Annotated in this window: 52 protein-coding genes (1 of these 52 cut by a window edge); 14 read left to right on the forward strand and 38 right to left on the reverse strand. The window is 72.3% G+C overall.

All coding sequences use genetic code 11. From position 1 onward, the window contains the following. Both ACFO0B_RS28205 and ACFO0B_RS28210 read left to right on the forward strand, forming a co-directional pair. Positions 1-170: the final stretch of a permease gene (locus tag ACFO0B_RS28205; RefSeq protein ID WP_378616141.1), read on the forward strand. It extends 403 nt beyond the left edge of the window; 170 of the gene's 573 nt are visible here — the last part of the coding sequence; its start codon lies beyond the left edge, outside the window; its stop codon occupies positions 168-170. Between the two features lie 204 nt (positions 171-374). Next, positions 375-800 (forward strand): MarR family winged helix-turn-helix transcriptional regulator, encoded by a 426-nt coding sequence (locus ACFO0B_RS28210; protein WP_378616270.1) that lies wholly within the window; start codon positions 375-377, stop codon positions 798-800. 1 nt (position 801) lies between these two features. Here ACFO0B_RS28210 and hisI read toward each other — a convergent pair whose 3' ends face one another. The 13 genes from hisI to ACFO0B_RS28275 all read right to left on the reverse strand — a co-directional run bounded on the left by hisI (position 802) and on the right by ACFO0B_RS28275 (position 14,099). Next, positions 802-1,146: a phosphoribosyl-AMP cyclohydrolase gene (gene hisI, locus ACFO0B_RS28215; RefSeq protein WP_378616143.1), complete on the reverse strand. Its 345-nt coding sequence runs from the start codon at positions 1,144-1,146 to the stop codon at positions 802-804. A gap of 257 nt (positions 1,147-1,403) precedes the next feature. Then, positions 1,404-2,177, reverse strand: coding sequence for an imidazole glycerol phosphate synthase subunit HisF (hisF, locus tag ACFO0B_RS28220; protein WP_378616145.1), 774 nt, complete (start codon positions 2,175-2,177; stop codon positions 1,404-1,406). A gap of 13 nt (positions 2,178-2,190) precedes the next feature. Next, entirely contained in the window at positions 2,191-3,018 is an 828-nt protein-coding gene (locus ACFO0B_RS28225; protein ID WP_378616147.1) for an inositol monophosphatase family protein, read from the reverse strand. A gap of 116 nt (positions 3,019-3,134) precedes the next feature. Next, complete coding sequence (gene priA / locus ACFO0B_RS28230) at positions 3,135-3,866, reverse strand: bifunctional 1-(5-phosphoribosyl)-5-((5-phosphoribosylamino)methylideneamino)imidazole-4-carboxamide isomerase/phosphoribosylanthranilate isomerase PriA (protein ID WP_357028172.1); 732 nt, start codon at positions 3,864-3,866, stop codon at positions 3,135-3,137. Between the two features lie 208 nt (positions 3,867-4,074). Beyond that, positions 4,075-4,299 (reverse strand): hypothetical protein, encoded by a 225-nt coding sequence (locus ACFO0B_RS28235; RefSeq protein WP_378616150.1) that lies wholly within the window; start codon positions 4,297-4,299, stop codon positions 4,075-4,077. Between the two features lie 50 nt (positions 4,300-4,349). Then, entirely contained in the window at positions 4,350-5,777 is a 1,428-nt protein-coding gene (locus ACFO0B_RS28240; RefSeq protein ID WP_378616152.1) for an AIPR family protein, read from the reverse strand. An 85-nt stretch (positions 5,778-5,862) separates the two neighbouring features. Further along, the gene (hisH, locus tag ACFO0B_RS28245) at positions 5,863-6,492 is read right to left on the reverse strand and encodes an imidazole glycerol phosphate synthase subunit HisH (protein WP_378616154.1); all 630 of its coding nucleotides are present in this window, start codon (positions 6,490-6,492) and stop codon (positions 5,863-5,865) included. After that, on the reverse strand, positions 6,489-7,103 hold the full coding sequence (gene hisB / locus ACFO0B_RS28250; protein WP_378616156.1) for an imidazoleglycerol-phosphate dehydratase HisB: 615 nt from the start codon (positions 7,101-7,103) through the stop codon (positions 6,489-6,491). Before hisB ends, hisH begins: the two co-directional genes overlap by 4 nt. 16 nt (positions 7,104-7,119) lie before the next feature. Next, positions 7,120-8,238 carry a histidinol-phosphate transaminase gene (locus tag ACFO0B_RS28255; protein WP_378616158.1) on the reverse strand — a complete coding sequence of 373 codons (1,119 nt, stop codon included), beginning with the start codon at positions 8,236-8,238 and terminating at the stop codon, positions 7,120-7,122. Beyond that, a complete protein-coding gene (hisD, locus tag ACFO0B_RS28260) occupies positions 8,235-9,572 on the reverse strand; it encodes a histidinol dehydrogenase (RefSeq protein WP_378616160.1) in 1,338 nt (445 codons plus the stop codon). Before hisD ends, ACFO0B_RS28255 begins: the two co-directional genes overlap by 4 nt. A gap of 142 nt (positions 9,573-9,714) precedes the next feature. Beyond that, positions 9,715-11,289 carry a serine/threonine-protein kinase gene (locus tag ACFO0B_RS28265; protein WP_378616162.1) on the reverse strand — a complete coding sequence of 525 codons (1,575 nt, stop codon included), beginning with the start codon at positions 11,287-11,289 and terminating at the stop codon, positions 9,715-9,717. Positions 11,290-11,456: 167 nt separating this feature from the next. Next, on the reverse strand, positions 11,457-13,208 hold the full coding sequence (locus tag ACFO0B_RS28270) for a penicillin-binding transpeptidase domain-containing protein (protein WP_378616164.1): 1,752 nt from the start codon (positions 13,206-13,208) through the stop codon (positions 11,457-11,459). 48 nt (positions 13,209-13,256) lie between these two features. After that, a complete protein-coding gene (locus tag ACFO0B_RS28275; RefSeq protein WP_378616166.1) occupies positions 13,257-14,099 on the reverse strand; it encodes an arylamine N-acetyltransferase family protein in 843 nt (280 codons plus the stop codon). A gap of 108 nt (positions 14,100-14,207) precedes the next feature. On the opposite strand from ACFO0B_RS28275, the gene ACFO0B_RS28280 reads away from it, so the two are divergent. Beyond that, a complete protein-coding gene (locus ACFO0B_RS28280) occupies positions 14,208-15,386 on the forward strand; it encodes a winged helix DNA-binding domain-containing protein (protein WP_378616168.1) in 1,179 nt (392 codons plus the stop codon). Here ACFO0B_RS28280 and nadC read toward each other — a convergent pair. From nadC to nadA, 3 genes are read right to left on the reverse strand one after another with little or no spacing between them, the layout of a single operon-like run. Next, the gene (gene nadC, locus ACFO0B_RS28285; RefSeq protein ID WP_378616170.1) at positions 15,383-16,243 is read right to left on the reverse strand and encodes a carboxylating nicotinate-nucleotide diphosphorylase; all 861 of its coding nucleotides are present in this window, start codon (positions 16,241-16,243) and stop codon (positions 15,383-15,385) included. The genes ACFO0B_RS28280 and nadC overlap by 4 nt on opposite strands. Positions 16,244-16,266: 23 nt before the next feature. Then, positions 16,267-18,003: an L-aspartate oxidase gene (locus ACFO0B_RS28290; protein WP_378616172.1), complete on the reverse strand. Its 1,737-nt coding sequence runs from the start codon at positions 18,001-18,003 to the stop codon at positions 16,267-16,269. After that, on the reverse strand, positions 18,000-19,019 hold the full coding sequence (gene nadA / locus ACFO0B_RS28295; protein WP_378616272.1) for a quinolinate synthase NadA: 1,020 nt from the start codon (positions 19,017-19,019) through the stop codon (positions 18,000-18,002). Before nadA ends, ACFO0B_RS28290 begins: the two co-directional genes overlap by 4 nt. An 82-nt stretch (positions 19,020-19,101) precedes the next feature. Between nadA and ACFO0B_RS28300 the strand changes: the two genes are divergently transcribed. Continuing rightward, entirely contained in the window at positions 19,102-19,797 is a 696-nt protein-coding gene (locus tag ACFO0B_RS28300) for an NUDIX hydrolase (RefSeq protein ID WP_378616174.1), read from the forward strand. Here ACFO0B_RS28300 and ACFO0B_RS28305 read toward each other — a convergent pair. The 4 genes from ACFO0B_RS28305 to bioB all read right to left on the reverse strand — a co-directional run bounded on the left by ACFO0B_RS28305 (position 19,781) and on the right by bioB (position 22,662). Further along, complete coding sequence (locus ACFO0B_RS28305; protein WP_378616176.1) at positions 19,781-20,518, reverse strand: 8-oxoguanine DNA glycosylase OGG fold protein; 738 nt, start codon at positions 20,516-20,518, stop codon at positions 19,781-19,783. The two genes, ACFO0B_RS28300 and ACFO0B_RS28305, sit on opposite strands and share 17 nt — an antisense overlap. A 214-nt stretch (positions 20,519-20,732) precedes the next feature. After that, a complete protein-coding gene (locus tag ACFO0B_RS28310) occupies positions 20,733-21,386 on the reverse strand; it encodes a DUF2567 domain-containing protein (RefSeq protein WP_378616178.1) in 654 nt (217 codons plus the stop codon). A gap of 11 nt (positions 21,387-21,397) precedes the next feature. Beyond that, complete coding sequence (bsaP, locus tag ACFO0B_RS28315) at positions 21,398-21,607, reverse strand: biotin synthase auxiliary protein BsaP (protein ID WP_378616180.1); 210 nt, start codon at positions 21,605-21,607, stop codon at positions 21,398-21,400. A gap of 41 nt (positions 21,608-21,648) precedes the next feature. Further along, positions 21,649-22,662 (reverse strand): biotin synthase BioB, encoded by a 1,014-nt coding sequence (gene bioB, locus ACFO0B_RS28320; protein ID WP_378616182.1) that lies wholly within the window; start codon positions 22,660-22,662, stop codon positions 21,649-21,651. A gap of 113 nt (positions 22,663-22,775) precedes the next feature. On the opposite strand from bioB, the gene ACFO0B_RS28325 reads away from it, so the two are divergent. After that, entirely contained in the window at positions 22,776-23,363 is a 588-nt protein-coding gene (locus ACFO0B_RS28325) for a TetR/AcrR family transcriptional regulator C-terminal domain-containing protein (RefSeq protein ID WP_378616184.1), read from the forward strand. Between the two features lie 409 nt (positions 23,364-23,772). On the opposite strand, the gene ACFO0B_RS28330 is transcribed toward ACFO0B_RS28325, so the two are convergent. The 5 genes from ACFO0B_RS28330 to ACFO0B_RS28350 are packed head-to-tail and all read right to left on the reverse strand — an operon-like array spanning position 23,773 to position 29,024. Continuing rightward, positions 23,773-25,002: an MFS transporter gene (locus ACFO0B_RS28330; protein ID WP_378616186.1), complete on the reverse strand. Its 1,230-nt coding sequence runs from the start codon at positions 25,000-25,002 to the stop codon at positions 23,773-23,775. Beyond that, a complete protein-coding gene (locus ACFO0B_RS28335) occupies positions 24,999-26,351 on the reverse strand; it encodes an LLM class flavin-dependent oxidoreductase (protein WP_378616188.1) in 1,353 nt (450 codons plus the stop codon). The genes ACFO0B_RS28330 and ACFO0B_RS28335 overlap by 4 nt, the downstream gene beginning before the upstream one ends. Beyond that, the gene (locus ACFO0B_RS28340; RefSeq protein WP_378616190.1) at positions 26,348-27,094 is read right to left on the reverse strand and encodes an ABC transporter ATP-binding protein; all 747 of its coding nucleotides are present in this window, start codon (positions 27,092-27,094) and stop codon (positions 26,348-26,350) included. The genes ACFO0B_RS28335 and ACFO0B_RS28340 overlap by 4 nt, the downstream gene beginning before the upstream one ends. Beyond that, positions 27,070-27,936: an ABC transporter permease gene (locus ACFO0B_RS28345; RefSeq protein WP_378616192.1), complete on the reverse strand. Its 867-nt coding sequence runs from the start codon at positions 27,934-27,936 to the stop codon at positions 27,070-27,072. Before ACFO0B_RS28345 ends, ACFO0B_RS28340 begins: the two co-directional genes overlap by 25 nt. Beyond that, positions 27,936-29,024, reverse strand: a complete 1,089-nt coding sequence (locus ACFO0B_RS28350) for an ABC transporter substrate-binding protein (protein ID WP_378616194.1) — start codon at positions 29,022-29,024, stop codon at positions 27,936-27,938. The genes ACFO0B_RS28345 and ACFO0B_RS28350 overlap by 1 nt, the downstream gene beginning before the upstream one ends. A 97-nt stretch (positions 29,025-29,121) precedes the next feature. Here ACFO0B_RS28350 and ACFO0B_RS28355 point away from each other — a divergent pair, with 97 nt between their 5' ends. Continuing rightward, complete coding sequence (locus ACFO0B_RS28355; RefSeq protein ID WP_378616196.1) at positions 29,122-29,586, forward strand: YfbM family protein; 465 nt, start codon at positions 29,122-29,124, stop codon at positions 29,584-29,586. Here the strand turns inward: ACFO0B_RS28355 and ACFO0B_RS28360 are convergent. Both ACFO0B_RS28360 and ACFO0B_RS28365 read right to left on the reverse strand, forming a co-directional pair. Beyond that, a complete protein-coding gene (locus ACFO0B_RS28360; protein WP_378616198.1) occupies positions 29,574-30,734 on the reverse strand; it encodes an alpha/beta fold hydrolase in 1,161 nt (386 codons plus the stop codon). The genes ACFO0B_RS28355 and ACFO0B_RS28360 overlap by 13 nt on opposite strands. 111 nt (positions 30,735-30,845) lie before the next feature. Beyond that, on the reverse strand, positions 30,846-31,325 hold the full coding sequence (locus ACFO0B_RS28365; RefSeq protein ID WP_378616200.1) for an SRPBCC family protein: 480 nt from the start codon (positions 31,323-31,325) through the stop codon (positions 30,846-30,848). Positions 31,326-31,379: 54 nt separating this feature from the next. On the opposite strand from ACFO0B_RS28365, the gene ACFO0B_RS28370 reads away from it, so the two are divergent. Next, positions 31,380-32,534 carry an acyl-CoA dehydrogenase family protein gene (locus ACFO0B_RS28370; RefSeq protein WP_378616202.1) on the forward strand — a complete coding sequence of 385 codons (1,155 nt, stop codon included), beginning with the start codon at positions 31,380-31,382 and terminating at the stop codon, positions 32,532-32,534. A gap of 39 nt (positions 32,535-32,573) precedes the next feature. Here ACFO0B_RS28370 and bioD read toward each other — a convergent pair whose 3' ends face one another. From bioD to ACFO0B_RS28385, 3 genes are all read right to left on the reverse strand, one after another. Beyond that, positions 32,574-33,218: a dethiobiotin synthase gene (gene bioD / locus ACFO0B_RS28375; protein ID WP_378616274.1), complete on the reverse strand. Its 645-nt coding sequence runs from the start codon at positions 33,216-33,218 to the stop codon at positions 32,574-32,576. A 218-nt stretch (positions 33,219-33,436) separates the two neighbouring features. After that, the gene (locus tag ACFO0B_RS28380) at positions 33,437-34,591 is read right to left on the reverse strand and encodes an 8-amino-7-oxononanoate synthase (RefSeq protein WP_378616204.1); all 1,155 of its coding nucleotides are present in this window, start codon (positions 34,589-34,591) and stop codon (positions 33,437-33,439) included. A 57-nt stretch (positions 34,592-34,648) separates the two neighbouring features. Further along, the gene (locus tag ACFO0B_RS28385; RefSeq protein ID WP_378616206.1) at positions 34,649-35,107 is read right to left on the reverse strand and encodes a MarR family winged helix-turn-helix transcriptional regulator; all 459 of its coding nucleotides are present in this window, start codon (positions 35,105-35,107) and stop codon (positions 34,649-34,651) included. A 72-nt stretch (positions 35,108-35,179) separates the two neighbouring features. On the opposite strand from ACFO0B_RS28385, the gene ACFO0B_RS28390 reads away from it, so the two are divergent. Beyond that, positions 35,180-35,554, forward strand: coding sequence for a cupin domain-containing protein (locus tag ACFO0B_RS28390; RefSeq protein WP_378616208.1), 375 nt, complete (start codon positions 35,180-35,182; stop codon positions 35,552-35,554). A gap of 19 nt (positions 35,555-35,573) precedes the next feature. Here the strand turns inward: ACFO0B_RS28390 and ACFO0B_RS28395 are convergent, their stop codons facing one another. Further along, the gene (locus tag ACFO0B_RS28395) at positions 35,574-36,845 is read right to left on the reverse strand and encodes an adenosylmethionine--8-amino-7-oxononanoate transaminase (RefSeq protein WP_378616210.1); all 1,272 of its coding nucleotides are present in this window, start codon (positions 36,843-36,845) and stop codon (positions 35,574-35,576) included. A gap of 97 nt (positions 36,846-36,942) precedes the next feature. On the opposite strand from ACFO0B_RS28395, the gene glgX reads away from it, so the two are divergent. Together glgX and treY are read left to right on the forward strand one after the other, a co-directional pair. After that, a complete protein-coding gene (gene glgX, locus ACFO0B_RS28400; RefSeq protein ID WP_378616212.1) occupies positions 36,943-39,093 on the forward strand; it encodes a glycogen debranching protein GlgX in 2,151 nt (716 codons plus the stop codon). Positions 39,094-39,106: 13 nt separating this feature from the next. After that, positions 39,107-41,527 carry a malto-oligosyltrehalose synthase gene (treY, locus tag ACFO0B_RS28405; RefSeq protein ID WP_378616214.1) on the forward strand — a complete coding sequence of 807 codons (2,421 nt, stop codon included), beginning with the start codon at positions 39,107-39,109 and terminating at the stop codon, positions 41,525-41,527. On the opposite strand, the gene ACFO0B_RS28410 is transcribed toward treY, so the two are convergent. Both ACFO0B_RS28410 and ACFO0B_RS28415 read right to left on the reverse strand, forming a co-directional pair. Beyond that, positions 41,513-41,923, reverse strand: coding sequence for a hypothetical protein (locus ACFO0B_RS28410; RefSeq protein ID WP_378616216.1), 411 nt, complete (start codon positions 41,921-41,923; stop codon positions 41,513-41,515). The two genes, treY and ACFO0B_RS28410, sit on opposite strands and share 15 nt — an antisense overlap. A gap of 29 nt (positions 41,924-41,952) precedes the next feature. Further along, positions 41,953-42,303, reverse strand: coding sequence for a nuclear transport factor 2 family protein (locus ACFO0B_RS28415; protein ID WP_378616218.1), 351 nt, complete (start codon positions 42,301-42,303; stop codon positions 41,953-41,955). A 94-nt stretch (positions 42,304-42,397) separates the two neighbouring features. Between ACFO0B_RS28415 and ACFO0B_RS28420 the strand changes: the two genes are divergently transcribed. Next, positions 42,398-45,058, forward strand: a complete 2,661-nt coding sequence (locus tag ACFO0B_RS28420; protein ID WP_378616220.1) for a helix-turn-helix transcriptional regulator — start codon at positions 42,398-42,400, stop codon at positions 45,056-45,058. Here ACFO0B_RS28420 and ACFO0B_RS28425 read toward each other — a convergent pair. Further along, a complete protein-coding gene (locus ACFO0B_RS28425; protein WP_378616221.1) occupies positions 45,038-45,262 on the reverse strand; it encodes a hypothetical protein in 225 nt (74 codons plus the stop codon). The two genes, ACFO0B_RS28420 and ACFO0B_RS28425, sit on opposite strands and share 21 nt — an antisense overlap. Before the next feature lie 98 nt (positions 45,263-45,360). Here ACFO0B_RS28425 and ACFO0B_RS28430 point away from each other — a divergent pair, with 98 nt between their 5' ends. After that, a complete protein-coding gene (locus ACFO0B_RS28430; protein WP_378616222.1) occupies positions 45,361-45,795 on the forward strand; it encodes a nitroreductase family deazaflavin-dependent oxidoreductase in 435 nt (144 codons plus the stop codon). Between the two features lie 62 nt (positions 45,796-45,857). Further along, positions 45,858-47,213 (forward strand): threonine ammonia-lyase IlvA, encoded by a 1,356-nt coding sequence (gene ilvA, locus ACFO0B_RS28435; protein WP_378616224.1) that lies wholly within the window; start codon positions 45,858-45,860, stop codon positions 47,211-47,213. 21 nt (positions 47,214-47,234) lie between these two features. Here ilvA and ACFO0B_RS28440 read toward each other — a convergent pair whose 3' ends face one another. From ACFO0B_RS28440 to ACFO0B_RS28450, 3 genes are all read right to left on the reverse strand, one after another. Next, positions 47,235-48,485, reverse strand: a complete 1,251-nt coding sequence (locus ACFO0B_RS28440) for a serine hydrolase domain-containing protein (protein ID WP_378616226.1) — start codon at positions 48,483-48,485, stop codon at positions 47,235-47,237. A gap of 56 nt (positions 48,486-48,541) precedes the next feature. Further along, entirely contained in the window at positions 48,542-50,278 is a 1,737-nt protein-coding gene (gene treZ, locus ACFO0B_RS28445) for a malto-oligosyltrehalose trehalohydrolase (RefSeq protein WP_378616228.1), read from the reverse strand. Positions 50,279-50,399: 121 nt separating this feature from the next. Next, positions 50,400-50,804, reverse strand: coding sequence for a hypothetical protein (locus ACFO0B_RS28450; protein WP_378616230.1), 405 nt, complete (start codon positions 50,802-50,804; stop codon positions 50,400-50,402). Positions 50,805-50,903: 99 nt separating this feature from the next. On the opposite strand from ACFO0B_RS28450, the gene ACFO0B_RS28455 reads away from it, so the two are divergent. After that, the gene (locus ACFO0B_RS28455) at positions 50,904-51,881 is read left to right on the forward strand and encodes a beta-mannosidase (protein ID WP_378616232.1); all 978 of its coding nucleotides are present in this window, start codon (positions 50,904-50,906) and stop codon (positions 51,879-51,881) included. A gap of 295 nt (positions 51,882-52,176) precedes the next feature. Here ACFO0B_RS28455 and ACFO0B_RS28460 read toward each other — a convergent pair. Beyond that, positions 52,177-52,746 (reverse strand): tetratricopeptide repeat protein (locus tag ACFO0B_RS28460; RefSeq protein WP_378616234.1); only part of this gene is annotated, 570 nt, incomplete at its 5' end.

Below are 52,746 nucleotides of genomic sequence, written 5' to 3' on the forward strand. Positions count from 1 at the left end.
ATGCCCCCGCCTTCCGCGGCGCCGCCCTGACCGGCGCGATCCTCGCCGCGGTGCTCTTCGCCGCCGTCGCGGCGCTGCTGGCCCGGCGCGGCATCCGCCGCCGCAGGGGCGCCGGCCGGGTGGTCGAACCGGCCGCCGGAAAGCCGGCGACCGATTCCGGCGGTTTGTGAGTGTTTTCACGGAACCGAGCATCTCCATGACGCTCGAGCATCACCGTGGCAAACTCGCTCACGCGAGTGACTGTGAATACACGTTGCAGTGAATTCCGCGCCGAATCAGCCCGGCTGAACCTTCGCCCCACGTCACTTGGCTCCGAAAGTAGGCAGACAGTGACGAAATGGCTCGACCCGGTCGAAGAGCGCGCCTGGCGCGCGATGGTCACCGTGACCACCCGGCTGCCCGGTGCGCTCGACACCAGGCTGCAGCGAGAATTCGGAATCACGCATTTCGAGTACTGGGTGCTGACCCTGCTCTCCGAGGAGGCCGGGCATCGTTTGCAGATGAGCGAGCTGGCGCACAAGGCAAATGCGTCGTTATCCCGGCTCTCGCACGTGATCTCGAAACTGGAGCGGCTCGGCTGGGTGCAGCGCTCCGCGACCTCGGGGAAGCGCGGCGTGCAGGCCGTCCTGACCGACACCGGGTATGTCAAGGTGGTCGAGGTGGCGCCGGGCTACCTGGAGGCGGTGCGCAGGCTGGTCTTCGACGCGCTGGATTCGGAGACCACCCGCGAGCTCGCCCGGGTGGTCGACACGCTCTCCCGGCACCTCACCGACGTCCTCGACCAGGAGAACCAGGACTGAGTCAGCCCTCGGCGAGCAGCCGGTCGCCGTCGAAGCAGGTGTGCGTGCCGGTGTGGCAGGCGGCGCCCTCCTGGTCGACCACGAGCAGCACGGTGTCGCCGTCGCAGTCCAGCCGCACCTCGTGCACGTACTGGGTGTGCCCCGAGGTCTCGCCCTTCACCCAGTACTGCTGCCGCGAGCGCGAGTAGTACGTGGCCCTGCGCGTCGCCAGGGTGCGGGCCAGTGCCTCGTCGTCCATCCAGGCGACCATGAGCACCGCCCCGGTGGCCTTCTCCTGGGCCACCGCGGACACCAGCCCCGCCTCGTTGCGCTTGAGGCGGGCGGCGATCGTCGGGTCCAGGCTCATGCTGTCTTTATACGGGACCGGCTCAGCTCGCCGAGCAGCCGCCAGGTGCGCAGCGGGTGCCTGCCGATGATCGGCACCACCGACGTGCCGGACACCTCGCGGCCGAGGATCCCGGCGATCGCGTCGTGGCTCGGGGTCCGGCCGAGCCAGCGCGAGGCGAGCCCGACGGGGGCGCTGCGATTCCGATACTCACATCACCCTGCGACGGCGTTCCGTCGCAGGGCGATTCCCCGGCTCCGGCAGGGGGTGATTCTTGTTCAGCGCACCACGATGTCCTGGTCCCGCAGCGAGTCCTTGACGTTCCCGATGGTCAGCTCGCCGAAGTGGAAGACGCTGGCCGCGAGCACCGCGTCCGCCCCGGCGTGCACCGCGGGGGCGAAGTGCTCGACCGCGCCCGCACCGCCACTGGCGATCACCGGCACCGCCACCGCGGCCCGCACCGCGCGGATCATCAGCAGGTCGAACCCGGCCTTGGTGCCGTCCGCGTCCATCGAGTTGAGCAGGATCTCGCCGACGCCGAGTTCGGCGCCGCGCTCGGCCCACTCGACCGCGTCGATCCCGGTGCCGCGCTTGCCGCCGTGCGTGGTGACCTCCCAGCCGGACGGGGTGCTCGGCTGCCCGTCGGGCACCGTGCGGGCATCGACCGAGAGCACGATGCACTGCGAGCCGAACCGCTCGGACATCTCGCGCAGCACCTCGGGGCGCGCGATGGCCGCGGTGTTCACCGAGACCTTGTCCGCGCCGGCGCGCAGCAGCCGGTCCACGTCGGCGACGGTGCGCACGCCGCCGCCGACGGTGAGCGGGATGAAGATCTGCTCGGCGGTCCTGGTGACCACGTCGATCATGGTGCCGCGGTCGCCGGTGGAGGCGGTGACGTCGAGGAAGGTGAGCTCGTCGGCGCCCTGCGCGTCGTAGGTCGCGGCGAGCGCGACCGGGTCGCCCGCGTCCCGCAGGTTCTGGAAGTTGACACCCTTGACCACCCGGCCCGCGTCCACGTCCAGGCACGGGATCACCCGCACGGCCAGCGTCATGTCGGCACCTTTCTCACGCGTCCTCGGCGACCGTGCAGATCATCGCGAGCAGCTCGGCGTGCACGCCGGGCGCGGCGGCGAGCACCGAGCCGGAGGTGATGGTCCACGGCTCGCCCGCGATATCGGTGACCACCCCGCCCGCGGCCCTGACCAGCGCGACACCGGCCGCGTTGTCCCACGGGTGGTGGCCGAAGACGATCGCGCCGCCGAGTACCCCGTGCGCGGTGAAGGCCAGGTCGATCCCGGTCGAGCCGTGCATCCGGACCCGGGAGGAGAGCCTGCTCAGCGGGCCGAGCAGGTCGAAGCGGAACTGCCCGGGGATGCGGCCGCGGGAATCCACGTTGAAGGCGCCGAAGCCGATCATGGATTCGCCGAGCGAGGCCCGCGCCAGCGGGGGCAGCGGCACGCCGTCCACCACCAGCGGGCCGCCGGCCGCCGCGGCATAGCGGCGGTTCAGCAGCGGCAGCCAGGTGAGGCCGAGCACCGGTTCGCCGTCCCGGACCAGGGCGAGCAGCATGCCGGAGAGCGGGTGCCCGGCGGAGTAGTTGAAGGTGCCGTCGATCGGGTCGAGCACCCAGGCGGCGCCGGAGCCGAGCTGCGGCCCGCCGTACTCCTCGCCGTGTACCTCGATGCCGGTGCGCTCGCGCAGCGCGGCGCTCACCGTGCGCTCGAGTTCCAGGTCGAGTTCGGTGGCGAAGTCGTTGCGGCCCTTGGTGACCGCGCTCGGCGCGCCGATTCCCTCGACGAACCGGGGCGCCACCTCGTCCAGGATGGCGGCGGCGGTGTCGAGCAGCGTGCCGAGATCGGCGTCGGCCACGGTGGCCTGGTCGCGCGGGCTCATCGCCGGGGGTCCGCACTCGCGCGCGGGGCTGCGAGTTCGCGCGGGTCAGCGAGGTGGCGCGGAGGGGCCGAGCGGAGTGCCCGGCGCGCCGCGGCCTTCGAGGTGGAGACCACTGCTCAGCGCACCGCCGCCAGCGCCTCGGGCAGCGTGAACCGGCCCGCGTACAGCGCCTTGCCGACGATCGCGCCCTCGACCCCGTCGCCGACCAGCTCGGCGATGGCGACCAGGTCGTCCAGGGTGGAGACGCCGCCGGAGGCGATCACCGGGGCGTCGGTCGCGCCGGCGACATCGCGGAGCAGGTCCAGGTTGGGGCCGGTCAGGGTGCCGTCCTTGGTGACATCGGTGACGACGTAGCGGGTGCAGCCGTCGCGCTCCAGCCGCTCCAGCACCTCCCACAGGTCGCCGCCGTCGCTCACCCAGCCGCGGCCGCGCAGCCGGTGCTCGCCGTCGACGATCCGCACGTCGAGCCCGACCGCGATCCGCTCCCCGTACTCGGCGATGGCCTTGGCGCACCACACCGGATCCTCCAGCGCGGCGGTGCCAAGGTTCACCCGCGCGCACCCGGTGGCGAGCGCCGCGCGCAGCGAATCGTCGTCCCTGATCCCGCCGGAGAGCTCCACCTTCACGTCCAGCTCACCGACCACTCCGGCCAGCAGCTCCCGATTCGACCCGCGCCCGAACGCGGCGTCCAGGTCGACCAGGTGCACCCACTCGGCCCCCGCCTCCTGCCACGCCAGCGCCGCCTCCCTCGGGGAGCCGTAGCTGGTTTCGCTACCGGCCTCTCCCTGTACGAGGCGCACGGCCTCACCATTGGCGACATCGACCGCGGGCAGTAGTACGAGACTCACTCGAGGCAGCTTAGTAGGCGCGCGCATCCCTCCCACTCCCGGCCTGGGGGTTTCGGTCTCACCGCCCGGCTGCGGATGCTTGCCCAGGATGGCATCCTAAGCCCGAGTTCCGCAGTCGGAACCTGCGCAGCGTCGCGCTGACGTCGGTGGTTCAACCCATAGATTTTCGACTACTCAAGGATTGTTACCTCTTCCGAGGTGTACGGCGTCACAGTAGCGCCTTCATAAACTGCTCGGTGAAATCCCGGTTGCGCCCCAGCTCACGATCTATTCCTCGATCTCCGGCGAGGGTTTGGATCACACCGGCCGCGTGGGTAATATATTCGAGGTACTTCTGGTCGTCCCACAGAATATCATTAAGATTTTTACAAGCCTTTTCTGCCTTCTTCTCCAGTGACTCGATTCTGTCGGGTTCAACCTTTCCGCTGACCATGGTCTGAATCCCCGTCAGTAGGTGATACCTAACCGGTTTCAATCCGCGATCTATCGTTCCACTGCGGAAGAAATGGTCCATTTTACAAAAGGCGTATGCTGCGCTGTAGTAATATGAAGGGTGATGCGAGTCCGCAAATACATCCGCACCGGCCCTCTACGGAGATCTCCGTAATATCGGGCAGCGGTATGCGGAATTCGGAGATATAGAGAAGAGAAAGACTGCATGAGGTTACGTAGTGTGATGACCCGCCACGTTCCCCTTACTTGAGCGCTTCCTGCCCACTGCTTCGAGCGGCGCTCGTAATAGATCCTGTGAGCATCATTTTCGCCATAAGAACTGAAGTATGCTTCGATCCTCTTCTGAACCTCTGCCAGCGCGAGCAGGTTCTCGGCCGTGACCTGACTCTGCTTATTAGTCGCCTTGGTAATGCTATTGGTGACGTCATCGTCTTCCGAGACAATTAGCCGGAACGGAACGTACACGCCTTCCAGTCTATCTCGGAATCTGTGCAGGATATGGCTAGTCTGGCAGCCGTTGACAATCTGGAAGTCTCGAAGCGTGAAGCGATTGCCTGTAACCTTGAGGTCGCCCGCTACGGTCGTGACTCCATTGTTCAATACACAGAAGTGACTCGCTTCGCCGGACAATAGCGTCCGCCCGATGTCCAAGTTCACATCATTGTCACCTTGAAAATCTCGAACATTATCGAAGAACAGGGCTTTCCGGATATCGCCATCTTCGTCAACAATCAGTTTGACGAACTCACTCGCCGAGAGAACTCCAATATAGGCCTCTCTAATGCCCGACATATCGGGGAGCGTAGTCTTCTGATCAAATTGGAAGGTTACTTCTGTCGCACTATCGATCGAACGCCAACTATCTTGTATCTGTTTAGCGCCCCAAACATGGAAATCAGCTCTTGAGATAAGGTTTGTCGATTCCAGGCGCTCTTGAGTATCTTTAATCTTTCTTTGAAACGCGATTTGCTCTTTCCACGCACCTGTGGTCACATAGAAAAGTTTGCACACTGGATTCGACCGGAATCTGGGTGAATGATCGAAGAGGACTTGCAACATACGATGAGCCTCTGCCAGCCCCGGATGAGGAGGCTCATCGTCACATAGCAGAGCTACAGCCGTATCTGCGAAGACACTAAGATCGCCTAGATTAAAACCGCCGGTGCGTTTCGCTTGAATGAGGGTTATCGTCGAGTCGAAAGCACTCTTCCCATTCAGGGCGTCTTCGAGTTCCGTCATTCCGGGAATCAGCTCACCATTAACGGAAATGGCGAAGCCGTCTACCCCGATCGTCCCGTCGGCGCCACACGAGTAATCGTCCACACTGAACTGCTGCTCGTGCTGTCTAGATAGCACGATAAAGTTGACGAAATACTCGAAACTTTCTGATTCATCTAGTGAATCCAGCGACGAGTTGACCACCCAATCCTTGAACAAACGCTCCGTGACGCGGTCCAAGACTCCCCTTAGCTCGTAGTTAGCTCCCCTTCGTACCGTACCTGCCACAGTGAAACCGAGCCAGATACCGATCAGACGGTTTCGATCAGAGGGCGCCGATCCAGTTGCGGAGCAGGGCGGCGCCGGCGTCGCCGGACTTCTCCGGGTGGAACTGGGTGGCGGAGAGCGAGCCGTTCTCGACGGCGGCGAGGAAGCGGCCGCCGTGGTCGGCCCAGGTGAGCCTGGGCGCGGCGATGTGATCGGCAGGGGGAAGCTCCCAGGTGCGGGCGGCGTAGGAGTGCACGAAGTAGAAGCGGGTCTCGGGGTCGAGGCCGTCGAACAACACGCTCCCGGACGGGGCCTCGACGGTGTTCCAGCCCATGTGCGGGAGGACGGGGGCCTCCAGCCGGTCGACGGTGCCGGGCCACTCGCCGCAGCCGTCGGCCTCGACGCCGAACTCGACGCCGCGGTCGAAGAGGATCTGCATGCCGACGCAGATGCCGAGCACCGGACGCCCGCCGGCCAGCCGCTGGCCGATCAGCCGCTCGCCGCGCACCGCGCGCAGCCCGGCCATGCAGGCGGCGAAGGCGCCGACGCCGGGGACGACGAGGCCGTCGGCGGCGAGCACGGTGTCCGGGTCGGCGGTGACGGTCACCTCGGCGCCCGCGCGGACCAGCGCGCGCTCGGCGGAGTGCAGGTTGCCGGAGCCGTAGTCGAGCAGCGCGACGGATTTCACAGCACGCCCTTGGTGGAGGGGACCCCGGTGATCCGCGGGTCCGGCTCGACGGCGGCGCGCAGCGCCCGCGCCACCGCCTTGAACTCCGCCTCGGTGATGTGGTGCTGGTCGCGGCCGTAGAGCACCCGGACGTGCAGCGCGATCCTGGCGTGCGAGGCGAGCGACTCGAAGACGTGCCGGTTGAGCACGGTCGAGTATGGCGCGCCCGGCCCCGAACCGGGGATCACCGCGTGCAGCAGGTGCTCGGGCTCGCCGGTGTGCACGCAGTAGGCGCGGCCGGAGACGTCGACCGCGGCGTGCGCGAGCGTCTCGTCCATCGGAATCCAGGCGTCACCGAAGCGGCGGATCCCGGCCTTGTCGCCGAGCGCCTGCCCGAGCGCCTGGCCGAGCACGATGGCGGTGTCCTCGACGGTGTGGTGCGCCTCGATGTCGATGTCGCCCTGCGCGCGCACGGTCAGGTCGAAGCCCGCGTGCGCGCCGAGCGCGGTCAGCATGTGGTCGTAGAACGGCACGCCGGTGCTGATCTCGGTGCGGCCGGTGCCGTCGAGGTCGAGCTCGACCAGGATGTTCGATTCCCTGGTGACGCGCTCCACCCGCGCGGTTCTGCTCATCGGGCTCCCTCCGGGTTCATCGCGGCGCGAGGTCGCCGGTGAGTTCGGCGCTCGCTCGCAGGAATTCGTCGTTCTCGGCGGCGAGGCCGATGGTGGCGCGCAGGTGGCCGGGGATGCCGACGTCCCGGATCAGCACGCCGCGGTCCAGGTACCGCCGCCAGGTGGCCGGTGCGTCGGCGAACCGGCCGAAGAGCAGGAAGTTGGCGTCGCTGGGCACCACGTCGAAGCCGAGCGCGGCGAGTTCGGCCGCCACCCGGTCGCGCTGCGCGGCGAGTTCGGCGACGCTGCCGAGGGTCTCGCCCGCGTGCCGCAGCGCCGCGCGGGCGGCGGCCTGGGTGATCACCGACAGGTGGTACGGCAGCCGGACCAGCAGCAGCGCGTCGACGACGGCGGGCGCGGCGACCAGGTAGCCGAGCCTGCCGCCGGCGAAGGCGAAGGCCTTGCTCATGGTCCGGCTGACCACCAGCGTGGCCGGGTACCGGTCGATCAGCCCGATGGCGCTGGGCTGCGCGGAGAACTCGGCATACGCCTCGTCCACCACGACGATGCCGGGCGCGGCGTCCAGGACGCGCTCCAGGTCGGGAGCGGGGATGCTGTGCCCGGTCGGGTTGTTCGGGCTGGTCACGAAGACCACGTCGGGGCGGCGCTCGGCGATGGCGGCGAGCGCGTGATCCACGTCGAGCGAGAAATCGCCCGCCCGCTTCGCCTCGATCCACTCGGTGTCGATGCCCTCGGAGATGATCGGGTGCATCGAGTACGAGGGCACGAAGCCGAGCGCGGTGCGACCCGGGCCGCCGAACGCTTGCAGCAGCTGTTGCAGGATCTCGTTGGAGCCGTTCGCGGCCCACACATTGGCGGTGTCGACCGCGGTGCCGGTCTGCTTCGTCAGGTAGGCGGCGAGATCGGTGCGCAGCGCGACCGCGTCCCGGTCCGGGTAGCGGTGCAGCTCGGCGGCGGCCGCGCGGACCGCCTCGGCCACGTCGTCGACCAGCGCGCGGGTCGGCGGGTGCGGGTTCTCGTTGGTGTTGAGCTGCACCGGGACGCTGAGCTGCGGGGCGCCGTAGGGCTGCTTGCCGCGCAGGTTCTCCCGCAGCGGCAGGTCGTCGAGCCCGATGCCGATTCCGGGAACGGTCACGACAGCGCCTCGAACCGCGCCCGCACCGCCTGGCCGTGCGCGGGCAGGTGCTCGGCGTCGGCCAGCGCGACGACGTGCCCGGCGACGTCCTTCAGCGCGGCCTCGGTGTACTCGACCACGTGGATGCCGCGCAGGAAGGTCTGCACGCTGAGCCCGGAGGAGTGCCGCGCGCAGCCCGCGGTGGGCAGCACGTGGTTCGAGCCCGCGCAGTAGTCACCCAGGCTGACCGGGGCGTACGCGCCGACGAAGATCGCGCCCGCGCTGCGCACCCTGGCGGCGACGGCGGCCGCGTCGGCGGTCTGGATCTCCAGGTGTTCGGCGGCGTAGGCGTTGACCACGCGCAGTCCCTGGGCGATGTCGTCGACCAGCACGGTGCCGGACTGGGTGCCGGTGAGCGCGGTGCGCACCCGCTCGGCGTGCTCGACCACCGGCAGCTGCGCGGTGAGCGCGGCGTCGACGGCATCGGCCAGCGCCGGGCTGTCGGTGACCAGGACGCTGGCGGCGAGCACGTCGTGCTCGGCCTGGCTGATCAGGTCGGCGGCCACGTGCACCGGGTCGGCGGTGGCGTCGGCCAGGATGGCGATCTCGGTGGGGCCCGCCTCGGCGTCGATCCCGACCAGCCCGCGGCAGAGCCGCTTGGCGGCGGTGACGTAGATATTGCCCGGCCCGGTGATCAGGTCGACCGGGGCCAGCGGCTGCCCGTCGGTGTCGGTGCCGCCGTAGGCGAGCAGCGCGACGGCCTGCGCGCCGCCGACCGCCCACACCTCGTCGACGCCGAGCAGCGCGGCCGCGGCCAGCACCGTCGGGTGCGGCGAGCCGCCGAACTGTTTCTGCGGCGGCGAGGCCACCACCAGCGACTCCACCCCGGCAGCCTGCGCGGGCACGACGTTCATCACCACGCTGGACGGGTAGACGGCGTTGCCGCCCGGCACATAGAGCCCGACCCGCTCGACCGGAACCCAGCGCTCGGTGACGATCCCGCCGGGCACCACCTCGGTGACCGTGTCTGTGCGCCGCTGATCCGCGTGCACCTTCCGCGTCCGCTCGATCGCGACCTCGAGCGCGGCCCTGACCTGCGGGTCGAGCCCCGCGAGCGCTTCGGCCAGCGCCTTCGCGGGCACCCGGACCGCGGCGGGGGCGACCCCGTCGAACTGCTCGCCGTACTCCAGCGCGGCGGCGGCACCGCGGTCACGGACCGCCTCCACCACCGGCCGCACATGCGGCAGCACCGAGTCCACGTCGACTCCCCCGCGCGGCAGCGCGGAGCGCAGCTCGGCCACGGCGGGAGTGCGACCGCGCAGATCCACGCGGGCGAGCTCGATGGGTGTGGTCATCTCGGGGTGCGGTCCTGTCTCGAGGGGGCGGATCGGCAGCGCGCGTCCGACCACCAGCCTATCCGTCCCGCGCACGCGCTTTTGCCTGGCCACCGGTGGCCGCCGCGCCGAGTGGCCGCCGTCACCCGGCGGCGTTCGGGAACTAGCGGGTGTCGCTGTCGATCAGCAGCTTGCCGGTGCCGGAGCCGATCACCCGCAGCGTGACCGCCTCGGTCTGCCCGCTGATGGTGAGGCTGGCCACCCGCATGTCGATGGAGCCGTCGTCGTTGTTGGTCCGGGCCGGGGCATCGATGTTGGAGAAGGTGTCGATGGTGCGCGCGCGCCAGTACTGACGGAACTCCGACTCGGAGCCGTAGACCTTCTGCGCGGCCGGGGTGAGCAGCGACCAGTTGCTCGCGGGGCTGCTGTAGAAGTCGACAACGAGCTGGGCGGCGGAGCCGAGATCGACGGTGGCGGCGCTCGGCGTCTGGCCGATGGCGGCCAGCGAGGCCGAGCTGGTGGCGGGGCCGGCGGGTGTGCTGATCGACGGGGTGCTCGCCTGCACCTGGTTCCCGGACGAGTCGTCGCCGCCCATGGTGGTGAAGAGGACCGCGGCGACGGCGGCGATCGCGCCGAGCCCGGCGCCGATCAGCACGGCGGTGCGCTTGCCCGAGCCGGAGCCGGAATCCGGCGCGGGCTGCGGGTGCGCGGCCGTGCGCGGATGGGACGCCGTCTTCGGATGCCCCGGCCCCCGCGGTGCGGCGCCGTTGCGCGGGCCACCGGGGCCGCCCTGGCCGCCGTTGCGCGGCGGGGTCGGGCGCGAATGTCGTTGCGGCGGCGGGTTCGCGGTGCGCACCCCGGCGCCACCGCGCTGCTGCTCACGGCCCCCGTACGCCTCGGAGGCCGGCACGAACCCGGCGGGCACCGGCTCGGCACCGGCCTCGGCGAGCGCGGCCAGCCTGGCTCGCGAGGTGCGCATGGTCGGCCGCCGCTCCGGGTCCGGATCGAGCAGCTGGAGCAGGAAGTCGGTGGCGGGCCCGGCATTCCGCGGCTCGCTGACCTGGCCGTTGGCCGCCGCGTAGAGCACGGCCAGCGGATTGGCGCTGGCGCCGTAGGGCGGCTCGCCCTCCAGCGCGTGGAAAAGCGTTGCGCCGAGCGCGAAGACGTCCGCGGACGGCGTCGGGTCGGCGCCGCGGGCCACCTCGGGGGCGAGGTAGGCGGCGGTGCCGCAGATCAGCCCGGTCTCGGTGAGCGTGACGTCACCGGTGGCGCGGGAGATGCCGAAGTCGGTGATCTTCACCGTGCCGTGCTCGTCGAGCAGGACATTGCCCGGCTTGACGTCGCGGTGCACGATGCCTGCCTGGTGCGCGGCGATCAGCGCCGCGGCGACCTGCTCGCCGATCCTGGCCACCTGGGTCAGCGGCAGCGTGCCCTGGGCGGAGATGACCGCGGCCAGGCTGCGCGACTTCAGGTACTCCATGACGAGGCACGGGTCACCGTTGTGCTCGGTGATGTCGAACACCACGATGGCGTTCGGGTGCTGGAAGCGGGCGGCGTTGCGCGCCTCGCGGAATGCGCGCTGGCGGACCACTTCCCGCTCGGCCTGCGGAAGGCTCGGCTTGATGTGGATCTGCTTGACCGCGACCGAGCGCTGCAACCGCTCGTCGAGGGCACGCCAGACCACGCCCGTGCCGCCGCTACCAATCCGCTCGACCAGGCGGTAATGTTCCGCGATCAACTGACCGGTATCGATGGCTTCTACTCCGAACCTTCTCGAAATCGTGATCGCGCGCGGCTCGACATCCGCGCGTTCGACGCCAAGTGTAGCGGGCCTGTGATCCCGAGTCGGCGTCAGCGGTGGTTTATCTCGCACCGATCACGATACCGTGTTCCCATACGTTTTCGCTATCGCACTGCCCGGAGCATGCGCCCGGCCGCCGCGACCGCGGGCTCCGAACTGCCCGCGTCCGCGACGAACACGGCGAATGCCAGATCGCCGTCGATCCCGACGAACCAGCCGTGCGCCGCGGAGTTGTCGCCGTACTCGGCGGTACCGGTCTTGCCGAGCAGGCCGGGAAGGTCACGCAGCGCGGTCGCGGTACCCGCGGTGACGGTCTCCCGCATCATCGAGCGCACGTCGTCGGCGACCCCGGCGGGCAGCGCGGGCGGGGTGCGGTCGGGCGTGCCGGGGCGGCCCTGCACCAGCGCGGGGGCAGGCACCGAGCCCTGCGCGAGCGCGGCGGCGACCAGCGCCATGCCGAAGGGCGATGCGGTGACCCGCCCCTGCCCGATCGATGCCTCGACCCGCTGCGCCGGGGTCTCGGCGGCGGGCACCGAGCCGGTGACGGTGGTCAGCCCGGGGGTGACGTAGTCGATGCCGAGCCCGAGCTGGGCGGCGGCGTCGGTGAGCGCGGTGGCGGGCAGCCCGACGGCGAGCGCGGCCATCGTGGTGTTGCAGGAGCGGGCGAAGGCGGTGTGCAGCGGCACCCGGCCCAGGTCGAAGCTGTCGTCGTTGGGGATCCGCCTGCCCTCGATGTCCGCGCTGCCCGGACACGGCAGCACGGTGTCCGGGGTGGCGGCACCCGCCTGCAGCGCGGCCGAGGCGGTGACCGTCTTGAAGGTGGAGCCGGGCGGGTAGAGGCCGGTGAGCGCGAGCGCGCCCTGCGCGTCGGCCGCCGCGTTCTGCGCCACCGCGACGACGGCGCCGGTGGACGGCCGCAGCGCGACGATCGCCGCCGGGGTGCGGATCGGGGCCAGCGCGGCCTCGGCCGCCCGGTGCAGCGCCGGTTCCAGGGTGCTCGCGATGTCGGCGGCGGCGCGCGGTTCGCGGCCGGCGACCCGGCGGGGGCCCTGCGCGGCGTCGGCCTGGATCCACCAGCCTGCGGTGTCGTCGGCCTCCTGCTGCCAGAGTTCGGCGAGCCCGTTCAGGGGTGGCCCGGACAGAGCCCGGTCCACGGTCAGCAGCCGGGTCTGCGGGGCGAGGGTGACACCGCGCAGCGCGCTCAACCGGTCCTGGATCGGCGCGATGTCGGCGGCGCGCAGCGTCACCGCGGTGACGGTCCGGCCCTGAGCCGCGGCCAGCTCGGTGTCCAGGGTCTGCGCGGTGATGCCGGGAGCGGCCGGGCCGAGCAGCGCGGCGACGCCCGCGGTGTCGGCGTCGGGGGCCAGGTTCACCAGGGTGACGATCTGCTCGGTCATGAGTTCGCCGCCTGCGGCGTCCAGCACCCGGGCCGGGGTGCCGTAGGCCGTGGAGTACTCCAGCGGCCCGGTGTCGAGGCCGGGGGCGACGGTCGCCGGATTCCACTTCACCCGCCAGCCGTCGTCGGAGTCGGTGGCGAGCCCGGAGGTGGTGTACTGCCACAGGTTCCGGCCGCCGGGGCCGAGTCGCCAGGTGACGTCGAGGGTGAAATCACTGCCCTCCGCCGAGCGCACGGTGACCTCGTTCTCGGTGCCGAGTGCCCGGTACAGCCCCTCGAGCACGGGGATCGCGGCGTTCTGGTCGGTGGTCAGCCGGGCGGCGGCGGCGACGTCGTCGCGCTGTAGCGCGTCGGCGAACTCGCCGGCCACGGAATCCGGCTGGGCCGGCCCGGAGCAGCCGGCCAGGCCGAGACCGAGCACGGCGAGCACGACCAGCGGTCGGCGGAAGGGAGAGCGCACGCGGCGAGAGTAACGCCGGACGGCCCCGGTATGCGGGAGGAAGCCCGCTCAGTCCCGGACAGTCGCGACGAGCCGCGCCGACTCGGCGGCGTTCAACTCGATCTCGAAGACCTCGGCCAGCACCTCCGGCAGTTCGTCCGGCTCGAGTTCGCGGGATTCGGCTCGGCCGTCCGGGTATTCGGCGGTCCAGGTGCTCCGGTCCAGGATGTGGTGCACGTCCGGGTGGAAGCGCTGGGCGAAGACGCGGCGGGTGAAGGGCGAGCGCGGCGAGGTCGCGACGAAGTGGTTGGCCACCTCGTAGTCGATCGGGTACTGCGGTGCCTCGGTGAAGGTGTAGCGGTCGACCCAGCCGTCCCTGGCGAACTGGTGCAGCACCCAGAGCTCCGGCAGCCGCTCCAGGCGGAAGCGCCAGTCGCCGAGCGCGAATTCGCCGCGCTCGGTCAGCGGGTAGGCGGCGAGCGGGCCCGCGCCGAAGCCGACGTCGGCGATCAGCGGGTGCTCCGACTCCGGTACCCGGACGGCGAGCAGGGCGTGCGTGGCGGGCCGGGTCGGTGGGTGCACCTGGCCCGCCGCACCCATGGTGACCCGGCCGCTCAGCGCGGTGAACGCGAACCCGAAGCGCTCCAGCGCCGCCGCGAAGAGCACGGCGTTCTCGTAGCACCAGCCGCCACGCGGGCTCCCGATCAGCTTGCGCTGCAGCGATTCCAGGTCGAGCGGGACCGGGCGGCCGAGCAGGGTCTCCAGGTTCTCGAACGGGATGGCGGTGGTGTGCGCGCGGATCAGGGCGTGCAGGGCGGCTTCGGTTGGTTCGCGCTCGCCGGCGTAGCCGATGCGGGTGAGGTAGGCGTCCAGGTCGAGAGCCTCGCCCTGCCAGGGTGTCGGTGACGTCATCGGGCCTCCTCGCCGCGGTGCGGCGCCGGATGCGCGCCTCGTTCGCGACAACCGCGAAACTCGCACAGGTGTTCCCGTCCTGTCACCGCTTCTGGTTACGCTGCGCGCATGCACGCGATGGATACGGCTCAGCGGCGGGCGCGGCTCGCCGTGCGGCACCGGCTCGCGCACGAGGCCCGCACCGCGGACGTGGTGCGGGTGGTGCGCTCGATGGTGGCGCTGCACGCCACCGATCCGGCGACCGTCTTCCTCTCCACCGCCGCGCGCGGCCCCGAGCTCACCCCGGGGCACCTCGAGGAGGCGCTGTACGACCGGCGCGAGCTGGTGCGGCTGCTCGGCATGCGGCGCACCATGTTCGTCGTCCCGACCGAGCTGGTCCCGGTGTTGCAGGCCGCCTGCGCCGACGCGCTCGCCGTCACCCAGCACCGCAACTACACGCGTCTGCTCGCCAAGGCGGGGGTCGGTGACGGCGATACCGCGAAGTGGCTGGACGAGGTCGCCGAGGAGACCCACCGGGCCCTGCTCGAGGCCGGTTCGGCGACCGGCGCGCAGCTCGGCAAGCGGGTGCCGCGGCTGGCCACCAAGGTCGACCCGACGCCGGAGAAGGCGTACTCCGAGCCGGGCCCGATCACCACCTGGGTGCTGGTGCTGCTCGGCGCGCAGGGCCGGATCGTGCGCGGGCGCCCCGGCGGCACCTGGGCGGGCAGCCAGTACCGCTGGGAGCCGATCGAATCCTGGCTACCGTCCGGTGTTCCCGCGATCCCCCTGATCGAGGCGCGCGCGACCCTGCTCCGGGCGTGGCTGCGCGCCTTCGGCCCCGCCCCTCGCTCCGACCTGGTGTGGTGGACCGGCTGGTCCCAGCGCGACGTCACGAAGGCGCTGACCGAGGTGGAGACCGTCGAGGTCGACCTGGACGGCGTGCCGGGGCTGCTCCTCGCCGACGATCTCGAGCCGGTCGCGGAGCCGGAGCCGTGGGCCGCCCTGCTCCCGCACCTCGACCCGACCCCGATGGGCTGGAAATCGCGCGACTGGTACCTGGGCCCGCACGGCCCCGCGCTCTTCGACCGGTTCGGCAATATCGGCCCGACCATCTGGTGGAACGGCCGGATCGTCGGCGGCTGGGCCCAGCGCCGGGACGGTGAGCTCGCCTGGCGGCTGCTGGAGGACGTCGGCGCCGAGGCCGAGGCCGCGATCACCGCCGAGGCGGAGCGCATGCGCTCCTTCTACGGCGAGGTGCGGGCGATCCCGCGGTTCCGCACCCCGCTGGAGAAGGAGCTGTCGAGCTAGACGTCGAGCCCCAGGTCGAGCACGGTCACCGAGTGGGTGAGCGCGCCGACGGCGAGGTAGTCGACGCCGGTGCGGGCGTAGTCGGCGGCGACGTCGAGGGTGAGGCCGCCGGAGGACTCCAGCTCGGTGCCGGGGGCGACGGCGTTGCGGCGCTGGACGGCGGCCTGGGTCTGCCAGAGCGGGAAGTTGTCCAGCAGGACCAGCTCGGGTTTCTCGGCGAGCACCGCGTCCAGCTGCTCCAGGCTGTCCACCTCGACCTCGCACGGCAGGCCGGGGGCGGCGGCGCGGACCGCGCGCAGCGCGGCGACGACCGAGCCGGCGGCGGCCACGTGGTTGTCCTTGATCAGCGCCGCGTCGCCGAGCCCCATGCGGTGGTTCACGCCGCCGCCGACCCGCACCGCGTACTTCTGCAGCGCGCGCAGCCCGGGCAGGGTCTTGCGGCTGTCCCTGATCTCGCAGCCGGTGCCGTCGACGGCGTCCACCCAGGCGGCGGTGGCGGTGGCGATGCCGGAGAGGTGGCAGAGCAGGTTGAGCAGGGTGCGCTCGGCGGTGAGCAGGGCGCGGGTGGGCGCGACGAGTTCCAGCGCGGCGTCGCCGGGGGCGAGGCGGGCGCCGTCGGCGAGCCGCGCGGTCACCTCGTAGCCGCCCGCGCCGAGCACCTCGTCCAGGACCAGGAGGCCGACGTCGAGCCCGGCCAGCGTGCCCGGCTGCCTGGAGACCACGCGGGCCTTCACGGTCGCGTCGGCGGGGACGGTGGCGGTGGTAGTGACGTCGGGGCCGTAGCGCAGGTCCTCGTGCAGGGCGGTGCGGACGAGGGTGAGCAGCTCGTCGCGGTCGAGGGTCGGGTCGAGGGTCATCGGTCTTCCTCGGGGAGTCGGGGTCAGGATGCGGTCGGGACGGCCGGGTCGGCGCCCGCCGGGATCGGCGTGCCGTCCGGGCCGAGCACGAAGCGGGTGCTGTTCGCCTGCGCCGCGACGGTGCCCGGATGGTCGGAGCGGGTGTGGCAGCCGCGGCTCTCGGTGCGCAGCGCGGCCGCGGCGAGCAGGGCCTTCGCGGTCAGCGTGAGCGCGGCGTCCTCGACCGCGGTGATCCGTCTGGCCGCGAGGGCATCCGCGGCTGCGGGGTCTTGCGCGGGGCCGGAATCGGCGGCGCCCGCGGGGCCGCTCCCCCGGTGCCCGGGCAGCTCGGAGGCGGCAGCGAAGCGACCGGCTCCGTGGCCTTCCGGCGCACGCCGGTCGTCCGGGGACACCGGCCTGCCCAGCTCGGCCAGCCGACGCTGCGCCCGGTCGAGTCCGTCGGCGTCGCGGACCACGGACGCGTGCGCGGTGGCGAGCCGTTGCACCGCCGCGCGCGGCGCGACCTCGGCCGCCACCCGCCTGACCTCGGTCACCTCGGCGGCGGCACCGCGCCGCTCGGCCGCCGCCACACCGGCCCGCTCGCCGACGACCAGCCCCTCGAGCAGGCTGTTCGAGGCCAGCCGGTTGGCGCCGTGCAGCCCGGTGCGCGCCACCTCGCCCGCCGCGAACAGCCCCGGCACCCCGGTCCGGCCCGCGGTGTCGGTGACGACCCCGCCGCACTGGTAGTGCGCGGCGGGCGCGACCGGGATCGGGTCGGTGCGCGGGTCGATCCCGGCGGCCAGGCAGGAGGCGGTGATGGTCGGGAACCGCGCGGCGAAGCCGACGATGCCGGTGGCGTCGAGCAGGACGTGGTCGGCGCCGGTCTCGCGCATCCGCGCGGCGATGGCCAGCGAGACCACGTCGCGCGGCGCCAGGTCGCCGCGCGGGTGCACTCCCGCGGTCACCGAGCGGCCGGCGAGGTCGACGAGCACGCCGCCCTCGCCGCGGACCGCCTCGCTGATCAGCGGCCTGCGCCCGAGCCCGCCGGGGGTGTAGAGCACGGTCGGGTGGAACTGCACGAACTCCAGGTCGGCAACGGCCGCCCCGGCCCGCAGCGCCAGCGCGACCCCGTCGGCGGTGGCGCCGTCCGGGTTGGTGCTCAGCGCGTACAGCTGCCCGAGCCCGCCGGTGGCGAGCAGCACCGCGGGCGCGTGCACGACTCCGGTGCCGCGCTCGGAGATCACCAGCACGCCGCGCACGCCGTCGGCGCCGAGCAGGACCTCACCCGCCGCCGCGCCGAACAGCACCGGCAGCCCGGCGGCGCGCAGCGCCCGCTGCACCTCGGCGCCGGTGGCGTCGCCGCCCGCGTGGATGATCCGGCGGATGCTGTGCCCGCCCTCCCTGGTCCGCGCCACCAGGCCGTCCCTGCCCAGGTCGAAGACGGCGCCGAGGTCGGTGAGCGCCGCGACGGCGGCCTGCCCGCCCGCCACGATCGAGCGCACCGCGGCGGCGTCGCAGAGCCCGGCGCCGGCCGCGACGGTGTCCCGCACGTGCGAATCGACCGAGTCACCCTCCGGCGCGACCACCGCGATGCCACCCTGCGCGTACTGGGTGGCGGTGTCGGCGGGGCCGCCCTTGCTCAGCGTGAGCACCCGCAGCCCGCGCAGCGAGGCGGTGCGCGCCGCGGTGAGCCCGGCGACGCCGCCGCCGATCACCACCAGATCGGCGGCGGCCTCCCAGTCGACGGCGACCGGAACCGTGCGCGGGACGAACCCGGTCACTCCCCGCCGCCGGAGTTGCCGATCGCGATCATGCGCTGCACCGAACCGCGGCCGAGCGCGGCCATCTCGGCGTCGACGTGCACCTCGTCGGCGCCCTCGACCAGGCAGCGCAGCAGCGCGGCCGGGGTGATCATCTTCATGTAGCGGCAGGAGGCCCGGTCGTTCACGGCCTGGAAGTCGATGCCCGGCGCGGCCTTGCGCAGCTGGTGCAGCATGCCGATCTCGGTCGCGACCAGCACCTGCGACGACTTCGCCGCCTTCGCCTGCTCGATCATTCCGCCGGTGGAGAGGATGTGCACCCGGTCGGCCGGGAACGATCCCTCGCCCGCGAGGTACAGCGCCGACGTCGCGCAGCCGCACTCCGGGTGCACGAAGAGTTCGGCGTCGGGGTGCGTACGGGCCTGCTCGGCGAGCTCGTCGCCGTTGATTCCCGCGTGCACGTGGCACTCACCGGCCCAGATGTGCATGTTGGCCCGGCCGGTGACCCGCTTGACGTGCGCGCCGAGGAACTGGTCCGGCAGGAAGAGCACCTCGCGCTCCGGGTCGATGGAGGCGACCACGTCGACCGCGTTGGACGAGGTGCAGCAGATGTCGGTGAGCGCCTTCACCTCGGCGGTGGTGTTCACGTAGGAGACGACGACGGCATCCGGGAACTCGGCGCGCCAGGCGCGCAGCTCGTCGCCCTTGATCGAGTCGGCCAGCGAGCAGCCCGCGCGCTGGTCCGGGATCAGCACGGTCTTCTCCGGGCTGAGGATCTTGGCGGTCTCGGCCATGAAGTGCACGCCGCAGAAGATGATCGTCTCCTCCGGCACCTCCGCCGCCATCCGGGAGAGCGCGAGCGAATCGCCGACGTGATCGGCGACGTCCTGGATCTCCGGCAGCTGGTAGTTGTGCGCCAGGATGGTGGCGTTGCGCGCCTTCGCCAGCCGCCGCACCTCGGCGGCCCACTCGGGCCCCGCCTGCACGCCCTCGTACCCCTCGGGCCCGTCCACGACCTGTTCCATCAGTGCTGGCATCGCCATGACGGCTCCTTCCTCGTGCGCCGGCCCTCGTCGCCGGATTCGCACCGAACCAGGTTTTCGACTTACAATCGAAAACGTGACCCATAGTAGCACCATCCACGAATCGCTCACCGCGGTGTTCCAGGTTCGCGACGTTTCCGCAGGTCGCCGCCCCGAGCTGGCCGTCCTGCTCTGGCAGCGCGCGCTCGACCCGCAGCAGGGCACCTGGTCGCTGCCCGGTGGCAAACTGCGCGCCGACGAGGATCTGGACACCTCGGCCGCCAGGCAGCTGGCCGAGAAGGTGGACGTGCGCGAGCTCAGCCACCTGGAGCAGCTCTCGGTCTTCAGCGCGCCGGACCGGGTGCCCGGCCCGCGCCGGATCGCCTCGGCCTACCTCGGCCTGGTCCCGATGACCGCCGACCCGCGGCTCCCGGACGACACCGCCTGGCACCCGCTCTCCGCGCTCCCGGTCACCTCGTTCGACCACGGCACGGTGCTGGAGCACGCGCGCAACCGGCTGGCCGCCAAGCTCTCCTACACCAATATCGCCTTCGGCCTCGCCCCCGAGCGCTTCGCCATGTCAACCCTGCGCGAGATCTACTGCGCCGCACTCGGCTACGACGTGGACACCACGAACCTGCAGCGGGTGCTGAGCCGCCGCACGGTGATCACGCCGACCGGCGCAACCGCCGCCCCGGGCCGCAGCGGGGGGCGCCCGGCCGCGCTCTACCGCTTCACCGACTCCGAGCTGCGGGTCACCGACGAATTCGCGGCGCTCAGGCCACGGAGCTGACCGGCCGGAGCTGTGCGCCGGCGCCCTGGTCGAAGAGCCAGCGCTCCACCGTGTCGGCCGCGACCTGGCGGCCGAGCTCGGCGCTCAGCGTCGCGGTCCAGGCGTCGAGCAGGCCGGTGTAGCGGCCGTAGGTGCGGGCGGGCCAAGCGCCGCCGGTCTTCAGCGAGCGCCAGCCCGCGCGGTGCAGGCTGCGGGCCACCCGGCTGTCCAGGATCCGGCTGCGGTGCACCGGGTTCCCGGCGCCCGCGAAGTAGAGGAACTTGGTGAAGAAGGAGGGGCCGAGGGTCGGGACCAGGCTGCGGTCGCCGGGGTAGAGCAGGGCGTAGGCGTGCTCGGGGGAGTCCGCGGCGGCCTGCGCGGCGGCGGTGAGCGCGGCGGCGTAGCGCTCCGGGTCGGCGGCGGCCGCGCGCATGCGCTTGTGCACCAGCCTGCGCCGGGAGCCGGTGCCCCAGGCCATGGAGAGCCACAGCAGCGGCCAGACGCCCTGGTCGGCGGCGGCGAAGACGTGCGCGCGGGTTACGTCGACCTGACCGGTGTCGGTGCCGTCCACCCACAGGCACCCGCCGGGCGCGCCGAGCTTCACCAGGGAGGTGTTCCACCAGTCCAGGTCCACCCGCACCCGCTGGCCGTCGACCACTCGCGCGCGGTCGGCGTAGTCGCCCGCCAGCGCGCGGCGTAGTTCGTCGGGCACCGGCAAGAGGTCGAGCTCGGTCTCCGTCATCTCCCCAGGATCGAGCAGGCGCAGCGGGTTTCGCACCGGACATCCGGGCGGACACGCGGATGTCCTGGCCGCGAATCCGGCGGAAACAGTGAATGACGTGCACGCGAACGAATTCTCCGCACACCGCGCCGCGGTGTCCCGTTCCGCGCTCCGGCGGGATACTCGGCCCGATCAGCGCTCCGGCGAGCCGGTTCCGGCCGGTCGGCGTTCCGAGTCAGCGTTCCGACAGGCCCGGGCGGGACCAGCCGGAATCAGGCTGCGCCGGGCTTGCCGGGGGCTCCGAGCCGAGCGGGTATGCCGGGTACGCCTCGGCGGCCGGATGGCCCGGGTCGGCCCCCGCCGCACCCACCGGCTTGCTCTCCCCGAACGGCCCGGTGAAGCCGGTGCCGAGATCCTCGGCGGTGCTCAGCGCGGCGAGGAAGAGGACGACCAGCCCGGCCAGCAGCGGCTGGATCAGCAGCGCCTGCCACGCCTCCACCTCCGCGGGCAGCGTGACGATCTGCCCGACGATCGGATCGTCCGGTCGCGGATTGCGCACCTCGGCCACCAGCTCGCCGATATCGGCCATGGCGTAGGCACCCGCGGCCGAGCCGAGCAGCAGGGCGAGCAACGCCAGCGGCCCGCGCACCGAGCGGGCCCGCCAGACCGCGACGGCCGAGACCAGCCCGAGCCCGGCACCGAAACAGACGAAGATCGCCAGCGCGTCGAAGCGGTGCAGGCTCTCGCCGGTGAGCGGCGCGCCCCGGCCGTCGGTGACCACGACGAGCCGCTCGGCGGGGGCGAGGAAGCCCCAGGCGACGCCGAGCAGCGCACCGGCCACCAGCGCCCCGACCGCGATCGCGAGCGCGGCCCGCAGCTCGCGGCGCATCCGGCCGGCCACTAGCGGCTTTCCAGCGCGGCGGAATCCAGCATCCCGTGCCGGGCGCAGCGCGCCCACCAGCCGTCCGGGCTCACCTGCACCACCATCCGGCGGCCGCACCGCTCGCAGTACCGCGGCGGCTCCAGCCCGAGCGCGGCCGCCGTCGGCACCGCGTCCTCGGCACCGGGCACGATCGCCGCGCCGGTGAACGGGTTGTAGCGCTCCTCCATGGCCATGACAGTACCCAGTGGTCTTTCGCTCACCGCACCGGTCAGAGCGTTTCGTTCAGTGCCTTGATCGGCATCTTCAGCTCGCCGAGCAGATCCAGATCGCGCTCGGCCGGGCGGCCGAGGGTGGTCAGGTAGTTGCCGACGATCACCGCGTTGATGCCGCCGAGGATGCCCTGCTTCGCCCCGAGGTCGCCGAGCGTGATCTCCCGTCCACCGGCGAAGCGCAGCATGGTGCGCGGCAGCGCCAGCCGGAAGGCGGCCACGGCGCGCAGGGCGTCGGCCGCGGGCAGCACCTCGAGGTCGCCGAAGGGGGTGCCGGGGCGCGGGTTGAGGAAGTTCAGCGGGACCTCGTCGGGGTCGAGCGCGGCCAGATCGGCGGCGAATTCGGCGCGCTGCGCCAGGGTCTCGCCCATGCCGAGGATGCCGCCGCAGCACACCTCCATGCCCGCCTCGCGCACCATGCGCAGGGTCTCGAAGCGCTCCTCCCAGCTGTGCGTGGTGACGACGTTCGGGAAGTGCGAGCGCGCGGTCTCCAGGTTGTGGTTGTAGCGGTGCACGCCCATCGCGGCGAGCTGGTCCACCTGCTCCTGGGTGAGCATGCCGAGCGAGCAGGCCACCTGGATGTCGACCTCGTTGCGGATCGCCTCGACGCCTGCCGCCACCTGCGCCATGAGCCGCGCGTCCGGGCCGCGCACCGCCGCCACGATGCAGAACTCGGTGGCCCCGGTCTTCGCGGTCTGCTTGGCTGCCTCGACCAGGCTCGGGATGTCGAGCCAGGCCGCGCGCACCGGCGACTGGAAGAGCCCGGACTGGGAGCAGAAGTGGCAGTCCTCCGGGCAGCCGCCGGTCTTCAGGCTGATGATGCCCTCGACCTCGACCTCGGGGCCGCACCAGCGCAGCCGCACCTCGTGCGCCAGCGCGAGCAGCTCCTCCAGCCGGTCGTCGCCGAGCTCGAGCACCTCGAGCGTCTGCGCCCGGTCCAGCCCGGTGCCGCGCTCGAGCACCCGCTCGCGGGCGCGCGCCAGAATGTCGGTGAGCACGGGTGCCTGGGTCATGTGAATCCCTTCTTCGCCGAGGTAGCCCACCGACTTGAACGCCGTTCAGGACTACTTGAACGGCGTTCAGGATAGAGTACGGTCGGGGCCGGGGCGAGACGGGAGGTCGACGGGTGCAGTTGCGCAGGGGCGATGTGGTGGACGGCGCGATCGCCATCCTGGACGAGTACGGCCTCGCCGACCTGACCATGCGCAGGCTGGCGAGCTCGCTGCACGTGCAGCCCGGCGCGCTCTACTGGCACTTCCCGAACAAGCAGGCGCTGCTCGGCGCGGTCGCCGACCGCATCCTGGCCCCCATGGAGCAGCCGGAGGCGGCCGACGACTGGGCCCGGCAACTGGTCGAGCTGGCGCACCGGCTGCGCGACTGCCTGCTCGCCTACCGCGACGGCGCGGAACTGGTCTCTGCCACCTACGCCTCCCGGCTCACCACCAGCCGGGGGCGGGAACGTTTCGCGGACGCCGCTGTGCGCGCCGGAATGCCGCGCGCCGATGCCGATCTCGCGGCTTTCGCGCTGCTCTACTACGTGCTCGGGCAGACGGTGGACGAGCAGTCGCGCATGCAGATGGACTCGGCGGGGGCTTTGGCCGAGCCGGATTCGCCGCTCGCCGAGGTGGATGCCGACCCCACCGCGCGGTTCGACTTCGGGCTGCAGTTGTTCGTGGGCGGGATCAGGAACCAGCTGGGCGACCGAGCGCGCTGACGACGGCGCATACCTTCGGCCCCTGCCTCTCGAACACCACCTGCCGTCCTCAGGCCCGTGGGTCTGAGCGCGATAAGCGTCGCGCCGGTGGCGGACCGAGTGAATCTCGACCGAGTGCTTGTCCTCGTTGATCCGATAGACGACACGGTGCGGGTTCGTGGCGATCGGCCCCGAGATCGTTTCCATGGCCGCGAAGGCGAAATCCTCGGGCAGGTTGTCGTGGAGGTTGCGGCGCGCCTGCGCAGAGAGAACGATCGCGTATCGCTCCGGCCATTGCGGGTGATGGTTGAGTGGTCGTGTTCGCGCGCCACGCGGTCCGCCAGCTCCGCAAAGCGAGCTTTGGCCTCTGTAATCCAGCCTCAGCAGACCCGGCGAGGTGGAGAGTGTGCCCGCTCGATGACCACGCGGCCTACCGCGCGGAATCGCGCAGCACTCCCCCCGGCCCCGGGAACCAGCGGTACATCGCGGCAGCACCCGCACCGGCGGCAACGGCCAGAACGATCGCCGCACCCCCGAGCATGGAAACGGCGCCGATCACGCCGATGGTGATCGGCCCGGCGAACATGCCGAAATCGTGCGTCAACCGCCAGGCGCCGAGGAATTCGGCGCGCCGGTCCGGCGGGGCGATATCCGCACCCACCGTCATGATGACCCCGTTGCTGAGCCCGTTGGCGACGCCGAGCAGCACGGCGACCACACCCAGCCACAGCACCGACCCCGCGAACGGGAGCACCGCGTAGCCGACGGCGAAGCAGAGCATGGACGGCACGCCGATCGCCCTGCGGCCGAAGCGGTCCATCCAGAGCCCGGACGGGTAGCTCATGAGCACGTCGACCGCGCCCGCGATGCCGAAGAGCAGCGCGACCACCGCGGCGTCGGCGCCGATGTGCGCGGCCCAGAGTGGGAGCAGTACCTGGCGGGAGGCGCGCGCGGCGCCCATGAGCAGCGCGCCGGAGCCGAGCGTGGTGAGCAGCCCGCGCTGTTCGCGCAGCACGGTGCCGAGCCCGGTGACGCCCTTGGCGGCGGCGCCGTCCTCGGGCTCCGGCATGACCGCGACCAGTCCCCCGGCCAGCACCACCGCGCCGAGCTGCACCCAGAGCGCGCCGACCGGTCCGGCACCGTGCACGACGGCCGCGCCGAGGAACGGCCCGGCGAAGAACCCGAGCCGCATGCTCCCGGCGAAGACCGAGAGCACCCGGCCCCGGTCGGCCGCGGGCACCACCGCCACCACGTACGACTGCCGCGCCAGCCCCCACACGGCGGTGGCGGCGCCGGTGAGCAGCATGCCCGCGCCGAACACCGCGATAGTCGGCGCGAAGATGGCCGCGAGCATGCCGAGCGCCCCCGCCGCCGAGCCGAGCGCGATGGCGACCCGCTCGCCGAGCCGGGCCACGATCGACCCGGCGGGCAGATCCATCAGGATCATGCCGAACCCGGAGAGCGCGACGACCAGCCCAGCGAGCCCGGGCGATGCGCCCAGCTCCAGCGCGCGCAGCGGGAACATGGGCGCGGCCGCGCCGTTGCCGAGGCCGTAGACGGCCGATGGCAGGAAGACCGGCAGGACCAGGGGTGCCAGCCGGGCCCGCACACGCGGGCCCGGCTTCGGACAGCCGGTGTCGGGAGCCGCCTCGGCGGTCACCCGGCCAGCGCCGGGCGGCGGGCGAACTGGCTCCCCGGGCGCGGCAGCCCGAAGTGGTCGCGCAGCGTGGTTCCGCTGTATTCGGTGCGGAAGAGCCCGCGCTGCTGCAGGATCGGCACCACCTGCTCGGCGAAGACCTCCAGCCCGCCCGGGTAGTACGGCGGCATGACGTTGAAGCCGTCCGCCGCGCCCTGGGTGAACCACTCCTCGATGGTGTCGGCCACCTGCTCCGGCGTCCCGGCGAAGACCCGGTGCCCGCGGGCGCCTGCCAGCCGGTGCAGCAGCCCGCGCACGGTCGGGCGCTCGCGCTGCACGATGCCGGCGATCACCTGCAGCCTGCTGCGGCTGTTGTCGGTGACGTCGCCGGCCTGCTCGAAGAGCGCGAGCGGCACCGGCTCGTCCAGCGGCAGGTGCCGCAGGCTGGTGCCGACCAGGTTCTCCAGCTGGTGCAGCCCGTACTCGGCCACGGTGAGCTCGTTGAACTCGCGCTCCAGCTGCTTGGCGCCCGCCTCGGTGTCGGCGATGAAGGGGCTCAGCCCGGGCAGGATCTTGACGTGCTCGGGGCTGCGCCCGAACTGGGCCGCCTGCCGCTTGATGTCGCGGTAGAAGGTCTGCCCGTCGCTCAGCCGCTGGTGCGCGGTGAAGATGGCCTCGGCGTAGCGCCCGGCGAAGGCGCGGCCCTCGTTCGAGGCGCCCGCCTGCACCAGCACCGGGTGCCCCTGCGGGGTGCGCGGCGCGTTGAACGGCCCGCGCACCCTGATGTGCTCGCCCTCGAAGTCGATCCGGTGGATGCGCTCCGGGTCGGCGTAGATGCCCGCCGCCGGGTCGAGCACGATGGCGTCGTCCTCCCACGAATCCCACAGCGCGACGACGGCGTCGACGAACTCGCGGGCGCGGGCGTACCGCTCCTCGTGGTCCGGGTGGCGGTCGAGCCCGAAGTTGGCGGCGGCCTGGTCGGTCGCGGTGGTGACGATGTTCCAGCCCGCGCGGCCGCCGGAGATGTGGTCCAGCGTGGAGAAGAGCCTGGCCAGGTTGTAGGGCTCGTAGTAGGTGGTGGATGCGGTCGCGATGAGCCCGAGATGGGTTGTGGCGGTGGCGATCGCGGTGAGCAGCGTGATCGGCTCCAGCCCGGAGGCGGCGTTGTGCTTGACGTTCACCCGCAGTGCCGGGCCGTCGGCGAAGAACACCGCGTCCAGCTTGGCGGCCTCGGCGGTGCGGCCGATCTCCTGGTAGTACTTCACGTCGTAGAGCCGGTCCGGGGTGCTGGCCGGGTGCCGCCAGGCCGCCTCGTGGTGCCCGGAGGGGTAGATGAAGGCGTTCAGGCTGAGCTGACGGGGCGCGGTGCTCATGAGGCTCGTCTTTCGGTCGAATCGGGGGTCTCGACGCCGAGCGCGCCGAGCAGCCGCTCGCGCAGCCGGGCGAAACGCGGGTCGCCGTGGCGCCGCGGACGTTCCAGGTCGACCGGCTCGTCGAGCACGATCCGGCCCTCGTCGAGGACCAGCACCCGGTCGGCCAGTGCGACCGCCTCGTCCACGTCGTGCGTCACCAACAGCACGGCCGGCCGATGCTTGGCGCAGAGCGCCTCAAGCAGCGCGTGCATGCGGAGCCGGGTGAGCGCGTCCAGCGCGCCGAACGGCTCGTCGGCCAGCAGCAGCTCGGGCTCCCTGACCAGCGAGCGGGCCAGCGCGACGCGCTGCTGCTCACCGCCGGAGAGCTCGCGCGGCCACGCCCTCTCCCGCCCGGCCAGCCCGACCTCGGCCAGCGCGGCGGTGCCGCCGGCCTTCGCGTCCGAGCCGGTCAGGCCGAGGGTCACGTTGTCGAGCACCCGGCTCCAGGGCAGCAGCCGCGAGTCCTGGAACACCACGGCGCGTTCGGCCGGAACGGTGAGCTCGCCGTGCCCGGTGACCTCGCCGTCCAGCTCGGCCAGCGCGCGCAGCAGGGTGCTCTTGCCGGAGCCGCTGCGGCCGAGCAACGCGACGAACTCGCCGCGCGCGATCTCCAGATCGATCCCCGCGAGGACATCCCGATCGCCGAAACTCCTGGTCAGGCCGCGGGTGCGGACCACATTCAGTCTCCGAGTGTCTGTCGCCACGACAGCGCCCTCCTCTCGATGGTGCGGACGGCGATATCGCCGAACAGGCCGAGCAGGCCGTAGATCACCAGTCCGACCACGATCACGTCGATCTGGCCGTAGGTGCGGGCCTGCGTCATCAGGTAGCCGATGCCGCTGGTCGCGTTGACCTGCTCCACCACGACGAGCGCGAGCCAGGAGATGGTCACCGCGAGCCGCAGCCCGGTGAAGAAGCCGGGCAGCGAGCCGGGCAGCGCGATCCGGCGGACGAAGCCCCAGCGGGAGAGCCCGACGGTCTCCGCGAGCTCCACGTGCCTGGCGTCCACGCTGCGCAGGTGCGCGTGCGTGTTGATGTAGACCGGGATGAGCACGCTGGTGGTGATCACCACCAGCTTCATCTCCTCGCCGATGCCGAACCACACGATGAAGAGCGGGATCAGCGCCAGCGTCGGGATCGAGCGCTTGATCTGCACCGGGCCGTCGACGACCGCCTCGCCGATCCGGCTCAGCCCGGAGATCAGGGCGAGCACGAGGCCGATCGAGACGCCGAGCACCAGCCCGATCACCGCGCGCTGCAGCGAGGTGAGCAGGTTGGACTGCAGCCGGCCGTCGGCGATCAGGTCACCGGCGGTCTGCGCGACGGTCCAGGGGGCCGGCAGCGTCTCCGGGTCGATGGTGCCCGCGGCCGAGCCGATCACCCAGACGGCGATCAGGATGGCCGGGCCGAGCCCGATCCCGAACGGGATCGCCTTGCCCGGGCCGAGCCTGCGCTTGCGGACCACCCGCCGCTCGCCGCTCGCGCTGCTCCCCGTGCGACCGAAGAGCCCGGCCGGCGCGCTGATCTTGCTGGTGATGGTGGCCATCAGCCGACCTCCGGTCCGAAGGAGGCGCCGGTCTCGGTGACCGTCTGCGTGATCACGTCGTCGAAGCGCAGGTCGAAGCCGTTCTCCGCGCGCACCTTCTCGGGCAGCTGGCCGGCCTTGTCGATGGCGTCGATGGTCTGCTGCTGCACGTCGATCACCTTCTGGTCCAGGTGCGGGAAGGTCCACTGCCCGAGCGAGTTCACGATGCGCTCGGCGTCCTCCGGGCTCACCTTCTGGTTCTCGACGTAGTAGCGCCGCTCCCACTCGTCGCCGTGCGTGTTGGCCCAGTGGAAGGCGCGGATGAAGGCCGCGACCAGCGCGCGGGCCGCGCCCGCCTTGGCCGGGTCGTTCACCACGTCGCGGCGGGCGTAGAGGTAGGCGAGGCCGGGGTAGATGCCCGCGGTCTCGGCGTCCGGGATGACGGTCGCGCCCTGGGTGCGCAGCAGCCGGGTGACGTTCGGCTCGATCAGCGGGGCCACGTCGACCTGGCCGGTGCGGACGGCGTCCAGGAACTCGGCCAGCTGCAACCGGACCAGCTCGACATCGCCGGTGTCCAGCCCGGCCTTGTCCAGCGCGCGCAGCACCGCGGCCTGCTGGGCGGTGCCTTCGGCGTAGGCGATCTTGCGGCCCTTCAGGTCGGCCAGCGTGCGTACCGGGACACCCGGCGCCACCGCGAGCTTCATGGACTGCGGGCTGGTGCGGTAGGAGGCGATGATCGGGACGTCCTGGCCTGCCGCGAGGGCGTGGATCGGCGGGACGTCACCGACCGGCGCGACATCGGCGGCGCCGGCCCGGAAGGCCTCCAGGATGGCGGGGCCGCCGACGAAGTTGGCGAACTCCACCTGGAAGGGGAGCTTGTCCAGCTCGCCGGAGAAGCGCAGCGCCGACTGCAGCCGCTCGGACTGGTCGGCGATGACGAGCTTGGTGCCGGGCTGGATGTCGGTGGGCAGCGGACCGCTGGCCGCCGCGACCGGCTCGTCGCTCTTCGCACAGCCGGCGGTGCCGAGGGTCGCGACGGTCGCCACGGCGAGCAGTGCGGCGGTCATGCGGCCGCGAAGGCCGGTGTGGAACAGACGGGTTCGAGACATGGTGCAGTAGTCAAGCAGCAGCGGCGAGCTGCGAGAACGGTTGTTTTCATCGCGATTGCAACTCGGCGTTGTCACCCCGTCCGGTTACCGTGCGGCCATGGGCATCGTCATGTCGTTCGTCCGGGTGCGCCCGGAGCAGGTCGAGGAGCTGGGGTTCGCCGGGGCGGACGAGGTCGGGGAGCTGGTGTTCGCGGCGGAGAACCCGGGCCCGAGCGGCTACCTGGACAAGGCGTGGAGCGGGCTGGACCATCTGCTGCGGGCCGCGGACAGCGGCGTCGAGCTGACCGATGCCGGGAATTCGCTGGCGGACGAGGACTACTCGATCTGGCCCGCCGAACTGGTGCGCGCCACCGACGAGCGGCTGCGGGCGCTCCCCTTCGACGCCCTGGCCGCGCACTACGACCCGGCCGTCCTCGACCGGGAGGGGATCTACCCGAACATCTGGCTGCGCGACGGCGGCGCCGAGGGGCTGCACTACCTGAACCATTACTACGGCGGGTTGCGCGAATTCTTCCGGCACGCCGCGAAGTACCGCAGCGCCGTCGTCGCTCACCTGGGCTGAGGCAGTGCGGCGGCGCCGCGGGCGGTCTGCTGGTAGCGGGCGAGGAACGGGAGCACCCGCTCGGTGAGCATGGCGTCGTAGGCCGCAGGCCGCTGCCTCGGGTCGGCGTGCCCGATCTCTCCGCTCACCACCAGCAACGCGCCGTCGCGGGCGCCCGCCTCCGCCGTGAGCGTCACCTGGGTGCGGTCGACCAGCACCACGTGGTCGTCGGCGGGGTCGAGCGGGCGGAGCAGGACGATGGCGGGGCGGGCGCGGCCGGGACGGGGCTCGCGCAGCGCGCGCAGGTCGTTGCCTGCGCCGCTGGCCACGATGGCGAGAAACTGGGCTTCGATCAGCCCGTTGCTCGCGGCGTCGGCGGAGAAGGTCTTCTGCCGCAGCACCTCGTCCAACGCGGTGCCGAAGCGCGGCCAGTCCACGGTGGGCAGCGCGCCGTGGTGGGTGACGAAGCGGTCCCGGCGCGCGTACAGCTCGGCGGCGGTGCGCAGGGTGCGGCTCTCCCTGACCCCGGGCAGCCAGCCCATCCAGCGCACCAGGTCCTCGCCGCGGCCCCGGCTCTCCCGGCGCACCGAATCGAGGTCGAGCGGGGTGCAGTCCAGGATCACCGAGAGCAGCCTGCGGTCGCTCCCGGTGTGGATGTGCCTGGCCACCTCCAGCGCGATCACCCCGCCCATGCTGTGCCCGACCAGGATCACGTTCCGCAGCCCCGACATCTGCGCCGCGCGCACGATCAGCTCCGCGATGACCCTGGTGTCGATGCCGTTCTGGTCGTAGCGGACCGCCCACACCACGCCGAGCTCGCTCAGCGCGGGCAGCGCGGCGGCGGTGTCGCTGGCGTTGAGGTTGCCGAGGCCGACCAGGTCGACCACGACGGTGTCCCAGCTCAGGCCGTCGGCGGGGGTGGCGACCGGGAGCAGCGCCGGCTCGGTGCGGGAAAGGCGGTCGCGCTCCGGGGCGACGTCGTGCTGCCAGTACTGGGCGAACACGACGAACCCCGCGAGCAGCAGGGCGGTCACCCGCAGCAGGGCCGTTCGGGGGTGGCGCCACGACGTCCGGCCGCGCCGGGGGCCGGTCTCCCGCAGGCGGGCGCGACGTCGTGAATCGCTCCAATCCGAGACGGTGGACGGGTGCCGATTCTCGATCGGCGACACCCATCCCACTGTAAGCACGCCCGGGAAGGTCTGCCACGGAAAGCGGGGCGGACGGTCGGGTCATGGGCGGTGACCGGGCAGGTGCGGGCACCCCGCCGGTGACCCGCGGCGTCACGGCCGGGCGGGCTCGCCTCCACCCTCGGCGAGTGCCGCGAGTTTGCCGAGTGAGATCCGCCAGCCCAGCTCGTTGTCCTCGGGCGCGACGCCGGGCGGCACCCCGTCGTGCAGCGCGACCAGGTCGGTGCCGCCGTCGGCGTCGGCGAGCGTGAACACGATCCGCATCTCGCCGCGGGTCTGCGGGTCGTCGGTGTCGAACTCGACCACCTGGACGACCTGCTCGTCCGGCACCAGCGCGACGAACCGGCCGCGGTAGGAGTCGGTGCGGGCATCGGTCTTGCCGGCGGTGGCGGCCGGGTCGTCGTAGGTGAGCGCGATGTGCACCGCGCCGCCCTCGCGCGGCTCGAAGGTCAGCACCTCGCTGCTCATGCCGTCCGGGACCATCCAGGTGGCCACCGCGTCGGCGTCGAGCAGCAGCCGGTAGACGGCGCCGCGCGGGGCCGCGATGTGCCTGCCGATGCGGGTCGATGTCACGAGCCGACGATACTGGACCGCGGACCAGAGTTCTCCGGCAACGAAGGATCGGCAATGGCGCTCCCCCCACCCACCGTGTACAGCGCGGACCACGAGGCGTTCCGGGACAGTGTCCGGCAGTTCGTCGAGCGCTCGGTGCGCCCGCACCTGGACGAGCACCTCGAGCAGAAGGCGCTGCCGAGGCAGTTCTGGCTGGACGCGGGCAGCCAGGGGCTGCTCGGCCTCGAGGTGCCCGAGGAGTACGGCGGCGGGGCGGCGGGCGACTACCGGTTCAACGCGATCCTGCTGGAGGAGTTCGCGAAGGTGAACGCCGCGCTCGCCTCCTGCATGGGCATCCACGCCGACATCGTGCCGCCCTACCTCACCACGCTGGCCACCGAGGAGCAGCGCAAGCGCTGGCTGCCCGGCATGGTGAGCGGCGAGCTCCTCACCGCCATCGCCATGACCGAGCCCTCCGGCGGCTCCGACCTCGCCGCGCTGAAGACCACCGCCGTGCGCGACGGCGCCGACTGGGTGCTCGACGGCTCCAAGACCTTCATCACCAACGGCTACTCCGCCGACCTGATCATCGTCGCGGCACGCACCAGCCCGGAGAAGAAGGCCCGCGGCATCACGCTCTTCGCCGTCGAGGCGGACCGGCCCGGCTTCTCCCGCGGCCGCAAGCTGGACAAGGTGGGGCAGCCGGAGTCCGACACCGCCGAGCTCTTCTTCGACGGGGTCCGGGTGAGCGATGCCGAGGTGGTCGGCGAGGTCGACGGCGGCTTCATCCACATGATGAAGAACCTGCCGCAGGAGCGGCTCGGCTGCTCGGTCTCCAACCTCGCGCACGCGGAGCAGATCCTGGCCGAGACCCTGGAGTACGTGCAGGAGCGCAAGGCCTTCGGGCAGCAGATCGGGTCGTTCCAGCACAACAAGTTCCTGCTCGCGGAGCTGGCGACGAAGATCGACGTGACCAGGGCGTTCGTCGAGCGCTACGTCGCCGCGCACGCGGAGGGGGCGCTGTCGGCGACGGACGCCGCGAAGGCGAAGTGGTGGACGTCGGAGATCCAGAACGAGGTGCTCGACCACTGCGTGCAGCTGTACGGCGGGTACGGGTACATGAACGAGTACCGGGTGGCGCGGGCCTGGCGGGATGCTCGGGTGACCAAGATCTGGGCGGGGACGAACGAGATCATGAAGGAGCTGATCGGGCGGGAGCTGGGACTGTAGGCGATTCGCTCGCCCGGGCCGCGGCAGGCGGGCGGCCGCTCAGCCGAACCAGCCTGCCGCCGCCGCGGTGAAGCGGGCGCGGTCCCAGGTGCCCGCTCCGGCGGGAACGGCGCCGACGAGCCCCACCTCGGTGACGCGGGGCAGGTCGTGGCGGTTGCACTCCGTCGCGAGATCCGGTTGCCCCGGCCAGGATCCGATCACCAGCCCGGCACAGGGGACGTTCGCCGCGCGCAGCGTGCGCACGGTGAGTTCACTGTGGTTGAGGGTGCCGAGTCCGGCCGCGGCGACGACCAGTACCGGTGCGTCGAGCCGCAGCGCCAGGTCGAGCAGGGTGAAGTCGCCGAGCCGGACCAGCAGTCCGCCCGCGCCCTCGACCAGGACCAGGTCGGCGTCGAGTTCTTCGACGGCGGCGGCGGTTTCGCCAAGCGTGAGCAGCGGTGCGCCGCAGCGGCGGGCGGCGGTGTCCGGGGCGAGCGGATCCGGGTAACGCGCCAACTCGAGGGTCCGGGTGACGCCGCTCAGGCGGGCGATCTCGGCCAGATCGCCGGGTTCGCCCGGAGCGACGCCGGTCTGCGCGGGTTTGCACACCGCGACGGTCCGCTCCGCAGCCAGCGCCGCCGCTGCCAGCGCGGCCGTGGTGACGGTCTTGCCGACCTCCGTCGAGGTGCCGGTCACCAGCAGAATCCCGCTGTGTGCGTAGAGAGCTCGGCTACGGCTCGCCGAAGCCTGCGCGGCGCGCCTGTCAACCGCCTCGGCAGCGCCGTCCGGCGCGGACCTCGCAGTGGTCTCCGCCCCGGCAGCCCGCGCGCCCCCGAGTGCCGCAGAGTTCTTCGTCGGCCGGGCACCCGGCACGCGGATGCTCACCTCGGCCCCTCCGGCGCACCGCACCGGCGCCGCGCCGCTCATGCGGGCACCCCTACCCGCGGTCGCCGCGTCGCCAGCACGTCCGCGAGCACCTCGCGAATCACCCCCAGCTCGGCATCGCCGAGATCGGCCCGCGCGGTGAGCCGCAACCGCGAGGTTCCCGCCGGCACCGTCGGCGGCCGGAAGCACCCCACCTCCAGCCCGCGCTCCCGACAGGCCAGCGCGGCTTCGAAAGCCACCGACGCCTCTCCGAGCACCACCGAAACGACGGCCGACGGCGGCTCCGACACCCCCGCGATCCGCGCGATCTCAGCCGCCCGTTCCAGCACCGCGGCGGCCCGCTCCGGCTCGCGCCGCAGCACCCCGAGCGCCGCCCGCGCGGCGCCGACGGCGGCCGGGGCGAGACCGGTATCGAAGATGAAGGTCCGCGCGGCGTCGACCAGGTGGTCTCGTACCCGCCGCGCCCCGAGTACAGCCCCGCCCTGCGAACCCAGCGCCTTGGAGAGCGTCGCGGTGACGACCAGATCCGGCTCCCCCGCCAGCCCCGCCTCGTGCACCAGCCCGCGCCCGCCGCTGCCGCGCACCCCGAGCCCGTGCGCCTCGTCCACCACGAGCACCGCCCCGGCGGCCCTGGTCACCCGGTGCAGCGCGGCGAGCGGCGCGAGATCGCCGTCCGCGCTGAACACCGAATCGGTGACCACGAGCGCGCGCCGCTCGGTGCGCGCCGCCAGGATTCGCGCCACCGCGTCGACGTCCCCGTGCGGCGCGACCGCCACCCGGGCCCGGGAGAGCCGGCAGGCGTCGACCAGCGAGGCGTGGCTCGCCGCGTCGGAGACCACCAGCGCATCCCGCCCGGCGAGCGCCGTCACCGCGCCGAGGTTCGCGGCGTACCCGGAGGCGAAGACCAGCCCGCTCTCCGCCCCGGTGAACTCGGCGAGCTCGCGCTCCAGCGCGATGTGCTCCTCGGTGGTCCCGGTGACCAGCCGCGACCCGGTCGACCCGGCACCCCAGCGCCGCACCGCCGCGACCGCGCCCGCGATCACCTCGGGGTGCCGGGTGAGCCCCAGGTAGTCGTTGGAGGCCAGGTCGATGGCGGCCGACCGGGCTGCCCGTGGCCGCAGCTCGCGGCGCAGACCGGCGGCGAGCCGCTCGGAGGCACGGTCGTCCAGCCAGCTCAGCGGATCGGTATTCACAGCTCGGGAGCATACTTGAACGCCGTTCAAGGCGCGCTGCGGGCCGACGCCTGTCGCTCAGCGGGCGAACCACCCCGGCACGTCCAGCCGGAACAGCTCGCCCGGAGCGAGCACCCGCAGATCCCGCTCCAGCTCCGCGATCCGCCCGCCGCCCAGCTCCCGCGCCCACCCCTGACGCACCCGGTCGAACACCGCCTCGGACCGGGCGAGCACCTGGTCCGCACGCGCCGTCAACCGGTACACCTTGCGCCGCGCGTCCGCCGGGTCGTCCTCCCGCCGCAGGTAGCCGAGGCGCTCCAGCGCCTCCGCCTGCTTCCCCGCCGCCTGCTTGGAGATCCCGAGCACCCGCCCCAGCTCCGCCGCCGTACAGCCCTCGGTCCGCAGCACGGCCTGGAACAGGAACCCGTGCATGGGCCGGATCTCCGGGTGGCCGTGCGCGGCCAGCTCCGCGTGCACCTCGTCGACGGCCGAGCGGAAGGCGAGCAGCATGCGCAGCGGCAGTTCGAAGGAGTTCACCTTGACAGGATAGACAACTTGGTTGACCATTGCCCGGAAAGACAACCACATTGACCATCTCGAGGAGATCCCGTGCCCGTCATCACCCGCGACCAGGCCCGCCACACCGTGACCCCGGCGGGGGCCATGACCACCCTCGCCTCACCCACCCTCGGCAACGCCGCCTCCGCACTCTGGCGCGTCCGCATGGCCCCGCACGCCGCGGGCCCCGAGCACCGCATCGACGTCGAGCAGATCTGGACCGTCCTCGACGGCGGCGCGGAGATCGCCCTCGGCACCGAGAAGGTGACGCTCACCCCCGGCGACACCGCCGTCCTCCCCGCCGACGTTCCCAGGCAGATCACGGCCGGGCAGTGGGGGCTCACCGCGGTAGCGGTGGCTCCCGCCGGAGCGCGGGCCTTCCGCGCGGGTGAAGCGCAGGGCGTCGTCCCGCCCTGGATCGCCTGAGCCGTCGCGCGGGCGGTCCTCACGCCAGGGACGCTCGCACGGCAGCGCCGATCCCCCGCGCGATCGCCGCCACCTCCTCCGGACCACTGATGAACGGCGGCATCGTGTAGACCAGATTCCGGAACGGCCGCAGCCAAACCCCCTCGCCGACAGCCGCGTCGGTGGCGGCGACCATGTCCACCTCACGTTCCAGCTCCACCACCCCGATAGCCCCGAGCACCCGCACATCCACCACCCCCGGCAGCGACGCCAGCGGCCCGAGCCCGGTCACCAACCCGGCCGAAATCGCGGAGACCTCGCCCGCCCAGTCCCGGGAGAGCAGCAACTCCACCGACGCGACGGCGACGGCACAGGCCAGCGGGTTCCCCATGAACGTCGGCCCGTGCATGAGCCCACCGTGCGCGGCACTCACCGTCTCGGCGATCCGCGCGGTGCACAGGGCGGCGGCGAGGGTGAGGTATCCGCCGGTCAGCGCCTTGCCGACGCACAGCACATCCGGCGCGACCCCCGCCTGGCCTGCGGCGAAGAGCGTCCCGGTGCGCCCGAACCCGGTGGCGATCTCGTCGAAGATCAGCAGCACCCCGTGGTGGTCGCAGAGCGCGCGCAGGTCGCTCAGGTAGCGGGGATGGTGCCAGCGCATGCCGCCCGCGCCCTGGACCACGGGCTCCACGATCACGGCGGCGAGTTCAGCGGCGTGCGCGCCGAGCGCCCGGTCCAGCGAGGCCACGTACGCCGGGTCGTACTCGCGCGGCGGCGGCGCGACGAACACCTGCGCGGCCAGCACGTCGGTCCACAGCGAGTGCATCCCCCCGTCCGGGTCGCAGACGCTCATGGGGGTGAAGGTGTCCCCGTGGTACCCCCCGCGCCAGGTGAGCAGCCGCCGCTTCTCCGGGCGGCCGACGGCCCGCCAGTACTGCAGGCACATCTTCACCGCGACCTCCACCGACACCGACCCGGAGTCGCAGAGGAACACCTTCTCCAGCCCGGCGGGCGTGAGCGAGACCAGCAGCTCGGCCAGGCGAACGGCCGGTTCGTTGGTGAGCCCGCCGAACATGACGTGGCTCATCTTCCCGGCCTGCGCCACCAGCGCGGCGTCCAGCACCGGATGCCGGTAACCGTGGATGGCGGCCCACCACGAACTCATGCCGTCGATCAGCTCGCGCCCGTCGCCGAGCCGCAGCCGCACCCCGGACGCCGACGCCACCGGCAGTGGCGCGGTACTCGCCGGGAAACCACCGTACGGGTGCCAGACGTGGGTGGCGTCGAGCGTGATCAGCCGGTCGAGGTCCATAGCGGCACGGTACCTTGAACGCTGTTCAAGTCCGTGACCCCTGTGATGGTCACGACCTGGCATCCCGGACCCGCCCGGTGCCACTACTGTCGGTGCCATGCTCGAGTCAGCGCCGGCCGGCGACAGTCCCCCCGCTCCCGACCTGGCCGAGGTGGCGCCGCTGGGGGTGTGGCCGGGCACGGCGTACCCGCTGGGCGCCACCTACGACGGCGCCGGGGTGAATTTCTCGGTCTTCTCCGAGGTCGCGGAGCGGGTCGAGCTGTGCCTGATCAACCGGGACGGGCTGGAGACCAGGCTCTCGCTGGAGGAGGTCGACGGCTACGTCTGGCACGCCTACCTGCCCGGCCTCGGCCCCGGCCAGCGCTACGGCTACCGGGTACACGGCCCGTGGGACCCCGAGCGCGGCCTGCGCTGCGACGCGAGCAAACTGCTGCTCGACCCGTACGGCAAGGCCTTCGACGGCGAGTTCGACGGCGACCCCTCGCTGCACACGCACGGCCTCGACTCACTGGGCCACACCATGACCTGCGTCGTGATCAACCCCTACTTCGACTGGGGCAACGACCGCGCGCCGAAGACCCCGTACCACGAGACGGTGCTGTACGAGGCACACGTCAAGGGCATGACCATGACGCACCCGGCGGTGCCGGAGGAGCTGCGCGGCACCTACGCCGGCATCGCGCACCCGGCGGTGATCGAGCACCTGAAGAGCCTCGGCGTGACCGCGATCGAGCTCATGCCGGTGCACCAGTTCATGCAGGACACCGTGCTGCTGGACCAGGGTCTCCGAAACTACTGGGGCTACAACAGCTTCGGCTACCTGGCCCCGCACGCCGACTACGCCGCCATGCCGCGCGCGGGCGCCGCCGTCACCGAGTTCAAGGCGATGGTGCGGGCGCTGCACGAGGAGGGCATCGAGGTGATCCTCGACGTGGTCTACAACCACACCGCCGAGGGCAATCACAAGGGCCCGACCATCGCCTTCCGCGGCATCGACAATGCCGCCTACTACCGCCTGCTCGACGAGGACCCGTCGAAGTACAAGGACTACACCGGCACCGGCAACAGCCTGAACGTGCGGCACCCGCACACCCTGCAGCTGATCATGGACTCGCTGCGCTACTGGGTGCTGGAGATGCACGTGGACGGCTTCCGCTTCGACCTGGCCGCCACCCTGGCCAGGGAGCTGCACGACGTGGACCGGCTCTCCACCTTCTTCGACCTGGTGCAGCAGGACCCGGTGGTGAGCCAGGTGAAGCTGATCGCCGAGCCGTGGGACGTCGGCGAGGGCGGCTACCAGGTGGGCAACTTCCCCGGGCTGTGGACCGAGTGGAACGGCAAGTACCGCGACACCGTGCGCGACTACTGGCGCGGCGAGCCTGCCACGCTCGGCGAGTTCGCCTCCCGGCTCACCGGCTCCTCGGATCTCTACGAGGCCACCGGCCGCAGGCCGAGCGCGAGCATCAACTTCATCACCGCGCACGACGGCTTCACGCTGAACGACCTGGTCTCCTACAACGAGAAGCACAACGAGGCGAACGGCGAGGGCAACCGCGACGGGGAGAGCCACAACCGCTCCTGGAACTGCGGCGTCGAGGGGCCGACCGACGACCCCGATGTGCTCGCACTGCGGGCGCGGCAGCGGCGCAACCTGCTGGCCACCCTGGTCCTCAGCCAGGGCACCCCGATGCTGGCGCACGGCGACGAGATGGGCCGCACCCAGCACGGCAACAACAATGTCTACTGCCAGGACTCCGAGCTCTCCTGGATGGACTGGTCGCTCGCGGAGACCAATGCCGACCTGCTGCAGTTCACCCGGCGGGTGATCGCGCTGCGCACCGAGCACCCGATCTTCCGGCGCCGCCGCTTCCTGGCCGGGCGCCCGATCCGCAACAGGGACGACGCCCGCGACATCGCCTGGCTCACCCCGGCGGGCGAGGAGATGACCCCGGCGGACTGGGACAGCGGTTTCGGCAAGTCGCTCTCGGTGTACCTCAACGGTGCGGGCATCCCGGAACCGGGACCGCGCGGTGAGCGGATCACCGACGATTCGTTCCTGCTCTGCTTCAACGCACACGACGAAGAGCTCGAATTCGCACTGCCCGGCCCGGACTACGGGCTGGGCTGGAGCGTGGTGCTGGACTGCTCCACGCCCACCGGTGAGTCGGCGACCGCCCTGGAGGCGGGCGCCGCCCTCACCGTTCCCGCCCGCTGCCTGCTCGTCCTGCGCCACACCGACCCCTCCTGAGGCACCGACGCCCATGACCGAGTCCGCGACGCACACCACCGACCCCACCCCCCGCCGCCGGGCGCCCGCCCGGCGGCCGGTGCGCAGCACCTACCGGCTGCAACTCCGGCCGGACGCGCTGACCTTCGCCGACGCCAGGTCCATCGCGGAGTACCTGCAGCAGCTGGGGATCTCGCACCTCTACCTCTCGCCCATCCTGACCGCGGTGCGCGGCTCGACGCACGGCTACGACGTCACCGACCCGACCACGGTCTCGGCGGCGCTCGGCGGCCCGGCCGGGCTCAAGGCGCTCGCCGACGAGGTGCGCACCAGGGGCATGGGGCTGATCGTCGACCTGGTGCCGAACCACGTCGGGGTCGGCGACCCGCGGCAGAACAAGTGGTGGTGGGATGTGCTGCGGCACGGGCGGGAGTCGCAGTACGCGCACTGGTTCGACATCGACTGGAGCCAGGGCAACGGCGCGGGCGGGCGGCTCGCGCTCCCGGTGCTGCAGGGGGAGAACGACCCGGCGGCGCTCGGCGTCGACCGCTCCGGCCCGGAGCCGATGCTCAGCCTGCACGACATGCGGTTCCCGATCGCGCCGGGCACCGACGGCGACAACGCGCTGCGCATCCACGACAGGCAGCACTACCGGCTGGTGAGCTGGAAGTCGGGGGTCTGCACCTACCGGCGCTTCTTCGCGGTGAGCGAGCTGGCGGCGGTGCGGCAGGAGGATCCGGAGGTCTTCGAGGCCACGCACCGGGAGCTGGCGGCGTGGTGCGAGCACGACCTGATCGACGGCGTCCGGATCGACCACCCGGACGGCCTCGCCGACCCGATCGGCTACCTGCACCGGCTGCGGAAACTGCTCGGCCCGGACCGGCTGCTGCTGATCGAGAAGATCCTGGCCAACCGCGAGCCGCTGGACCCGACGCTGCCGATCGACGGCACCACCGGCTACGACGCCCTCGCCGACCTGGGCGGGGTGCTCATCGACCCGGCGGGCGAGCCCGCGCTCACCGAGCTCTCCCGCCGCTTCACCGGGCACGGCAGCGACCGCTCCTGGATCGGCGAGACCGAGCACCGGATCAAGCGCGCGGTGGCCGAGACCATCCTCTCCCCCGAGGTGCGCAGGCTGGTCGCCGCGATCAAGCACGACGCCGACACGCCGGGCTTCGACACCATGGCGCTGACCAACGCCACCATCGAGGTGCTCGCCTTCATGCCGGTCTACCGGGCCGACTACAGCCCGCTGGCCGGGATGACCGGCGCCGTCGTCGCCGAGGTGGAGCGGCGCAACGCCGAGCTCACCGCGCCGCTGCAGGTGCTGGTGACGGCGCTGGCCAGGGACGGCGAGGCGCAGATCCGGTTCGACCAGGTGTGCGGGGCGATGACCGCGAAGGCGGTCGAGGACGCGATGTTCTACCGCGCGGTCCGGCTGATCTCGCTGCAGGAGGTGGGCGGCAGTCCGGCGCGCTTCGCCCGCTCGGTGAACGAGTTCCACCTGGCCAACAGCGAGCGGGCCAGGCGCTGGCCGTCCTCGATGACCACGCTCTCCACCCACGACACCAAGCGCGGCGAGGACGTCAGGGCCAGGATCGGGGTGCTCTCCCAGGTCGGCAACACCTGGGCGCGCCGGGTGCGGACCTGGCAGGAGGCGACCCCGAGCCCGGACGGCGCGACCGCGCTCTTCCTGCTGCAGAACATGTTCGGGGTCTGGCCGGCGGACGGCCGCCCGGCCTCCTCGGTGCCCGGGCTGCGCGAGCGCATCCACCAGTACGCGGAGAAGGCGATCCGGGAGGCGGGCACCCGCACCTCCTGGGAGGACCCGGACACCGAGTTCGAGACGGCGGTGCACCGCTGGCTGGACGCGGTGATCGACGGGCCGGTCGGCTCCGGGCTGAACGACCTGGTGCACGAGCTGGCCCCGCACGCCTGGTCGGACGCGCTGGCGCAGAAGCTGCTGCAGCTCTGCGGGCCCGGCGTCCCCGACATCTACCAGGGCTGCGAGCTCTGGGAGGACTCGCTCGTCGACCCGGACAACCGGCGCCCGGTCGATTTCGCGGTGCGCGCCGGGATGCTGCAGATGCTCGAGACCACCCCGCCGCTCGACCCCACCGGCGCGGCCAAGATGTGGGTGGTCGCCTACGCGCTGTGGCTGCGCCGGGAGCGCCCCGAGTGCTTCGTCGGCGGCAGCTACCTGCCGATGCACGCCATCGGCGAGCAGGCCGGGCACCTCATCTGCTACGGCCGCGGCAAGCCGGGCCGGCTGCCCGAGGTGCTGGTCGCCGCCACCAGACACAGCGTGAAGCTGAAGGAGACCGGCTGGGCGGACACGGTGCTCGACCTGCCGCCCGGGGTCTGGACCGACCGGCTCACCGGCGAGACCTTCCAGGGGCGGGCCCACCTCGAGAAGATCTTCGACCGATTGCCGGTGGCGCTACTCGTGCGCTGACCCCCGGCGCAGCCCCAGGTACTGCAGGGCGGCGAAGGCGCCGACCACCAGCGCCTGCAGCACCGCCCAGACCGCGCCGGCCGCGGTGACGCCGAGCGCACCGGCGAGCAGCGTGACCACGCTCGCCGCGGCCCAGGCGGCGTTCACCGCGATCACCGCCGCCGCGGCGGCGGCCGGGATCCGGGCGAGCTGCCCGATCGCGGCGACCGCGACGGCGTAGAGCGTCAGGAACACTCCGATCGGGATGCCGATCCCGCGGTCGAGGCCGAGCAGCGATTCGATCGGTCCGGCCAGCGCCAGGTAGGCGAGGCCGTTCACCCCGGTGACGACGGCGTCGGCGCGCAGCGCGAGCCGCAGCAGCCGGTCGCCGGGGGCGAGCAGTCCGGTGACGGTCATGACGGAACCTCCTCGGGTTCGGGTGGGAACTACGCGGGCACCTGGTCCAGGAACCCGTAGACGGTGCCGATCCGGCCCTGATCCAGCACGGCGACGTCGAAGCCGACCACCACCGGCGCGGCGCCGGCGGGGCCGAGCTCCCAGGTGAAGCGCACCTGGTCGTGGTGGCCGTCCGGCTCGCCGGCCAGCCGGAACTCCCAGCCGGGGAACTGTGCCTGGGCGGCGGCGATGCCCGCGTCGATCTCGTCGTGGCCGCGCACGGCCATGAGCGGGTCGGTGTATTCGGCGTCGGCGGTGAAGACCCGGACGATCGCCGCCCGGCGGGCCGCCGGGTCGGTGGTGTTCCACACTGCCAGGTACTGCGTCACGATCTCGTTCACGATTTCTCCCTTACCTGCTGATCCTCGGTGTGCGGACTACGTTATGGCGGGCCGGGGGTGCGCCGAATCGGTCGCCTATAGGTAGTTTTCGAGGATGCCGACCGCACTACTGGGCCGCGCGGCCGAGCTGGCCCGCATCGACGCCCTGCTCGCCGCGGCGCGGGCGGGCCGCAGCGGCGCGCTGGTGCTGCGCGGCGAGGCCGGCATCGGCAAGACCGCGCTGCTGGAGTACGCGGCCGCGGCCGGGTTGCCGACGGTGCGCGGCGCCGGGATCGAGTCCGAGGCCGAGCTGCCCTTCGCCGCACTGCATCTGCTGGTCCGCGGGGCCGACCTGGGCGCGCTCCCGCCGCGCCAGCGCGCCGCGCTGGACGGCGCCTTCGGACTCGCCGAGCCCGACCCGGCCGACCGCATGCTGATCGGCCTCGCGGTGCTCTCGCTGCTGGCCGAGGAGGCGGCCGACGGCCCGCTGCTCTGCCTCGTCGACGACGCGCACCGGCTGGACCGCGCCACCGCGGAGACGCTGCTCTTCGCGGCCCGCCGCCTGGACGCCGAGGGCGTCGCCCTGATCTTCGCCACCCGGGCAGGCGACGACGACTTCCCGGCGCCGGGGCTGCCCGAGCTGCCCGTCGGCGCGCTGCCGCCCGAGGTCGCCGCCGCGCTGCTGGACGCCGGGCACACCGGGCTCGCACCGGCCGTGCGCTACCGCGCACTGGTCGAGTCGGCGGGCAACCCGCTCGCCCTGCTGGAGCTACCGGCGCTGCTCACCGCCGAGACGCCGGGCGCCGCACCGGATCAGCCGCTGCCGCAGCGGCTCCGGCAGGCTTTCCACGGCCAGGTCGCCCGGCTCCCCGCGGCCACCCGCACCCTGCTGCTGGTCGCCGCCGCGGCCGCCGCCGCCGATCTGGGCACGGTGCTGCGCGCCGCGGCGGCGCTGCGGGTGGGGCCGGAGGAGCTGACCCCGGCCGAGCGAGCCGGGCTGGTGCGCACCGGCACCGCGGGGGTGGTGTTCCGGCACCCGCTGCTGCGCTCGGCGGTGTACCAGGGCGCGCCGCTGCCCGAGCGGCTCGCCGCGCACCGGGCGCTGGCCGATGCCGCCACCGGCCCGGAGAACGCCGATATCCGGGCCTGGCACCTGGCCGCCGCGGCCACCGGCCCGGACGAGGCGGTCGCCGCGGCGCTGGCGGACACCGCGGAGCGGGCCCGCCGCCGCAGCGGCTACCACGGCGCGGTCGCCGCCTACGAGCGCGCGGCCGCGCTCAGCGTGGACGACGCGGCGCGGGCGCGCAGGCTGCTGCCCGCCGCGGAGACCGCCGCCGAGGCCGGGCTGCTCGACCTCGCCCGCCGCTGCGCCGACCGCGCGGCGGCGGTGGCCGCGCCGGACCCGGCCACCCTGGCCCGGCTGGACGTGGTGCGCGGGCTGGCCGAGTTCGGCGCCGGGCGCCCGGCGGCCGCGCACCGGCTGCTGCTCGGCGCCGCCGCGGGCAGCGAACCCGCCCGCGCCGCCCGCATCCTGATCCAGGCGGTGCACCCGGCCTGGTACCTGGGCGACCCCGAGATCACCGCGGTGGCAGCGGCTTTCGCCGCGCTCCCGCTGCCGGAGGGCGACCCGGTCGCGCCGATCGCGGGCTACGTGCTTCCCGCGCTGCGCACCACCGGCACCGTCGACCTGCGGGACGCGGCCGCCACGGCTCGGCGGCTCGGCGCGGACAGCCCGCGCGACCTGGTGCAGCTGTGCGGGGCCGGGCTGGTGGTCGGGCAGGACGAGCAGGTCGGTGAGCTGGCCGCCGCGCTGATCGCCGAGTGCAGGGAGCAGGGTCGGATCGCGCTGCTGCCGCCGCTGCTCTTCTTCCTGGCCGAGTCCGAGCTCTTCGGCGGCAACCCCGCGGAGGCGGCGGTGGCCGGGGCCGAGGGGCTGCGGATCGCCGAGGACGCCGGGCTCGGCCAGTGGGTGAGCCAGCACCAAGCCTTCCGCGCCTACCTCGCCGCGCTCACCGGCGACGAGGCGGAGTGCCTGGCCGCGGTGGCGGAGGTCGGTGGTGCCCTGGCACCGGGCGCCACCTGGGCGGATGCCGCGCTCGGGGTGCTCGAGCTCGGCCTCGGCCGGGTGGCGGGCGCGCTGCACCGGCTCACCGCGCTCACCGCGGGGCCGGTGCGGCACCACGTGGCGGCGGTGCGCGCGCTGCCCGACGTGGTGGAGGCGGCGGTGCGGCTCGGCGAGCCGGAGCGGGCCGGGGACGCCGTCGAGCGGCTCGCCGAGTGGGCCCGGCGCGGCGGGCAGCCGTGGGTGGCGGCGCTGGAGCAGCGCTGCCGCGCCCTGCGCACCGGCGACGAGCGGCACTTCCGCGCCGCGCTCGAGCTCGGTCCGCGCCCGCTGGAGCAGGCCCGCACCCGGCTGCTCTACGGCGAGTGGCTGCGCAGAGCCAAGCGCAAGACCGAGGCGCGGGCCCAGCTGGAGCCGGCGGCGCAGGCGTTCGAGCGGGCGGGCGCCACGCCGTGGGCGGCTCGGGCGCGCACGGAGCTGGCGGCGCTCGGCGGCGGCGCGGCACCGGCGGCCGGTCCGGGACCGGTCGCCCGGCTCACCCCGCAGGAGCTGCAGATCGTCCGGCTGGCCGCCCGCGGGCTCTCCAACCGGGACATCGCGGCACAGCTCTTCCTGAGCCCGCGCACGGTGGGGCACCACCTGTACAAGGCGTATCCGAAATTGGGGGTGGCGGCGCGCGGCGAGCTGGCGGGGCTACCGCTGCAGGCGGGGTGACACCGCGGCGAGCGCCCAGCGCCCGGCGGCGAGCCCGGCGCCACCGAGCACCGCGACCGCGGGCGAGCCGGTGACCAGCAGCAGGATCAGCAGTGCGACCAGGCCGAGCGCGATGGCCTCCAGCTTGAAGAGCGGCCACGGCACCCCGGCGAGCAACACCGTCGGCCGCTCGGCGATCGAGGAATCAGGGTGCACCGCTGTCATGTCTTCACCATAGCCGCGCGAAAGATTTCGGTCCACCGAACTTTTCTGTTCCGTGTGTCACGGGAACAGTGCGGGCCGTCGTGCGAGTTACTGGTTGCATGCCTCTTACAGGAGAGTACGAACCGAGCACGTCCGACTGGGCCAGGGAGCAGGCCGAGCAGTACGAGAAATCCGGCGGCACCGAGGCCACCACGCTGCGCGGGGTGCCGGTCATCCTGCTGACCACCCGGGGCGCCAAATCCGGCAAGCTGCGCAAGACCCCGCTCATGCGGGTCGAGCACGGCGGCGAGTACGCGGTGGTGGCCTCGCTCGGCGGCGCGCCCAAGCACCCGGTCTGGTACTTCAACATCAAGGCCGACCCGCACGTCGAGCTGCGCGACGGCACCGAGACCAAGGACTACACCGCGCGCGAGGTGACCGGCGACGAGAAGGCCGTCTGGTGGGAGCGCGCCGTCGCGGTCTGGCCGGACTACGCCGACTACCAGACCAAGACCAGCCGGGAAATCCCGGTTTTCGTACTCGAACCGCGCTGACCAGCCCGGACGGCCGCCACCCGGCGCGCGCGGCGCGCGTGCCTGGTGGCACCATTGACCGGGTGTCCAATCCGCTTCCGGTACTCGAGCCCACGTCCAGCACGCACCCGGCACTGACCGCTGCCGAGATCGACGCCGCGGCGGAGCGAATTCGGCACATCATCGAGCCGACACCGCTCCAGCACAGCCCGCGGCTATCGGCGCTCACCGGTGCGACGGTCTACCTGAAGCGCGAGGATCTCACCGCGGTCCGCTCCTACAAGCTGCGCGGCGCCTACAACCTGATGGTCCAGCTCACCCCCGCCGAGCGCGCCGCCGGGGTGGTCGCCGCCAGCGCGGGCAACCACGCGCAGGGCGTCGCCTACGCCTGCCAGGCGATGCGGGTGCGCGGCCGGATCTACGTGCCGACCACGACGCCGAAGCAGAAGCTCGACCGGATCCGGGTGCACGGCGGCGAGTTCGTCGAGCTCATCGCGGTCGGCGAGAACTTCGACGCGGCCGCGGCGGCCGCCGCCGACGACGTGGCGAGCACCGGGGCCACCATGGTCCCGCCCTTCGACGACCCGCGCACCGCCGCCGGGCAGGGCACCATCGCCGCCGAATTCCTGACCCAGCTCGACACCGCGCCGGAGTTGGTGATCGTTCCGGTCGGCGGCGGCGGCTGCCTGGCCGGGATCGGCACCTACCTGCGCGACCGCTCCCCGCACACCGGCATCCTCGGCGTCGAGCCCGCGGGCGCCGCCTCGATGACGGCGGCGCTGGTGGCGGGCGGTCCGGTGACGCTGCCGGAGATCGATCCGTTCGTCGACGGCGCCGCCGTCCGGCGGATCGGCGCGGTGCCGTTCGCCGCGGTCACCGAGTTCGGCGGGCGGGTGGTCTCGCACGGCTCGCTGCCGCTGCTCGCGGCCCCGGCCGGCGGCACCGGCGCGGGCGACTTCGGGCTCATGCAGATCGACGAGGGCGCTATCTGCACCGCCATGCTGGAGCTGTACCAGAACGAGGGCATCATCGCCGAGCCCGCCGGCGCGCTCGCCACCGCCGCGCTCGCCGAGATCTCGGTGCCGCCCGGCTCGACGGTGGTGGTGCTGGTCTCCGGCGGCAACAACGACGTCTCCCGGTACAACGAGATCATCGAGCGCTCGCTGGTGCACCAGGGGCTCAAGCACTACTTCCTCGTCGACTTCCCGCAGGAGCCGGGGGCGCTGCGCCGGTTCCTGGACGAGGTGCTCGGCCCGGACGACGACATCACCGTCTTCGAGTACGTCAAGCGCAACAACCGGGAGACCGGCGCCGCGCTGGTCGGCATCGAACTCGGCGCCGCCGACTGCCTGGACGCGCTGTTGCGCCGGATCGAGGACTCGCCGATCAACTGCGAGCGGCTCGACCCCGGCTCACCCGCCTATCGCTACCTCACCTGAACCGGCCCGCCCGCCGTCCGCTCACGCCGCGGAGCGGGCGGCGGGCGTGAGCTCGGCCCTGGTACCGCGCACACAGCCGACGATCAGCGGGAGCAGCCAGGCGACGGTGGAGATGTCGAGGCCGAAGAGCGGCAGCGTGAAGCGGTTGTGCACGAAGCCCACCGAGATGCCGGAGCGCGGGTCGACCCAGCCGAACGAGCCGTTCAGCCCGATGTGGCCGAAGCCGGTCGGGCCGCCGGGCACCGGGATCGAGTGGTACCCGAGGTGCCACATCATCGGCAGGTAGAACAGCGCGTGATCCAGCTGGTAGCTGCGCACCTTGCGCATCTCGTGCAGCGTGTGCCCGGAGAGGTAGCGCTCGCCGTTCACCACGCCGTCGCCGGCCAGCGCGCCGTACACGGTGGCCAGCGCGGAGGCGGTGCAGACGCCGTTCGCGGCGCCCTGCTCGGTCTGCAGGAGCGAGGGCTCCGCGCCCTCCAGGATGGCTTCGAGCCCCGGCACGAAGAGGCAGCGCACCGCCGCCCCGACCACGCCGGGGATGCCGTGGCCGCGGCCGAGCACCAGCGAGGCGATGGGGTTGCGGGCGGCGCTCAGCTGGGTGCCCGCCATCGGCGCGTAGCGGGTGGCCGAGCCGGGGCCCGGGTAGCCGAGGTGCAGCCCGTCGCGGATACCGAGCGGCGCGGTGACCTCCTCGCGGAAGAGCTGCCCCATGCTCTTGCCGGTGACCGAGCGGGCCAGCCCGCTCATCAGCCAGCCGTAGGTGAGCGCGTGGTAGGTCGGGGTGCCGAGCAGGTGGTCCGGCGCGGCGGCGGCCAGCCGCTGCTCCATGAGCTCGTGGTCGAGCACCTCGCTGGTGTTCTGCGCGACCTGCCGCAGCGCGGAGAGCCCGGCCCGGTGCGTCATGACCTGCTCGACCGTGATGCCTGCCTTGCCGTTGGCCCCGAACTCCGGCCAGTACTCGGCCATCGGCGCGTAGTAGTCGATCAGCCCGCGGTCGGCGAGCCGGTGGATCACCGTCGCGGTGATGCCCTTGGTGGCGGAGAAGACCACGGTGCCGGTGTCGGCGGTCCAGGGCCGGTCACCGCCGTAGCCGGTCCAGAAGTGGGCGAGCGGCTGTCCGTGCCGGTACACCGCGAGCGCGGCCCCCGCGTCCCTCCGGTGGCCGAAGACCCGCGCGAAGGCGCGGATCAGCGGAGCGAACTCGGTGCCGGCGCTGCCGCCGACACCGTCCGGTAGCTCGGCGCGATCGCCGGCGGAAGCAACGGTGCTCATAGAACAACGGTAATCGCGCGATTCGGCTCCGGCAATCACCCGTCCGAGACGGTGATTCAATTGTTCTCGCAGGCCAGCAGCGCGAAGGAGTGGCCGGGGAGCACCGTACCGGCACCTCCCGGCGAACTGTCCGGCTCGGTCGAGGCCAGTACTGTGATGCCGGTCACCGGTACTGTCACCGGTTCGGTGCCGAGGTTGCAGGCCAGCTCGAGGCCACCGCGGGTGATCACGATCCAGTTCGCGGCCTGGTCGTAGCGGACCGCGTGGTCCGGTATCCAGGTGCCGGTGAACTCCGGCCGCAGCCTGCGCACCGCGAGCAGATCCCGGTACAGCTCGAGTAGCCCGGCCCGGGACGGGTCGGCGGATTCGGTCCAATCCAGCTTGCTGCGGGCGAAGGTCTCGGGGTCCTGCGGGTCGGGGACGTCCGCGGTGGCCCAGCCGTGCTCGGCGAACTCCGCCTTGCGCCCGGCCCCGGTGGCCGCGCCGATCTCCGGGTCGGTGTGCGAGGTGAAGAAGAGGAACGGCGTGCGCGCGCCCCACTCCTCCCCCATGAACAGCATCGGGGTGAACGGCGCGAGCAGCACCAGCGCCGCCTTGATCGCCAGCTGGCCGTCGGTGAGGTTCATCGACGGCCGGTCGCCGATGGCCCGGTTGCCGATCTGGTCGTGGTCGCAGGTGTAGCCGAAGAGCGCGGACGGCGGCGTCGTCGCGCGGTCCACCGGGCGTCCGTGCCTGCGCTCGCGGAAGCTGGAGTAGCTGCCGGCGTGGTAGAAACCGCGGGTCAGCGTGGTGGCCAGGCACTCGAGGCTGCCGAAGTCGGCGTAGTAGCCCTGCCGCTCGCCGGAGACGGCGGTGTGCACGGCGTGGTGCAGGTCGTCGTTCCACTGCGCGGTGAGGCCGTAGCCGCCCGCCGCGCGCGGGGTGATCAGCCGTGGGTCGTTGAGGTCGCTCTCGGCGACCAGGGTGAGCGGGCGCCCGACCCGGGCCGAGAGCACCGCGACCTCGGTGGCGAGCTCCTCCAGCAGGTGTGCGGCGGTGCGGTCGACCAGGGCGTGCACCGCGTCCAGGCGCAGCGCGTCGAGGTGGAAGTCGCGCAGCCAGCGCAGCGCGTTGTCCAGGACGTACCGGCGCACGTGGTCCGAGCCGGGGCCGTCGAGGTTGAGGCTCTGCCCCCAGGTGTTGCGGCCGTCGGTCAGGTACGGGCCGTATCTCGGCAGGTAGTTGCCGGAGGGGCCGAGGTGGTTGTAGACGACGTCGAGCGCCACCGCGAGCCCGCGCGCGTGGCAGGCGTCGACGAAGCGCTGCAGCCCGGCGGGGCCGCCGTAGGAGTCCTGCACCGCGTACCAGAGCACGCCGTCGTAGCCCCAGTTGTGCGTGCCGTCGAAGGCGTTCACCGGCATCAGCTCGACCACGGTGACGCCGAGGTCGACGAGGTGGTCGAGTTTGCCGATGGCGGCGTCGAAGGTGCCGTCCGGGGTGAAGGCGCCGATGTGCAGCTCGTAGAAGACCGCGCCGGGCAGCCCGCGGCCGGGCCAGGCGGCGTCGGTCCAGAGCTCCGGGTCCGGGCTCCAGAGCGCGGAGCGGCCGTGCACGCCGTCCGGCTGCCAGGGCGAGCGCGGGTCGGGGAGGACGGTGGGGTCGTCGTCGAGCAGGAAACCGTAACGGGCGCCGGGGGCGGCCGGGATGTCGGCTCGCCACCAGCCTTCGTCGTCCCGGTGCAGCGGGTGCACCGCGCCGTCGAGATCGAGACGGACCAGATCCGGCCGGGGCGCCCACACCTCGAAGAGAGTCACCCGGCCAGGATTCCACGTTCGCGGGCGGTGTGCCGGGAACGGGAAAGGCCGCCGGTCCGCATGGACCGGCGGCCTTCGTGACCCGTGCGGTGGGCACCCCTCGCCCCCACCGCGGGGAGCGCTACAGGATCTCGACCTGCAGGTAGTACTCGGTATTGCCGCGAGTCGGCGCGATATCGAGGATGTAATTGCCGGAGAGCGGCAGCCACACCTCGGTGTAGGTCTCCTCGATGGCGAGGATGGTGCCGTCCGGGGCGATCAGGGTGAAGACCGCGTTGTCCTCGACCGAGCCGAGCCCGGCGCTGAACAGCTGGCCGGAGCGGGCCTCCAGGATGTAGGTGTCCGAGTCGCCGCGGACCACGGCGCCGCCGATGCCGCCGCTGCTCGTCCCCGGCTGCAGCTTCAGCTCGGTGAAGACCCCGGCGGTGGCCGATCCCGACGCACCCGCGATGGTCAGCGCGGCGGCGGCCGCCAGCGCGGTGAACGCGAGGGCCAGCAGCCGGAACTGGGCGCGAAGGACGTTCATTTTCTTTCTCCCTGTGTGTGTCTCGATCGGTGTTGAGGAAAGGATGCGGTCCTCCGCTTTTCGCCCCCTTAACGTTCGGTCAACGCCCACACTGGGGTGATGCCGAGGGTGCGCGTGCAGCAGGGGGAACTGCGGTTGGACGGCGCGCCGTGGTGGCCCGCCGGGTTGAACGCCTACCAGCTCGGCACGAACTGGGCGATCAACCGCGGCTGCGGCGCCCAGGTCGACCTGGACACGTATTTCGCCGCGCTGCACCCCGATTCGCTCACCCGCTTCAATGCCTTCGAGGCGCTGGCCACGCACAGGGTGACCGGCGCCCGCGACTGGGCCCCGCTCGACGCGGTCTTCGCCGCCGCCGAACGGCACGGACAGCTGCTCATCCCGGTGCTCACCGCCCAGGACGGCGCCTGCGAGGACGAGCAGTTCAAGCAGTACGGCTGGTACACCGGCGGCTGGCGCGGCCCCTTCGCCGCCTGGACCGCGGCCGCCACCACCCGCTGGCACGCCTCCCCCGCGCTCGCCGCCTGGGAACTCGTCGGCGAACCCGAGCCGGGCGTCTGCCCCGGCGGCGACTGCGCTTGGAACGCCCGCACCTGTCCGTCGGACGCCGCCGCCGTCCTACGCGCCTTCATGGACGAGGCGGGCGAGATCGTCCGGGCGAACTCGCCCGGCACCCTTATTACCGCCGGGCTGCTCGGTGGCGGTCAATGCGGTTCGGCCGGAGCCGAATACGGGCTCATCGCGGAGTCGCCGAACGTCGACATCATGCAATACCACGACTACGGCGCCGACGGCGTCCCGCTCCCCGGCGATCAGTGGAACGGCCTGGCCCGCCGCATCAAGCAGGCGCAGGCCGCCGGGAAGCCGCTGCTGGTGGGTGAAATCGGACAGTACAGCGACCAGTCACCGGCGTCCCTGGCCCAGCGCGCCGCCGATATCGCGCACAAGATCGACGGCCAGCGCGCCGCCGGCACCGCGGGCGCCCTGCTCTGGGCCTTCGTCCCGGACCCGCGCCCGGGCGAACAGACCTACGACATCGGCCCCGGCGACCCGCTCTTCACCATTCTCGTTGGGTAGTGAGCCGTCTCGTCCATAGAACGCTGATAGGGCGCGCAGATTTGAAGAACCTGGGCTGGCACCCGAAAAGGTGACTGCTCGCTTGTTCATGCTGCGACCGCCGTATGGGCGGTGTCCGGAGGGGGTATCGACCAATACGCCAACCTGCTTCAACACCGAAAACTGCTGGTCATCGATTGATAGGAACAACGAAAGCGATCCTCGTTCGTCCTCGTCCATCGGCCGATTGCTCTGATCGGATCTATGCGGCGCGCCTATTCCGTGTGGCTGGTCTGCTTGTGTTTCGAGCCGTTCGCTACGTCTGGTCGTGTTGGTCGAGTCGGTGTCGGAGTGCGGTCGCGGTGGTCGGGTCGAGTGCGTCGATGACGCCATCGATGGTGTGCTGGTCGAGATGGGTTCGTTGTTCGGTGAGCGATCTGATGTCTTCGGACTCGAATTCACCGGTCAGCCGCCACCAGCCGATGGTGGCCTCGACGAGAATTGAGAACGCTTCCGCATAACGACCTGTGTCGGCTAGCACGCGCCCCAGCGTTGTGGTGACCTGCGAGGCCGCGCGTTCGTCGTCGGAGTCGCGGTATGCCTGGAGTGCTTGCCGTAGGTAGTCCTCGGCCTGCTCGAAGCGCCGTTGCGCCTGCGCCACGGTGCCGAGTTGGTGGTAGGTGCTCGCGGTGCTGTGGCGGTCGCCGAACTCCAAAGACAGGTCGAGGGCTTGGCGGTAGCAGTCCTCGGCTTGCTCGAACCGCCGCTGATCCTGCGCCACCATGCCGAGTTGGTGGTAGGTGCTCGCGGCGCTGTGACGGTCGCCGAACTCCAGTTTGAGGTCGAGGGCTTGGCGGTAGCAGTCCTCGGCTTGCTCGAACCGCCG

The sequence above is a fragment of the Nocardia jiangsuensis genome (genome assembly GCF_042650385.1).
Taxonomy (GTDB): domain Bacteria; phylum Actinomycetota; class Actinomycetes; order Mycobacteriales; family Mycobacteriaceae; genus Nocardia; species Nocardia jiangsuensis.

Coding starts and splice junctions, on each gene's coding strand:
- ACFO0B_RS28310 (WP_378616178.1), bottom strand. CDS start 21,386: ATGCGCCGCGAGCTGCGGGCCGCGCTCGCGATCGCGGTCGGGGCGCTG.
- ACFO0B_RS28225 (WP_378616147.1), bottom strand. CDS start 3,018: ATGAGCCCGCGCGACCAGGCCACCGTGGCCGACGCCGATCTCGGCACG.
- ACFO0B_RS28450 (WP_378616230.1), bottom strand. CDS start 50,804: ATGAACGTCCTTCGCGCCCAGTTCCGGCTGCTGGCCCTCGCGTTCACC.
- ACFO0B_RS28430 (WP_378616222.1), top strand. CDS start 45,361: ATGCCTCTTACAGGAGAGTACGAACCGAGCACGTCCGACTGGGCCAGG.
- ACFO0B_RS28235 (WP_378616150.1), bottom strand. CDS start 4,299: ATGGTCAGCGGAAAGGTTGAACCCGACAGAATCGAGTCACTGGAGAAG.
- hisF (WP_378616145.1), bottom strand. CDS start 2,177: ATGACGCTGGCCGTGCGGGTGATCCCGTGCCTGGACGTGGACGCGGGC.
- ACFO0B_RS28440 (WP_378616226.1), bottom strand. CDS start 48,485: ATGAGCACCGTTGCTTCCGCCGGCGATCGCGCCGAGCTACCGGACGGT.
- ACFO0B_RS28280 (WP_378616168.1), top strand. CDS start 14,208: ATGCACGCGATGGATACGGCTCAGCGGCGGGCGCGGCTCGCCGTGCGG.
- nadC (WP_378616170.1), bottom strand. CDS start 16,243: ATGACCCTCGACCCGACCCTCGACCGCGACGAGCTGCTCACCCTCGTC.
- bsaP (WP_378616180.1), bottom strand. CDS start 21,607: ATGGAGGAGCGCTACAACCCGTTCACCGGCGCGGCGATCGTGCCCGGT.
- ACFO0B_RS28410 (WP_378616216.1), bottom strand. CDS start 41,923: ATGACCGTCACCGGACTGCTCGCCCCCGGCGACCGGCTGCTGCGGCTC.
- hisB (WP_378616156.1), bottom strand. CDS start 7,103: ATGAGCAGAACCGCGCGGGTGGAGCGCGTCACCAGGGAATCGAACATC.
- ACFO0B_RS28370 (WP_378616202.1), top strand. CDS start 31,380: ATGGCGCTCCCCCCACCCACCGTGTACAGCGCGGACCACGAGGCGTTC.
- ACFO0B_RS28335 (WP_378616188.1), bottom strand. CDS start 26,351: ATGAGCACCGCGCCCCGTCAGCTCAGCCTGAACGCCTTCATCTACCCC.
- ACFO0B_RS28425 (WP_378616221.1), bottom strand. CDS start 45,262: ATGACAGCGGTGCACCCTGATTCCTCGATCGCCGAGCGGCCGACGGTG.
- nadA (WP_378616272.1), bottom strand. CDS start 19,019: ATGCCAGCACTGATGGAACAGGTCGTGGACGGGCCCGAGGGGTACGAG.
- ACFO0B_RS28275 (WP_378616166.1), bottom strand. CDS start 14,099: ATGACGTCACCGACACCCTGGCAGGGCGAGGCTCTCGACCTGGACGCC.
- bioB (WP_378616182.1), bottom strand. CDS start 22,662: ATGACCCAGGCACCCGTGCTCACCGACATTCTGGCGCGCGCCCGCGAG.
- ACFO0B_RS28355 (WP_378616196.1), top strand. CDS start 29,122: ATGGGCATCGTCATGTCGTTCGTCCGGGTGCGCCCGGAGCAGGTCGAG.
- ACFO0B_RS28345 (WP_378616192.1), bottom strand. CDS start 27,936: ATGGCCACCATCACCAGCAAGATCAGCGCGCCGGCCGGGCTCTTCGGT.
- hisI (WP_378616143.1), bottom strand. CDS start 1,146: ATGAGCCTGGACCCGACGATCGCCGCCCGCCTCAAGCGCAACGAGGCG.
- ACFO0B_RS28350 (WP_378616194.1), bottom strand. CDS start 29,024: ATGTCTCGAACCCGTCTGTTCCACACCGGCCTTCGCGGCCGCATGACC.
- ACFO0B_RS28455 (WP_378616232.1), top strand. CDS start 50,904: ATGCCGAGGGTGCGCGTGCAGCAGGGGGAACTGCGGTTGGACGGCGCG.
- ACFO0B_RS28395 (WP_378616210.1), bottom strand. CDS start 36,845: ATGGACCTCGACCGGCTGATCACGCTCGACGCCACCCACGTCTGGCAC.
- ACFO0B_RS28420 (WP_378616220.1), top strand. CDS start 42,398: ATGCCGACCGCACTACTGGGCCGCGCGGCCGAGCTGGCCCGCATCGAC.
- treY (WP_378616214.1), top strand. CDS start 39,107: ATGACCGAGTCCGCGACGCACACCACCGACCCCACCCCCCGCCGCCGG.
- hisD (WP_378616160.1), bottom strand. CDS start 9,572: ATGACCACACCCATCGAGCTCGCCCGCGTGGATCTGCGCGGTCGCACT.
- glgX (WP_378616212.1), top strand. CDS start 36,943: ATGCTCGAGTCAGCGCCGGCCGGCGACAGTCCCCCCGCTCCCGACCTG.
- ACFO0B_RS28210 (WP_378616270.1), top strand. CDS start 375: ATGGTCACCGTGACCACCCGGCTGCCCGGTGCGCTCGACACCAGGCTG.
- ACFO0B_RS28305 (WP_378616176.1), bottom strand. CDS start 20,518: ATGACGGAGACCGAGCTCGACCTCTTGCCGGTGCCCGACGAACTACGC.